General features: G+C 38.4%; 35 protein-coding genes and 6 pseudogenes. 13 read left to right on the top strand and 28 right to left on the bottom strand.

The window, feature by feature from the left end; all coding sequences use genetic code 11:
- Positions 1-128: 128 nt before the first annotated feature.
- Positions 129-3,128 (bottom strand): annotated as a pseudogene (locus JCM19043_RS18625) (DEAD/DEAH box helicase).
- Positions 3,129-3,595: 467 nt separating this feature from the next.
- On the opposite strand from JCM19043_RS18625, the gene JCM19043_RS04290 reads away from it, so the two are divergent.
- The 4 genes from JCM19043_RS04290 (at position 3,596) to JCM19043_RS04275 (ending at position 7,194) form a co-directional block, all read left to right on the top strand.
- Positions 3,596-4,594 (top strand): helix-turn-helix domain-containing protein, encoded by a 999-nt coding sequence (locus JCM19043_RS04290; RefSeq protein WP_197274734.1) that lies wholly within the window; start codon positions 3,596-3,598, stop codon positions 4,592-4,594.
- Positions 4,595-4,770: 176 nt separating this feature from the next.
- Positions 4,771-5,373 (top strand): NAD(P)H-dependent oxidoreductase, encoded by a 603-nt coding sequence (locus JCM19043_RS04285; RefSeq protein ID WP_062320284.1) that lies wholly within the window; start codon positions 4,771-4,773, stop codon positions 5,371-5,373.
- 24 nt (positions 5,374-5,397) lie between these two features.
- Positions 5,398-6,153 carry a polysaccharide deacetylase family protein gene (locus JCM19043_RS04280; protein ID WP_062320282.1) on the top strand — a complete coding sequence of 252 codons (756 nt, stop codon included), beginning with the start codon at positions 5,398-5,400 and terminating at the stop codon, positions 6,151-6,153.
- 60 nt (positions 6,154-6,213) lie between these two features.
- Positions 6,214-7,194, top strand: coding sequence for an ABC transporter substrate-binding protein (locus JCM19043_RS04275; protein WP_062320305.1), 981 nt, complete (start codon positions 6,214-6,216; stop codon positions 7,192-7,194).
- Positions 7,195-7,310: 116 nt separating this feature from the next.
- On the opposite strand, the gene JCM19043_RS04270 is transcribed toward JCM19043_RS04275, so the two are convergent.
- From JCM19043_RS04270 to JCM19043_RS04250, 5 genes and pseudogenes are all read right to left on the bottom strand, one after another.
- Entirely contained in the window at positions 7,311-8,054 is a 744-nt protein-coding gene (locus JCM19043_RS04270; RefSeq protein ID WP_062320280.1) for an ABC transporter permease, read from the bottom strand.
- Complete coding sequence (locus JCM19043_RS04265; RefSeq protein WP_062320278.1) at positions 8,051-8,800, bottom strand: ABC transporter ATP-binding protein; 750 nt, start codon at positions 8,798-8,800, stop codon at positions 8,051-8,053. Before JCM19043_RS04265 ends, JCM19043_RS04270 begins: the two co-directional genes overlap by 4 nt.
- A 15-nt stretch (positions 8,801-8,815) precedes the next feature.
- The gene (locus JCM19043_RS04260; RefSeq protein WP_062320277.1) at positions 8,816-9,163 is read right to left on the bottom strand and encodes a DUF2200 domain-containing protein; all 348 of its coding nucleotides are present in this window, start codon (positions 9,161-9,163) and stop codon (positions 8,816-8,818) included.
- 145 nt (positions 9,164-9,308) lie between these two features.
- Entirely contained in the window at positions 9,309-9,788 is a 480-nt protein-coding gene (gene nrdG / locus JCM19043_RS04255) for an anaerobic ribonucleoside-triphosphate reductase activating protein (protein ID WP_062320275.1), read from the bottom strand.
- 1 nt (position 9,789) lies between these two features.
- Positions 9,790-11,626: pseudogene (locus JCM19043_RS04250) on the bottom strand (anaerobic ribonucleoside triphosphate reductase).
- Positions 11,627-12,079: 453 nt separating this feature from the next.
- On the opposite strand from JCM19043_RS04250, the gene JCM19043_RS04245 reads away from it, so the two are divergent.
- Complete coding sequence (locus tag JCM19043_RS04245; protein WP_062320273.1) at positions 12,080-12,823, top strand: Ltp family lipoprotein; 744 nt, start codon at positions 12,080-12,082, stop codon at positions 12,821-12,823.
- A gap of 258 nt (positions 12,824-13,081) precedes the next feature.
- Here JCM19043_RS04245 and JCM19043_RS04240 read toward each other — a convergent pair whose 3' ends face one another.
- From JCM19043_RS04240 to fdrA, 8 genes and pseudogenes are all read right to left on the bottom strand, one after another.
- The gene (locus tag JCM19043_RS04240) at positions 13,082-14,305 is read right to left on the bottom strand and encodes a dicarboxylate/amino acid:cation symporter (RefSeq protein ID WP_062320271.1); all 1,224 of its coding nucleotides are present in this window, start codon (positions 14,303-14,305) and stop codon (positions 13,082-13,084) included.
- 84 nt (positions 14,306-14,389) lie between these two features.
- The gene (gene arcC, locus JCM19043_RS04235) at positions 14,390-15,397 is read right to left on the bottom strand and encodes a carbamate kinase (protein WP_082394406.1); all 1,008 of its coding nucleotides are present in this window, start codon (positions 15,395-15,397) and stop codon (positions 14,390-14,392) included.
- Between the two features lie 33 nt (positions 15,398-15,430).
- On the bottom strand, positions 15,431-15,721 hold the full coding sequence (locus JCM19043_RS17295; protein ID WP_231631392.1) for an MFS transporter: 291 nt from the start codon (positions 15,719-15,721) through the stop codon (positions 15,431-15,433).
- A 17-nt stretch (positions 15,722-15,738) separates the two neighbouring features.
- Positions 15,739-15,933: a hypothetical protein gene (locus JCM19043_RS17290; RefSeq protein WP_231631388.1), complete on the bottom strand. Its 195-nt coding sequence runs from the start codon at positions 15,931-15,933 to the stop codon at positions 15,739-15,741.
- Positions 15,912-16,718: an MFS transporter gene (locus JCM19043_RS17285; RefSeq protein WP_231631387.1), complete on the bottom strand. Its 807-nt coding sequence runs from the start codon at positions 16,716-16,718 to the stop codon at positions 15,912-15,914. Before JCM19043_RS17285 ends, JCM19043_RS17290 begins: the two co-directional genes overlap by 22 nt.
- Before the next feature lie 12 nt (positions 16,719-16,730).
- Complete coding sequence (locus JCM19043_RS04225; protein WP_082394405.1) at positions 16,731-17,570, bottom strand: DUF2877 domain-containing protein; 840 nt, start codon at positions 17,568-17,570, stop codon at positions 16,731-16,733.
- 2 nt (positions 17,571-17,572) lie between these two features.
- Positions 17,573-18,790: a DUF1116 domain-containing protein gene (locus JCM19043_RS17280; protein WP_231631391.1), complete on the bottom strand. Its 1,218-nt coding sequence runs from the start codon at positions 18,788-18,790 to the stop codon at positions 17,573-17,575.
- Positions 18,791-18,850: 60 nt separating this feature from the next.
- Positions 18,851-20,572, bottom strand: a pseudogene (gene fdrA, locus JCM19043_RS17275) (acyl-CoA synthetase FdrA); the annotation flags it as partial.
- Between the two features lie 119 nt (positions 20,573-20,691).
- Here fdrA and JCM19043_RS04210 point away from each other — a divergent pair.
- Both JCM19043_RS04210 and JCM19043_RS04205 read left to right on the top strand, forming a co-directional pair.
- Positions 20,692-22,293, top strand: a complete 1,602-nt coding sequence (locus JCM19043_RS04210) for a PucR family transcriptional regulator (RefSeq protein ID WP_062320267.1) — start codon at positions 20,692-20,694, stop codon at positions 22,291-22,293.
- A gap of 71 nt (positions 22,294-22,364) precedes the next feature.
- Positions 22,365-23,198, top strand: coding sequence for an alpha/beta hydrolase (locus JCM19043_RS04205; protein WP_231631386.1), 834 nt, complete (start codon positions 22,365-22,367; stop codon positions 23,196-23,198).
- A 132-nt stretch (positions 23,199-23,330) separates the two neighbouring features.
- Here JCM19043_RS04205 and JCM19043_RS04200 read toward each other — a convergent pair whose 3' ends face one another.
- Positions 23,331-24,320: a YhdH/YhfP family quinone oxidoreductase gene (locus JCM19043_RS04200; RefSeq protein WP_062320263.1), complete on the bottom strand. Its 990-nt coding sequence runs from the start codon at positions 24,318-24,320 to the stop codon at positions 23,331-23,333.
- A 108-nt stretch (positions 24,321-24,428) separates the two neighbouring features.
- On the opposite strand from JCM19043_RS04200, the gene JCM19043_RS04195 reads away from it, so the two are divergent.
- Complete coding sequence (locus JCM19043_RS04195; RefSeq protein ID WP_062320261.1) at positions 24,429-24,860, top strand: MarR family winged helix-turn-helix transcriptional regulator; 432 nt, start codon at positions 24,429-24,431, stop codon at positions 24,858-24,860.
- Positions 24,861-24,967: 107 nt separating this feature from the next.
- On the opposite strand, the gene JCM19043_RS04190 is transcribed toward JCM19043_RS04195, so the two are convergent.
- The 3 genes from JCM19043_RS04190 to JCM19043_RS04180 form a co-directional block, all read right to left on the bottom strand.
- Positions 24,968-25,882: a mechanosensitive ion channel family protein gene (locus JCM19043_RS04190; protein WP_369813752.1), complete on the bottom strand. Its 915-nt coding sequence runs from the start codon at positions 25,880-25,882 to the stop codon at positions 24,968-24,970.
- Between the two features lie 196 nt (positions 25,883-26,078).
- Positions 26,079-26,669 (bottom strand): NADPH-dependent FMN reductase, encoded by a 591-nt coding sequence (locus tag JCM19043_RS04185; protein WP_062320259.1) that lies wholly within the window; start codon positions 26,667-26,669, stop codon positions 26,079-26,081.
- Positions 26,670-26,696: 27 nt separating this feature from the next.
- Positions 26,697-27,548: a VOC family protein gene (locus JCM19043_RS04180; protein WP_062320257.1), complete on the bottom strand. Its 852-nt coding sequence runs from the start codon at positions 27,546-27,548 to the stop codon at positions 26,697-26,699.
- A gap of 168 nt (positions 27,549-27,716) precedes the next feature.
- Between JCM19043_RS04180 and JCM19043_RS04175 the strand changes: the two genes are divergently transcribed.
- Positions 27,717-28,034, top strand: a complete 318-nt coding sequence (locus JCM19043_RS04175; protein WP_062320255.1) for a helix-turn-helix domain-containing protein — start codon at positions 27,717-27,719, stop codon at positions 28,032-28,034.
- Positions 28,035-28,158: 124 nt separating this feature from the next.
- Here JCM19043_RS04175 and JCM19043_RS04170 read toward each other — a convergent pair whose 3' ends face one another.
- The 5 genes and pseudogenes from JCM19043_RS04170 to JCM19043_RS04150 form a co-directional block, all read right to left on the bottom strand.
- The gene (locus JCM19043_RS04170; RefSeq protein WP_062320253.1) at positions 28,159-29,631 is read right to left on the bottom strand and encodes a gluconokinase; all 1,473 of its coding nucleotides are present in this window, start codon (positions 29,629-29,631) and stop codon (positions 28,159-28,161) included.
- Positions 29,621-30,534, bottom strand: a pseudogene (gene gnd / locus JCM19043_RS04165) (phosphogluconate dehydrogenase (NAD(+)-dependent, decarboxylating)). Before gnd ends, JCM19043_RS04170 begins: the two are co-directional and overlap by 11 nt.
- A gap of 134 nt (positions 30,535-30,668) precedes the next feature.
- Entirely contained in the window at positions 30,669-31,994 is a 1,326-nt protein-coding gene (locus JCM19043_RS04160) for a 6-phospho-alpha-glucosidase (RefSeq protein WP_062320252.1), read from the bottom strand.
- A gap of 21 nt (positions 31,995-32,015) precedes the next feature.
- Positions 32,016-33,620 carry a PTS transporter subunit EIIC gene (locus JCM19043_RS04155; protein WP_062320250.1) on the bottom strand — a complete coding sequence of 535 codons (1,605 nt, stop codon included), beginning with the start codon at positions 33,618-33,620 and terminating at the stop codon, positions 32,016-32,018.
- Positions 33,621-33,751: 131 nt separating this feature from the next.
- Entirely contained in the window at positions 33,752-34,510 is a 759-nt protein-coding gene (locus JCM19043_RS04150) for a MurR/RpiR family transcriptional regulator (protein ID WP_062320248.1), read from the bottom strand.
- Between the two features lie 212 nt (positions 34,511-34,722).
- On the opposite strand from JCM19043_RS04150, the gene JCM19043_RS04145 reads away from it, so the two are divergent.
- From JCM19043_RS04145 to JCM19043_RS04135, 3 genes and pseudogenes are all read left to right on the top strand, one after another.
- Entirely contained in the window at positions 34,723-35,424 is a 702-nt protein-coding gene (locus JCM19043_RS04145) for an HAD family hydrolase (protein ID WP_062320246.1), read from the top strand.
- Positions 35,425-35,618: 194 nt separating this feature from the next.
- A complete protein-coding gene (locus JCM19043_RS04140) occupies positions 35,619-36,365 on the top strand; it encodes a hypothetical protein (RefSeq protein WP_062320244.1) in 747 nt (248 codons plus the stop codon).
- Between the two features lie 37 nt (positions 36,366-36,402).
- Positions 36,403-37,577, top strand: a pseudogene (locus JCM19043_RS04135) (helix-turn-helix domain-containing protein).
- Positions 37,578-37,651: 74 nt separating this feature from the next.
- Here JCM19043_RS04135 and JCM19043_RS04130 read toward each other — a convergent pair.
- The 4 genes and pseudogenes from JCM19043_RS04130 to JCM19043_RS04115 all read right to left on the bottom strand — a co-directional run bounded on the left by JCM19043_RS04130 (position 37,652) and on the right by JCM19043_RS04115 (position 42,077).
- Positions 37,652-39,541, bottom strand: coding sequence for an ABC transporter permease (locus tag JCM19043_RS04130; protein WP_062320242.1), 1,890 nt, complete (start codon positions 39,539-39,541; stop codon positions 37,652-37,654).
- Positions 39,513-40,280, bottom strand: a complete 768-nt coding sequence (locus JCM19043_RS04125) for an ABC transporter ATP-binding protein (protein ID WP_062320240.1) — start codon at positions 40,278-40,280, stop codon at positions 39,513-39,515. The genes JCM19043_RS04130 and JCM19043_RS04125 overlap by 29 nt, the downstream gene beginning before the upstream one ends.
- Before the next feature lie 95 nt (positions 40,281-40,375).
- Positions 40,376-40,734: pseudogene (locus JCM19043_RS18620) on the bottom strand (ATP-binding protein).
- Between the two features lie 641 nt (positions 40,735-41,375).
- A complete protein-coding gene (locus tag JCM19043_RS04115; protein ID WP_062320236.1) occupies positions 41,376-42,077 on the bottom strand; it encodes a response regulator transcription factor in 702 nt (233 codons plus the stop codon).
- A 212-nt stretch (positions 42,078-42,289) separates the two neighbouring features.
- Here JCM19043_RS04115 and JCM19043_RS04110 point away from each other — a divergent pair, with 212 nt between their 5' ends.
- A complete protein-coding gene (locus JCM19043_RS04110) occupies positions 42,290-42,505 on the top strand; it encodes a hypothetical protein (RefSeq protein WP_062320233.1) in 216 nt (71 codons plus the stop codon).
- Between the two features lie 710 nt (positions 42,506-43,215).
- Here the strand turns inward: JCM19043_RS04110 and JCM19043_RS04105 are convergent.
- On the bottom strand, positions 43,216-43,695 hold the full coding sequence (locus JCM19043_RS04105) for a DUF2798 domain-containing protein (RefSeq protein ID WP_062320231.1): 480 nt from the start codon (positions 43,693-43,695) through the stop codon (positions 43,216-43,218).
- Positions 43,696-43,747: the final 52 nt, after the last annotated feature.

Here is a 43,747-nt window from a genome sequence, read left to right as displayed (position 1 = left end):
GTGGCCTCCTAAATAGTTAGGCTCACCCTTTAAATAATTCAGTCTAATCAAATCATTGTATAAAACATAAAACAGCCCACGCATTTATACTCCGCGTGGGCTGTTCGTCATTTTCTCTCATTATTTCGTTATGTTAAGTTTAACAACAGTTTAATATCCTCTTCTGAAAGGGATTGACTCGTTGTTTCGCCTGGTTGAATCACTGTATCAATCAATTCGCGTTTCTTCTCTTGAAGCTGATAAATCTTCTCTTCAATGGTCCCTTCAGCGATTAAGCGATGGACATGGACAACCTCTTTTTGACCCATTCGGTGGGCACGACCGGCCGCTTGTTCTTCGACAGCCGGGTTCCACCATAAGTCATACAGAATTACTGTATCTGCCCCGGTTAAATTTAGTCCGGTTCCGCCAGCTTTTAGTGAAATAAGGAAAATCGGTTTTTCTCCTTCGTTAAAACGCTCAGCCATTTCAACGCGCGCCTGACTTTTCGTTTGGCCATCAAGATAAAAGAAATCATAGCCTGCCTCAGTTAACTTTTCTGCCATCACTTTCAACATACTTGAAAACTGTGAGAAAATCAGTAGACGGTGATTATTGGCGAGTCCTGTTTCAATTAAATCTAAGAGTTGAAGTAACTTACCTGATTCGCCTTCATAGTTATCTAAAAACAACCCCGGATGACAACAAATTTGTCTCAGTCTTGTGAGTCCCGCTAAGATTTTCATTCGACTTTGTTGGAAACCTTCGGTTTTTAACTGCGCCGCTGTTTCTTCTTGAATCTTACTTAAGTAAGCTAAGTAGACTTTCTTCTGATCATCAGTGAGTTCTGAATACTGTAAGGAATCAACCCGGTCTGGGAGTTCTGTTAACACGTCCTGTTTAACCCGGCGTAAAATAAACGGCCGGACAATACGGGCAATTTTTTCTGGTGCGAGCTTTTTAAAGTCTTTTTTCGCCGGAAAAAGGCCTGGCATTAACACATGAAACAGTGACCATAACTCATCCAGTGAGTTTTCAATCGGTGTCCCACTTAAGGCAAAGCGTTTGCCAGCTTTTAGCGAACGAATAGCTTTGGATATTTTCGTCGCATTATTCTTAATCGCTTGTGCTTCATCTAAAAACAGAATCGGATACGTCTCTTGTTTTAACACATCAATTTCTTGACGGACCATCGGATACGATGTGATCCAGACATCTGGTGATGTTGTTTGCCACATAGCTTCGCGTTCATCTTTTGTCCCGTAGAACACTTTGACATGTAAAGATGGGGCAAACTTTTTAAATTCGCGCTCCCAGTTAAAAATAAGTGAGGCCGGTGCAACAATAAGGCTGGTGATTGAAAAGTATGATCTTTTTCTTCCCATAACTTTAAGATGTAACTAATCGCTTGAACGGTTTTACCAAGACCCATATCATCTGCCAGTACCCCACCAAAACCGTAATGCGCGAGCGTATTAAACCACTGGAAACCATCAACTTGATAATCACGTAAAGTCGCTTCAATTCCTTCTGGTAACGATACTTCTCGCGTTTCTGGTTGTTTTAAGTCTCGTAAGAGACGCTTAAAGGCTTGTTTATAAGTGGCTTGATTGGATTCGCTCATCATGTCATCGATTTCCATACTGTGATAGAGCGGTAAATGGACATGTTCATTCGCAAGGTCATTCGCCTTGACATCAAAACGTTCAACGAACTGATTGATTGTTTGGAAAACGTCGGTATCAAGCGGCATAAATTGACCGTTTGCCAGGCGATGGAACTTTTTCTTCTCTCTCATTGACGTTAAGACACTACCAATCTCTTCAGATGGGATATGCGAAAAATCAAAGGCGATATCAAGTAATTGATTGTCATGGTCAACATCTGACGTCATCGTTGGGTAGTGACGTTCTTCAAGGAATAAGTTCTTTGCCTTCTCCCTCATAAAGATATCTAAGTACTCGCTTAAGATGGAGAGATGTTGATAAAAGAAGTTAAATTGATCGGCTTCTTCTAACAGGTAAAGGATGTCTTCATCTCGCACGAACTGCGCTTGGCCTAATAAATACATAATCTGTTGTTCTTTATTGGAATCTGTCACCAACAGTTTGTCTTCTACAGGACCTAAAAACGGGTTAAAGGTCGTTAAGCCATATTGGAACTCAAGCTTCGCCGTCAGTATGTGATTGTCATAATCGACATAAAGTTTTGCTTGTAATGGATGCTTTTCAATCTCATCTTTAATGCTGGGTCAATGATGACCTCGCCAATTTTATCAAGCTCAGGGGCAACGTCTGATAAGAAATCCAGCATTTGTTCATGGTTGAAATAGAGCCTGTCCCCGCCTGAATCATGCATCAAACTGAAACATGTCCACACAACCGTTTCTTGTTCTTCCGCTAAAGTGTAAAACTTGTTGTCTTTATTTAGATACAGATAATTTTCTAGGAATTGATACGTTTCTAAGTTCTTAAATAGCAACACATAACGATCCTCTTTTTTAGACAGTTCAAATTTCAGTGGTGGCTTTTTATCCATCACCTTTAATACTTTTGTCGGCTTATAGGTCGTATCGTTAACGATTGTTGTCCGTTCTGCCAGTAAGGGTAATAAATCTCTTGCTGCTTTAGACGTTAACATAATCGCGCGAGCTTCATAATCAAACCGTCCGTCACCGAAACGTTTTTGTTCATTGATATAGGTTCTTAAGTATGAAAGAATCGTCTCATCTTCCGGTGTAAACGTATGGTTATCCGGTTCATAGCTAAATTTAGACGTAAAATTTAATGATTGATGCCGATCGATATGTTTTAACAATTGATCGATTGACTTCACAACATAGGCCCGTTTTTCACCAATTTTTAAATCAAGCATCATATGAAGACCGTTATAATAACTATGTTGAATACTGATAAAATACTCGACCGTTAAAGGCACTCGATCCGTTGACGCTGTCTGTTGAAATATTTGTTTTTGTCGCATCGCTTTTAAGTGATTAACAAAAACTTGACTCCATTCGGCTTCTTGTGACATCATTTGTCCTGGTTGCTTCATACCGTTATCTTCAAATTTTTCAACTAACTCAAGCATCACTGCCGCCACATGCTTACATGTTCCGTAATCACTAAAAGCCGGACAATCACAGTCATAATCTTTAAAAGGATGTTCCGTGTAAATGATCACATCATAATCAAACTTTGACCCCTCAACCGTTGCTTCCCATTGGTGCAGTTTTCGGTTACGCACGACATTATGGACACGAAAGTTATTATAATAATCATACCCCCTCTTGAAAAAAGTCGGCTGAAATGCGCTTTTACCTCTTCATATGTGAATAATTGCATCGTTGTCACCTCTACCGTTATTTCCGTAAAAAATCTGTTTATAGTATAGCATAACTCCACTTTTTAAATAGAGACCAATTCAATAGTGGGGTGAAAAAGCATTTATATAATCTTACACTCTATCTATCATATTCATCAACCCTATACTATAATTATCAAGTACATAAACGTTGATATGACTGATATGCAACCGCTAGTTGACAAACTTCCAACTAGGTTGGTAGTGATTCAAACCGGGTATTGCTATACTGAAAGCATCAAAAGATGGAAGGATGATTCAAATGATCCTCGCGGATAAGCTCATCAAACTAAGAAAACAATTTGGGTGGTCTCAAGAAGATTTAGCTGAGAAAATGAACGTCTCGAGACAATCCGTCTCAAAGTGGGAAAGTGCTTCTAGTATTCCTGATCTTAATAAGATTATTAAATTGGCCGATATTTTTGGCGTGAGCACAGACTACCTATTAAGAGATGAGGTAGAAGAAGCAGAACAACTGACAGAAGATAATGACCCTCTCTTAAAACAAGTCTCACTAGAAGAAGCTAATGATTATGTTGAGAAAAAACAACAAACAATTAAAAACGTCGCTAAAGGTGTACTGTTGTGTATTTATGCGGTGATTCCACTCTTTTTCTTTCTTGCTTTAGCTGAAAGCGGAACTTTACCCGAGAACATAGCCGTTATATTTGGTCTTATGTCATTATTTGTGATGATCGCAATTGCTGTGGCGATTTTCATTCGCAGTAACCAATATGAAACATTGTTTAACACGTTTGAGAAAACGCCCTTTGAACTCACTTACGGTGTGGATAGTGTTTTCAAACAAAAGTTAGAAGATTTCCGTCCTACTTATCACAAACGCGTGTCTTTATCGGTTGCGATGTATGTTCTTTCGGCTACTCCACTGATTACAATGAGCCTGCTTGAAGCATCGGAAACAGTTATTTTGCTGATGCTTGTCACCTTAATGTTCATTGTCGGTTTAGCTACGTATCTACTCATACCGGTCGCAACAACTTTTAGTGCCTATCAATGTGTCCTAGGTGAAGGAGAGTATTCTAAAGAAAAGAAAGAAGGCGCTAGTCGAGACGAACAACTCGCAGCCTTTTACTGGCCACTCGTGACCGCCATTTATATCGGTTGGAGCTTGTGGACGATGGGCTGGGGCTATACCTGGATTGTGTGGCCCATCGCTGGTATTCTTTACGCTTCCTTACTTGGTCTCGTTAATTTATTATCAAAAGATAAGTCTCATAATCACTCGGCATAAATCATTTATTAAATCAATAGTGTCTCAACAACAGGCTCATAGAGCCTGTTTTCTTTTAGGTCATTCCTTTTATAAACTTTACAGTTTATTCTTTTTTGAAATTGTCATCCACAAAGTGACGTGCTATACTTTTACTATTGTTTGTGAATGACTTAACATGAAAGGAGAGAATGGATGTGAAAGCATTAGTTATATTTGCACACCCACGGAAAGAGAGCTTTTCTCACGCTTTATTAGATCGTGTGACATCAACACTCAAAGAAAAACAATATGATGTAACCGTAAGAGACTTATATGCGATGAATTTTAACCCGATCCTTGATTCAGAAGATATGATTCACATTGAAGAAGGCCAGTTTGTTAGGGGAAATACACACTACCCGCCAGATGTACAAACGGAAATGACACATCTGTTGGAGAATGACGTCTATATTTTTATCTTCCCAAGTTGGTGGAATGGTATGCCAGCAATCATGAAAGGGTATATCGATCGTGTATGTCAACACGGGTTCTTCTACAGCTTTAAAGATGAAACAGTCGCTCATCACTTTAAAGGGAAACGTGCTCTATTTTTCACCCCTACCGGTCAACCCCAAGTGATTGATGGTAAAGAGAATCCCCTTACAACCGCCATAAGAACGGTCACGTCAGGCTGGTTATTTAACGCCAATAAAGTAGACGTTATTGACCACGTCTTTTATGGTCGTGTCCCATATATGAGTAGAGATGAACTTGAACTGTATCTACAAGATGCACAAGAAAGAATCTGGGCTTTATAATACGTTTTAAGAAAGGAATGACCTATGACATTTCGAACACTGATGTACCATGAAGTAAGAAAAGAAAATGAATTTAATCCAGCACATAAGAGTCACATTGACGTCAAACAAAATTATGACGATATCTTACCGTCACCACTCTTTGTTACGTTAGAACAATTTAACCAACAGATGCAGTACCTTTATGAAGCAGGCTTTCACACCTTAACGATTGACGAGGTCAAAGCTTTTTATTTCGAAGGCAAACCGTTACCAGAAAAAAGTATCTTACTCACATTTGATGATTGTTTCCAATCACTCAAACACTACACGTATCCCGTGTTAAAAAAATACGGTTTTAAAGCACTGAGCTTTGTCGTCACGGGCTGGCTGCATAGTGAAACATTGCCTTTCAATCCCGACAAGTCTGTTTGCCTGGCTGAAAAAGACTTAAGCGAGATGAGCGATGTCTTCACCTTTTGTAACCATACGCATCACTTCCATCAGCGCAGCAGTGAAACGACGAGTATGCTGATGACAGAATCAGCTGATGCGTTTTTGTATGACTTGGCGACATGTAACAATTACGCTATTGTATCTGAAAAGGATGTCTTTGCTTTTCCGTTTGGTCTATTTAATGACGATAACGTTGAGACATTGAAAAAAGCCGACTTTAATCTTAGTTTTACGACAGAGCCTGGTGTGAACACGAAAGAAACAGAACCACTTAAGCTCCGCCGAGATGTTGTGCCTTATATGATGCCATTTGAAGGGTTTAAACAACTTGTATCAGAAGATTAATCTACATTAAAAAAGCATAAAAAAGAGAGACGATTTGTTATGAAGAAGGGATGAATGAAAATGAAAAAAACATTACACGTACTACTTATATTATTACTAGGCTTAAGTTTACTTGCAGCCTGCGGGTCAAATAACGACACATCAGAAGAGGAAAACAATACAGATGACGCTTCAGAAAACTTGTCACCAACTGGTGAAACGATCACGATTGGTACACTTCCAGCAGAAGGGAGCTTACCGATTATTCTTGCCTTAGAAAAAGGGTATTTTGAGGACTTAGGTGTTAATGTTGAGATTAAAACATTCACCTCACCAAATGATCGTAATGTCGCCTTACAAGCAGGTGAGTTAGATGGTACGATTGGTGATGTGATGACAACCGCTGCTTTTGTTGACAGAGGGATTGCACTAAAGATCACATCAGATATCAATGAAGATTTTAAAATTTTATCTTCGCCTGATTCAGGTATTACATCGATGAATGAGTTAGCTGGTCAAGATGTTTCCCTTGTGCCAAACTTTATTTTAGAGTACATTATGGATGAATTCGCAGCTGAAGGTGACTTCACTTACACTATTGTTGAAATCCCATCATTTGCTGGTCGTGCAGAAGCTTTACTTGAAAACCAAATTGACGGCGTGATTTTCACTGAACCACAAGCCGGTCTACTCGTTCAGCAAGGCGCTCATTTACTCGGAAGTTCAAAAGAAGCGGGCATCAAAGGTGGGACGCTTCTCTTTACAGAAGAAACCATCACCGACTATCCGGCCGACTTAACTGCCTTTTATCAAGCCTACAACCAGGCTGTTGACTACATGAATAAAACAGACGCCACGGAATATAGTGACATTCTAACAACCTATCAATTCCCTGAGGCGATGAGTACTTACCTTAATAATAAACCCGATCCATATGAACACGCGGGTGTGATTGATGAAGACCAATTTAACCGGATCATTGAATGGACCGAATCAAAAGGACAGATTACGAGTAGCTATACCTATGATCAGTTAACGGACTTTTCGTTTATCAATAAGTAATTAACTCAAGCATTAAAAATATTAAGATGAAATAAAACCGGATGTGATCTTCTCAAAAGATAATCACATCCGGTTTTCACTTCGTATTTTTCAAGCTTTATCTCCAGCGCTTTTCATTAAAGCCACGGTGTTAACTTCTTTTCTAACACATCGATAAACCCGAAAAAAACACTCCCTAAAAGACTCAGCGCCATAATCCCGCTAAACATTTCGACATAGTTCATTTTCATCCACGCACTTAAAATAAAATATCCGACCCCATACGTTGTCGCATAGTTCTCCGCAAAGAAAAGTGTCGCAAGTGATATCCCGATACTAATTCTTAAGCTCGAAAAAACCCGAGGTAAAATCGCCGGGAGAACGACGTAACGATATTGATGTTGTCGTTTAGCTGAAAAAGACTGCATCACCTTAAAATAGTGTGGGGGGATGTCTTTTACCCCGTCTCTGACTGACAACATTAACTGAAAGACAATGATAAACAACATTAACATCACCTTCGATACATTCCCTAAACCAAACAACAACATAAAAACAGGTAAAAAAGCGACTTTAGGAATGGGGTAGATCACATAGAGGAGTGGTGACAACAACTTATCTAACACCTTCCTTCGACCAATAGCGATACCGATCGGTAACCCAATCAGTAAGGCGAGGATAACGGCCACCAGGACCCTCAGTAGACTCGCACCCATATGGATGATTAATGGATTAAGATGACGAAAAAAGTAGTCGAACGTTTCTACGGGTGCAGGAATGGTTCGCGTCGCAATAACTAAATGAAGCACATACCAGATCACAATCATTAGCACGAAACCAATCAGCAGGGGTTGATGAAAACTTCTTTTTAACTTACTCATGCCTTACTCGCCCCTAACTTTAACTGTTCTCTCACGTAAAAACATTGATCATAAAAAGCTTTAGTCTCACGGCTCAAGCTTTCCTGTTTTTCTTTATTCATTAAAAATTGGCAGTGACCTTGTGGATGTAAAATAATAATGTCATCACCTAAAAACACCGCTTCTTCAATATCATGCGTCACAAAGATACTCGTCATAAGGCGTTCTGATTGTAAGTCTAAAAATAATTGTTGGATCGTTTCTTTTGTCATCGCGTCAAGAGCGGATGTTGGCTCATCCATTAATAATAAATCAGGTTGTGTAATCAGTGTTCTCGCAAGCGCCACCCGCTGTTTTTGACCCCCACTCAGTTGATGAGGATAGTAATTTTTACAGTTTAATATATTAAGTGACGATAGTAAATGATCGACTGTTTCGTCGGTATCTGTTTTACTTCTATCCTTTGACATCTTGAGCGGCATCGCCACCGCTTCAGCAGCTGTTTGCCACGGGAAAAGGCCTAAGTCTTGAAAGAGAAAACTCGTCTTCTCTCTGACATCACGGATCTCGTCTCCTGCGATAGTCATGTGTCCTTTGGCCGGCTTAATAAAGCCTGCTAGTAAGTGCAGGAGGGTCGTTTTTCCGACACCAGATGGGCCGATCACCGCATAGATTTTCCCTTCGTCCAATGTCATATTCAGCTGGTCGAAAATCACGTGTCCACCCACTTGATACGTGACGTTATCCAAAGTTATAAAAGGTTTCATTTTGTCACATCTTTCTTAATTATTGCGGAGGATTTTCTCCATTCTTTTTCCTTTTGCTAATTCATCAATTAATTTATCTAAGTAACGAATCTCGCGCATCACTTCTTCTTCAATGTTTTCAACCCGTACACCACAAATCACACCCGTAATTTGGTCACGATTGGGATTGAGCTTTTGTGCATCACGAAAGAAGTCTTTCATTGGTTTTTCTAGTGCTTGTATTAATGTTTCATCATGATAGCCGGTCAACCACTCAATGATGGTATCGACTTCCTCTTTCGTTCGGTCTTTTCGTTCAACTTTTTTAATGTATAACGGATAAATCTCTCCAAATGACATCTGATAAATCTTTGGTTCACCCATCATGAACACTCCTTCTGTTGATTCTCGTTATTTTAACTCTTTTACATAGCACGCATCAAAAAACCACCGTTAATCTGTAGTATATCACAGGCAACCGTGGTTTTTTGATGACTTGATTCTATTTTTCTTGATTGAGTCGTGTTGATTAACGTTGGAGTTCTGGGACATCTTTTAACGCGATGATCCGTTGATTATGACTGCCTCTAAAATCTAAACTTAAATCACGCTCGGCCAAAATAAACGGCCCATCGACTAAGACATCGCAGTAGCTTAACAACTCTGTATAGTCACCACCGAGTGTAAGTAGTTCTTCGAGTGTATATCCTGAATACGCCCAGATGTTTTTACCCGCTTCTTTCAGTCTTTTTGCGACATGTTTCACACCGCTCGCTTGAAAGAACGGATCGCCTCCTGATAAGGTGACATCTGTCAGCGGATTCGATAAAACTTCCTCAACAACCGCATCAATCGTCATCTCACTGCCGTTTCGAATATTCCAGCTTTCTGGATTATGGCATCCTTTACAGAAGTGCGGACAACCGCTAAAGAAGAGGACCGTTCGAAGTCCAGGTCCATCAACGACAGAATCATGAAGAATATTGAGTACACGTAATGACTCACTCATCTTATTTCCCCTGGTGCTTGACACGTTCAGATTCCTCGCGACGCTTCGCACTGTTCCATTTTTTCATATCGCCTACTAAATAGCCGGTGATACGTCTAATCCGCTCAATCTTTTCTTCATCATGATTGTCACATGTCGGACACGACGTATTAATAATACCGGTATAACCACAAGACGTACAACGGTCAACTGGGTGGTTAATAGAACCGTAACCGATATTAGCCTTTGCCATCGCTTTGACTAATGTATCGAGCGCTTGGGTGTTTTTCGTTACATCTCCATCAACTTCAATATAAGAAATATGCCCACCATTACAAAGGTTATGATATTTTCCTTCCACATTAATCTTGTCAATCGCTCGGGTATTGTAATAGACCGGTACATGGAAAGAGTTCGTATAATAATCACGTTCAGTGACACCTGGAATCATACCAAAAGTGGCGCGGTCTTTTTTCGTGAACCGACCAGATAAGCCTTCTGCCGGGGTCGCGATTAGGCTAAAGTTTAAATCGTACTGCTTAGATGCTTGTTCCACTTTTTCACGCATATAAGAGATCATTTGAAAACCTAATTCATCTGCCTTTGTACTTTGACCGTGATGTTCACCCGTTAACGCCACGAGTGCTTCGGCTAGACCGATAAAACCAACACTTAGCGTGCCTTGTTTTAACACCTCACGTACTTCATCTGTTGCTTGAAGTGTCTCACTGTGTTTCCACACACCTTGGCCATAAAGGAAAGAAAAATGTTGGGCTTGTTTTTTCGCTTGAAACTCGAAGCGTTCTAACAGCTGTTTAATGACAACATCCAGCACGCGATCTAATCGGTAATAGAAATCATCCAGTGAAGTAGCAACAAGACCTAGCTTCACTAAGTTAACCGACGTAAACGATAGATTTCCGCGTTCAATACTATTATTGTCCCCGTGGCGATTATCCATCACTCGTGTGCGGCACCCCATGTAAGACACTTCCGATTCTTTCGTGCCATTATAATGCACGATATTACATTCAGCATCAATAAAGCTAAAGTTAGGGAATAAGCGCTTCGCTGTTGTTTCAAGGGCTAACTGGTACACATCATAGTTTGGATCTGTTTCACTAAAGTTTACGCCTTGTTTCATTTTAAAGATTTGAATTGGAAAAATTGGTGTTTCTCCGTTACCAAGACCCGCTTTTGTCGCTTGTAGTAAGTTTTTCATCAACATCCGACCTGCTTTTGATGTATCGGTACCATAATTGATCGAGACAAACGGTACTTGGCCCCCGCCACGTGAATGCATCGAGTTACAGTTATGGATAAAAGCTTCGCACGCTTGATACGTTGAACGATCCGTTTCTTGCCAAGCGATATCATCTAGCTCTGTTTCAGTCCAGTTGGTCGGGTAAGATTGTAGGCGTTCTAAGTGTTTTTTATGTGTCTTTTCAACATATGGGGCTAAGTCGTAATCAAACATCGGATAACTCTGACCACCGTGCTGCATATTTTGATTAGATTGAAAGATAATCGATGAAAGTGCCATCGCACTCATAATATCATTTGGTTCACGCATAAATCCGTGACCCGTATTAAAACCGTCCTTTAATATTTTACCGAGCGGAATTTGGGCGCATGTTGTCGTACCCGTTGGATAAAAATCCAAATCGTGTGGATGGATGAAGTTCTCTTCCATCATTCTAACAACTTCTTCTGATAAGAGCTTTTCTTTTGCGAAAAAACTTTGCCGCTTCAGAACCAAACTTCGACATTTGCCCCATTGGTGAGGCACCATCTACATTCGCATTTTCTTGAATAAGATCTTGATTACTCACCTCTACCACTTCTGTTAAGGCGTCAATTAAGCTTGTTCCTTTATTTCTGTCATCACTACCATAAAATCCACTCCTTAAGCATGTATGTACAATATATAGAATAGTTAACTGATACGAACACTATATGTTGTATTATTCTATCATAAGCCTTTCTCATTTTATAGTGAATTTTGTCACATAAAAAGGTCTAAAAATGATGAAACAGACATGAAAACAACTCATGTCGGCTTTCATTTTAGTTATGACAATTTTGTGACAGGTGTTAACAGACTTCTACTTCAATAGACATTGTCCGACATTTTCTATACATATATTTCAAAATTAACTTCAAATAATTAGAAGTTAATGTTACAATTGAATAGAGACTATTTTACTATTTCGATGCTACATAAGTTAAAATTGGTAGATAGTCTTTCGCAAATGACCGTTATAGTTAAAGAAAATTGAGTAAAAAATACTATTAAAATTGGAGGCGTTATTATGTCAAACAAAAATGAACAGCGTAAGCCTTTTTACAAGAAATGGTGGTTTATTCTCATTGTGGCGGCAATCATTGTTTCTGCCCTGACAGGAGGAAACGACGAAACTGACTCAACAGGCGAAGAACCAGAGAAGGAGACGGACACCACAGAAAATAATATGAACGTGGAAATGTCCAATGATGAATCTGAATCTGAAGATGATTCAGATTTGAATAACGACGACACATCCCCATCAGATACAAATGAAACTGAAGATACTGAGGATACTGAAGCTCCCGTTGAAAACGCACCAAGTGAAACTGAATCTGATGTATCGCGAGAGTTTCGTAATGCTCTTCAATCTGCCAAGGATTACTTAAACTACAGTAGCTTTTCAAAACAAGGATTGTATGACCAACTCCTATTTGAAAGTTTTCCTGAAGATGCTGCACAATACGCCATTGATAACATAGAAACCAATTGGAATGAGCAAGCACTAAGTGCTGCTAATGACTATCTAGATTATTCTCATTTCTCTAAACAAGGTCTATACGATCAACTGATTTTTGAAGAATATACCGCTGAAGAATCACAATATGCGATTGATAATATTAACGTGGATTGGAACGAACAAGCGCTGGGGGCAGCGATTGATTACTTAGATTATTCATCCTTCTCGGATCAAGGATTATATGACCAACTGATTTTTGAAGACTTTACAGCCGAACAAGCTCAATATGCGATTGACAATTTACCAGATTAATCATCTTAAAAAATCAGCTATCAAAGCACTGGGCTTCTGAACGTGATCACGTTCAGAAGCCCAGTAACATTAGTAAGGAATACTTTATTCATTTATATGCTTAGCCGTTTAAATGGCTCTATTTGATAGATACCATTCAGTATTTCCCCCTCGATATAAGCGTGATACTCATTGTATTTCTTCCACTATACCATCAATATCCCGATTATCTTTATTCATCTATACTTTCATTACTAGTAAATAATCTATCTGACACAATTATTGATCATACACAGAGTAATCAATATCTCCTTCACTTTTGGCCACAAGTAAGGCGGCATAGACATCTGAGTCAACATTTAAAATCGTTCGAAGCATACCCACAAACCACTCTACCCCAGCAAAGATTGCGATCGATTCAAGTGGCAAGCCCATCTGCGGAATAATTATCGCCATAGATACAAGACCCGCACCTGGCACAACCGCATTCGAAAGTGAAACCAGTGTTGATAGAGCGGCAATGAAAATATATTGAGTGAGCGTATATTCCGCTCCGTATATTTGAGCAATAGTGATGACCGTAATTGCCATATGCATCGCTGCACCGTTACTATTTAAAGTCATGCCTAGTGGCAAGACAAACTTTGATACTCTTTCACTAATACCTAATTTTTCTTTAGCGTCTTTCATTGCCGTCGGCAATGTAATGGCTGACGATGTCGTTGCGAGCGCGATCACAGACATTTGAAACATCCCTCGAACAAGCTTAGGTAATTTTATACGACACGTAACGGAAATAAATACAGTAAAAAGTAATAAATAGATAGCTGTAGCTAAACCGTAGACACCTAAATATTTTAATAGCGGCATCATAACACCTAATCCAAGCTTGCCGATGGTACTTGCAATCAATGCAAAGATACCAATCGGCGCTAAATTCATTATCATTAAGACAAGTTTTAAGATAATATGATTAAATTCTTTAATAAATCCAAGTACTTTTTCTGCGCCAGACTCCACTCTAACTAGACTCATCGCAATACCAAATAGGACAGAAAAGATAATAATCTGTGCGATATTCCCCTCTGCCATCGATTGAATGACGTTTGGTGAGAAGAAATTCAGTATCACATCAGAGGATGTTCCAATACTGTTTGGGTCAATGTCAACACCGTTTGTCAATGTATCTAACTGATTGCCGACACCTGGCTTTAACCAATAACCAATTATAATACCAAATAATGCGGCTAAAAAGGATGTTCCAAGAAAAATCCCAATGGTTTTTAAGCCTCTCCTACCTAATTCCTTTGAATTTAAACTACCTACCGCTTCAATAATCTGCCCCATAACGAGAAGGATAATGGACATTTGAATCAAGCGAAGAAAAATATCGCCGATAAGCTTTAAACTTGTTAAATCCCCATCAGAGAGTACCCCGAATAAGACACCTAGTATTACCGCCAACATGATTTTTGTTGTCATACTTAACTTTAGCTTTTTCATAACGGCCTCCCGACTAACAACATGTAAGCAGGTGCTAATAGCTAGCACCCGCTTCTTGTTTATAGATTGATTACAAACGGGCTTTCACTCGCTAGTTATTAGAGATTCATGCATTTCAACATTGAGCGATTCGACTTTCTCATTGTTATTTTTATGTTTTACGACAACAGTACCAGCTCCTTGATGAATATTATCTAAGTTGCTAAGTGATGTGATAATCGCTTTACCATGATCAGATGTTTCAACAAACTTCACTGCCGCCTCAATTTTTGGTAACATGCTTCCCGGTTCAAATTGCCCTTCACCGATATACTGCTTTAACTCCTCAACAGACACTTCTTCAAGCTTTTTCTGATTTGGCTTATTAAAGTTAATATACACATTATCGACACCGGTAAGAATGATAAATAAGTCAGCATTGACCTGTTCAGCTAATTTCTCTGAGGCAAAATCTTTATCAATAACCGCTTCAACACCTGTATAACCGTCCTCCGTCTTAAGGACTGGAATACCGCCACCTCCACAAGAAATGGTGATGACATCATTTTCTACGAGTTGTTTGACCGTATCAAACTCAACAATCCCGACGGGTTTTGGTGAAGGCACTACCTTACGATAACCCCTTCCTGAATCCTCAATATATTTAGCCCCATCTTCTTTTGCTTCAGCCACTTCCACTTCTGTTAAGAAAGGACCAATCGGTTTCGTTGGATGGGTAAAAGCAGGATCATCTTTATCGACTTCTACACGTGTCACAAGAGAAACGACAGATTTATCAATATTTCGCTTCTTTAATATACTACTCATTTCGTTCTGCATCCAGTACCCAATGCTTCCCTCTGTCATCGCGACACATGTATCAAGTGGCAAGGCTGGATTTTTCTCACTATCTGCTAATTGTTGCTGTAATAATAAGTTCCCTACTTGAGGCCCATTTCCATGCGAAATAATCAATTGATTATGATGTTCAACTAAATCCGCTAAACGATCACATGTCTGTCGAATGGCTTCGATTTGAGCACCTGCTGTTGGGTCATCTGAAAGAATCGCATTCCCACCAAGAGCCACAATTATTTTTTTATTTTCAATCATACTTTCTCCCTCTTTCCCTCTATCGTTTGAGCATTATTTTGCTTCTTCTATCTGATCATTATCTTTAGCCACGAGGACAAATATAATCATCCCGATCGTCAGTAAGACGGATGCCAGGTAAAAACCAACTTTCATAGAACCTGTTGTATCCGCAATCCATCCAGTGATATACGGTGCTAAAATCGCCCCTGACATCCCAATGAAGTTATAGGCACTTAATGTGGTAGATAAAGAACTTTTCGGTGCATTTTTTGTTACAAACGCCACTAAAATAGGATCAAGTGCTAACTTGCCTGTTAAACCATAAACAATTAAAGCGACAATCAGTAACGTACGATCCGTTACAAAGGCAATCCCGAATGATGTAATAATCGATAGTGGACAAGGAAATAAATAAATTTCTTCGTTGTTTTATACTTATCAGATAATCGCGCTAAGATAAGTGCACCTGGAATGGATGCCCATGGTACAAGCGATGAAATAAACCCAACACTTGTGCCCGCAAAACCACGTTCTACTTGTAAGAATCTTGGCAACCACGTAATGATAACGAAGTAGCATAGATAGAACAGAAAACTAAAATAAATGTTACCACTAAGTTTTTATTCGTAATAATTGATTTAAAACTAACTTTTTCACTAGCAACAGCTTGTGTTGCATCACTATTATTTACTTCTTCTTTGCCTTGATCTTCTGGTCGCACAATCTTTTCTTTTAATAACGTATAATAAAGAATACCCAAGATCACTGTTGGAACGGCCATAATATAGAATGGCTGACTCCAGTGCGCACCATTTTCAAGCACTAATTTACTTGATAATAAGTAACCAAGAGATGTACCAAACGCCATCCCACTATTAATAATGGCTGTACCTAAGGTTAATTTCTTCGTTGGAATCGCTTCAGTAGACAAGGCATAACCCGGGCCATAATAAGCTCCCTCACCGATACCAGTTAACACACGGAAAAGCATAAATACACCAAAAGCTGATGCCACACCGCTTAAATAGGTGGTAACCCCAAAGAGAATAAAACCAAGGGAAATGACGAGCTTTCGTCCAACTTTATCTGCTAATACACCAAATGGAATTTGAGTTACCGCATACGCTAAGAAGAACACACTATTGACTAAGCCGAGCTGCGCGTTACTTAAACCAAACTCTGCTCCAATATTACCCATAACCGGATTAAGAATCGTCCGGTCAGCATACATCAAAATCCATCCGAAGAAGCCTAACGCGACTACTTTCCACCAATAACGTTCCGATACCGGCATAGCTTTATACTTATCAACCATATTCATTTGTTTTGCTTGTTCCATTTAAAACCCTCCTCAACTTTTAGACACCATTGTTAGTCCTAACCAAAAACCATATAACGTATCATAGCCTGACGTATGGCCATACTGCTGAATTTCTTTTATGACTGTTTCAATCACTTCTCGATTATTTGTATCTAATAATTTTACTAAGGCAACAAAATTCTCACTTAAATGGTCATGTAATAAAGCGTGAAAATAAGCGATACTAATGTAAGTTGTTTTATTTTCTGATACTTTATAAGCTAAACAGTCTAACCAATCTTGACTCACTTGAAAAGCCATCACAGCCATCGTATAACCCATAAGCAAATCATCACCACTCGGTGTTAACCCTAAACCTCGACCTAAAAAATAATCTATAAGAGCAAGCTGTGTTTGTTTATTTTGTTTAGGTAGATTGATGAGCTGTTCAATGTGTTCAACTGCTGTATCATTCAGCTCTAACCCGATTTGTTCTGTTAGCTTGCTTTGCTCTAGCATTTGGTACAACACCGTCTCTTGTATAGCTTTTTTTTGACAAATAACAGTAGGAAAAGATAGATCCATCACTGACAGATCATTGTAATGAATCGCGATGATAGCTGCTTCGCCGTAAATAACAAGTGCATGTTGTTTTTTAACAACTAAGTCACCTACTCGTACAACCGCTTTAACATCAGCTAATTTGTCTGGCGCTATGTTAATGCCAAAAGCAGACAGCGGCTCACTCGCTGCACTTAAAAAGAGATGCGTATCATCAAATTCGATATTAATGCCCCGTTTAAACAGGCTATGTACACGGCCTGTTTCAATTTTGTGTATCAGGGGGAGCAACAAACTACTAATTGCTCCACCCTTAATGTTGTTAACCATGATTAGTCAACAGTAATGCCAAGTTTGTCTGCATAGGCAAGTAAAGCTTTTTCAAAGCACGCAAGCGGTGCACGCACCGTCCCTGCGCCTACTTGACCAATGCCAGGTTCTTTATGGGCAATACCGGTATTGATGATTGGTGTAATCCCAGAATGAACGACTTTTTGTGCATCAATGCCTAAGCATGCACCTTTAAAGTCCCATGTTGGAATACTCCAATTCGCATTGTTCGCTAAGCAAATCTCATTCATTTCCTCCGAAACATCAAGAGCATCATTGAAACCACCAGCACCTACAAAACGAGTCACACCTGGGGCAGCGATCATCGCCATACCACCGACACCGACAGTTTCTGTAATGGCACTGTCACCAATATCAGGGTTCGCGTCACTCTCTGAATAGCCAGTGAAGTACAAACCGTTTGGTGTGTTGACTGGCGCTGTAAACCATTCATCACCCATACCACTGATGCGAACACCAAAGTCGCGACCATTTCTTGCCATGGTTGTCACAACGGTTCCTCGTTGGATTTTACGCGCGGTATCAACCGTTGCTTTTCCTGCCGCCATCATGATATTTAAGAAGAATTGGTCTGTATCAGCAAGGAAACTAATGACATCATATTTATCTTTTTCATTGATTTTTAATTTTACAATGAGCGGTGTCACTTCTTTTAAGAAATTAAGCGAGGCCGCGATATTACGTTGATGGAACTCATCACCCATCGTGATGGCTTTTGCTATCATAACACTTAAGTTAAGGCCACCCTCTTTATGTCTGAGCGCTTGTGAAAGCACTGGTCCTAATACATCTTTCATCCAGTGAAGACGATCGACAACCTCTTGTGAATAAGCCCCAAACCGAAGAACCTTCCCGATACCTTCGTTTAATGTACAGTAAGCAGGTGAGCCATCGAGTTTATTTTCAACCACGAGTACAGGCATATTACTAGACGTAATTCCCCCCATTGGTCCGACCGCATGATGATGGTGACAAGGTGAGAAGGTCACGCCACCCGTTTCAAGTAACTTCCGTGCACTTTCTTCGTCATCCGCCCAACCTTCAAATAACACCGCACCAATACATGACCCTTGCATAGGTCCTGTCATATCTTTAAAGTCAATCGGTGGTCCAGCATGAAGGATGACACGATCATTTAACACATCCATCACTTCTTTAGCTGGACGCACATCGACTAAGAACGGCTGAGTATTTTTCATCTGTTCAACAACCGCTGCATTACCTTCTTCTACTTCATCTAGTTTTGCTAAAGCATGTAAAATTTTTATCAGCTTTTTATTTCCACCAGCAGCTGGTTTCCAGTTGTACTGTACCGTTTTACCACCATGTTCAATAATGGATTCAGTAAAGCTCTTCAAACCAATGTTAATGACACGTGGTTTTGTATTGAGTAAATCACGAATCGCTTCACTTAGTTTTGGTAAAGTATTTTTAGCCGCGTTAACCTCTTGTTGGTCTTTATTATTTGTTTCATAATCAATCCCTTTTAGTTTAAGCGCAAGACGCACAGCTTTCGCATTACTTTCTTCCACAAACACACCAGACCGCTTTAATGTACGAATGGCTTTGTCATAACCTTGAGGATCTTGGTCTGTTCCACAGACTGTTGCGACAAAGTATAAGGTTCTTCCGTCTTTTTCAGCTGTTGCTTTCGCTTCTAAAATCGCTGGTGATAAGGCTTCTGCCATGTCTGGATGTGAACCATAACCTAAGACACAATCAAATAAAATAACTCCTGTATCTGCATCGTTGGCGTATGTTCTCATTTTATTGATACGTACTTCTGGGTCAATCATTGGGTGTGGTTTTCCTTGCGTATAAATGTCATCACCCAAATCCATGACTTCATAGCCATTGGCTTTTAAGATATACCCTTCCTCTTTAATTAACCCGCCCAAGTCAAGAGCATCTGAGATAAGCATACCCGCTTCAGCCGCTAACGTTCCGCCAGAATAAAGCCCTTTGACTGTTTTATCTTCAGATAAAACAACGTCAACGCTATTTGCTAGCGGCTGACTGTAATTTACCTGCACGGCTTTTCCTTCTGCTAAATCAACGGCGATGCGTGCTGTTTCTTCAAGTGTATGTGCTAAGTAAACATCACCTTCATGATGATCTGGTTTTTCACCTAAGAAAATCGCCACAGCTGGTTTAGATAAGCTATGCAATAATTCTACAATCTCATCACGCACTTTTTTTGCAGGTGGCTTGGAAATAAAGACAATCACGTCTGTGGGATCATGTGCCTCTAATCCAAGTAACGCATCTTTTGCCGTAATCGCTCCAACTTCTTCGCTTAAATCACGTCCACCTGTGCCAATCGCATGAACAACCCCTCCTCCGAGACGGTCAATAATGGTGGTCACTTCTTGAATCCCCGTGCCAGAAGCACCAACAATACCGATGTTACCTGGTTTGACAACGTTAGTGAAAGCAAGCGGTGTACTAGAGATAATACCCGTACCACAATCTGCCCCCATTAACATAACGCCCTTTTCGTGGGCTTTTCGTTTTAATCTGGCTTCTTCCTCAAGTGGAATATTATCTGTAAATGAGAAAACATGTAGACCTTGATCTAGAGCATTTTCAATTTCATCCACACCGTACTCGCCTGGAATAGATAATAAAGCGAGGTTTGCCTCTGGCAACTTATCTTGAGCAGCTTTAAAGCTATTGACTGTTTCAAATCCACTTGTTTCACCTTTCACGGCTAAATCATCTAAAAACTTATCCGACTCTGATAAAGCGTTTTCAAAAATCTCCTCATTCTCAGCGTCGATCACGATGACCATATCACTCGGTGAGGCTGTTTTTGCTTCGTCTGTTAACAAGCCACTGTTTTTAAAAATGTCTTTGTTAGCATCCGTCCCCATCATAATGGAGCATTTTTTCACTCCTTCCAAACCATTGATAGCGTTGGTTAGTAGCATCAAGTTAATTGAATCTTGATAACTATTTTTTCTAATCACTGTTTTTAACATTTTCAAACCTCCTTGTTTGCTGTAAGATAAATATAGCACGAGAGTTTTTAGAATACATTGGCTAAGAAATCTAGAATTTTATTGTTTTTTTAGACGAAAAGGATAAAGGGGGTGGCAAAATGAAGGCGCTTAACTTGATGCGACTGGAACCATTAAAAAAAGCAAGAATCATCGCAGGCGAGGCTGGTTGTGATAAAAAGATTACCGGTGTTAATGTATTAGAAGCCCTAGATATCGAAAATTGGGGCAAAAAAGGGCAAGTCATTCTCACGAGTTTTTTCGCATTTAAAGATTTATCCGAAAAGACCTTAACCGATTTTTTTAAGAAGATGGCGATCATCGGGATTGCAGCGATTATTGTTAAAGTCGATCGTTTCGTACATCATGTGCCTGAATTGATGATTGAACTTTGCCATCAGCACGGCATCTTATTAATCCAAATTGATAAAGAAGTTAAGTATGAAGCCATTGTTTTAGCTATTTTAGAACCAATCATTAATAAAAATGTTGCTTTACTCAATCGTTATTATGAGATTCATAGTGAGATTACGCAGATTGCTTTAAAGATGCCGTCAATCCAAGCTATTTTGGAAGAGTTTAAACAGATGATTCATTTTGATTTCACCTTATTGAATATGTTAAAAAAGACTCAAATCACTACTAACGCCGATTTATCAAATTACCACATTCTTAGTAAACAAGCCATTAAACAGGAAAAATATATGTTTTATAGTTATAAACGACGTGAGGTGATCTACACCATTGGGAGCGAAGAAAGTAAGGGGTCTCAAATCAGTGTACAAATCCCTTGTCTTGAGCATGATGAATATGAGCTGATTATTCACGAAGGGACTCATCACATTAGCGAAGAAGACTTTATGGTGTTAGAGAATGCGGTCAAATTTCTTCAAATGGAATTGTTGAAGAAATATGCGCTGTCACAAAATATTTATCAACAAAAAAATAACATCTTAAACGATGTATTAAATAACCGCATTCAAGAAGAGAAAGATGTCGATGACATTTTAGATTACTTAAATATTGATAAATATGACTATTATCAAGTCGCCATCGTAAAACTCTATCAAAAAGAGCAAGTCGACACACTTCAAAAGGATTACACCAAGCTGTTAAAAAAGATGCGTTATCTATTAAAGGTTCCAACCAACCGTTTTGCCTATATGGAAAATACGAACCGAATTGTTTTATTAGCTAACCTTAGAGAAGTTGATCAGTCACTCAATGAGAAGAAAATCAAAGAAACGGTTGAACAAGTCATGAAGGGATATAAAAAAGATTATTACCATATCAGTATGAGCTCAGTTGTACACAAGGAAGCTATTCACAGAGCAAATACTGAAGCGTTGAAAACTCAAAAAATTCTTGATTTATTTTATCCAGAAAACTCCGTTTTAAACTACCAACAATTAGGTATCTATAAGCTATTACTCGACCTAGATAAGTTAGATCAAGCTAAGAGTTTTATCTCGCCGCATATTGTTGACTTTAAGGAACAGCATCCGGAATTATTTGAAACACTGTCTGTTTTTATTGATACGCAACAGAGCTACACTAAAACAGCTGAACGACTATTTTTACATCATAAAACGATTCGATACCGGATAGACAAGGTGAAAGAGTTACTCACTATTAATTTTGATCAACCTGAGGATATTTTACAAATTCAAATCGCCACGCGATTATTTAAACTGTTACATTAGTTTTAAGGGAGGACATACTGTTGCACACACCTGAGATTTACCACTATACATCCACTCACAATATAAATATGATGATGACATTATATCGTGCCAGTGAGAATAGACAGAAGGCTACGATTGTCTATTTTCATGGCGGGGGACTATTATATGGTCATCGCGATGACTTGCCAAACATTTACGTCGATCAGCTAGTGACGGCTGGTTATGATGTATTAACGTGTGACTATCCACTGGCGCCAGAGGTCTCACTAGATATAATCTTGCAGTCTACCTATGAACTTTGTGTGCATTACGCGACGCATAGAAAAGACATTTTTCAACTAGAGCATAATCGTTTGATTTTATTTGGACGCTCAGCAGGAGCCTATTTAGCTCTTAAACTAGCTGAGACTTTGTTAGAAAAAACAGATATGACACCTGCTGCTATCATAAGTTTATATGGCTATCCAGGCTTTGACGTAGATGAATTCAAAAAACCAAGTAAGCATTACTTACAGTTTCCAGCCGTAGAGGACAGCGTCGTTAATGGCATTATCTCAGACCATTATGTGACAGAGGGTTCACTTGAAAAGCGCTTCGCCCTCTATTTAAAAGCAAGACAAGAAGGCAACTGGTTACGTTACTTACAACCTCACTCACCACTTGAGACTTATCACGTCTCAGATGAAACATTTAAACAGTTTCCACCGACCATACTAGCTGCCGCTACACATGACCCTGACGTGCCTTACCGACTATCGAAACAGATGAGCCGGAAAATACCGTCAGCTAAATGTCTCACCATCTATAATGACACACATGATTTTGACCGAGATACGACCGATACGACCGGCATAAAAATCTATGCACAAATCATTGCTTGGTTAGAGGAAACGTTAACAACGACAGCAGTAAAAGAATGCTAGACATAAAAATAACGGTAACCAATGTTCATCACGTCGGTTACCGTTATTTTGAATGTATATTTGATTTAAGGTTTCATACTAATAAACTAGCTGATGAATTGACCCCTAAACTATCTCATAAAAAGAAGTCATTCAATCAAACTTTACGATCGTTCTTCCAAGATGTTCACCCTTTTTAATTGCGGTGATTTTCTCTTTTAAACCTGTTAACGACACTTCGTTTACTAATGCCGTTTGCGACACATTCCAGTCACCTGCAAGCTTATCCCATAATTCAAACCGTTCTGTGATAGGTACGTTGACAGAGTCAATACCTAAGATGTTCACCCCTCTTAAAATCAGTGGTAAGACCGTTGACGTTAACTGGATGCCTGCGGCATTCCCACACATGCTTATGCTTCCTCTATAGGATAGTTGAGGGATAATGGTTGAGGCAACGTCCCCGCCAACCGTATCTAACACATAGTCATATTTAGATTTATTTAGCGGTCTTTTTAGTTCACCCAAGTCCTCTGGAAAAATAATTGCTGTTGCTCCTAATTTTTTAGCGATCTCCACTTGATAACTTTTACGGACTAAGGCCGTAATGTTAGGATAGCCACTTTTAGCTAACATCTGCAGCGCGAGACTACCGACGCCACCTGTTGCACCTGTCACTAAAATCTCAGGATGATTATCAGGTCTTAGGCCGTTTTTTTCTAAAGCTGCAATCGAAAGGGCCGCTGTTACACCGGCTGTACCAAAAACCATGGCATCTTTTAACGTCAAGCCTTTAGGTAAAGGCACAAGCCAATCAGCTGGCACTTTTGCATATTCAGCGAATCCACCTGTATGAGTCATACCAAGTTCAAAGCCTGTCACAATGACTTCTTGTCCTTCTTCATACGCTTCGTGTTGTGAACGAACAACCGTCCCACTTAAGTCGATCCCTGGAATCATTGGGTAATTTCTAATGACACCTCCGTTTTTTTGTACCGCCAGCATATCTTTATAGTTGAGCGAAGAATAAGCCACTTTAATAAGTACGTCTCCTTCAGATAATGCCTCCACCGCTACATCTTCTAAGTCATAATTCACTTCGTCATTTTCTTCTCTAACAACAAGCGCCTTAAATAAATTCATCTCATATTCTCCTTTGTTTTTTATAAAAACAGTTCGCAAACAAAAATGTTTGCTATAAAAGATTAACATGCTATGATGGATACGTCAACATAGGAAAGGGGGCTGTCTATGGAATTACATGATTGTATGAATTTTTTACTTAGTGTCAGTCAAAACAAGGTATTCAAACATTTCAGCAAACTACTTCAAGAATATAAATTAACACCCGCTCAGTATGGGGTATTAAATTGTTTGTGGCAAGATGGGGCTCTGTCTCCAAAACAAATTGGGGCTCTTTTACACTTAGAAGCGCCAACGGTGTCTGGCATTCTTGATCGTATGCAAAAGGCTGATTTAATCGAGCGATCGATTGATGAAAATAGTCGAAGAAACGTCTGGGTCATCCCAACGGAAAAAGCAAATGCCATGAAAGACCCTATCGAAAAGGTCACTCAGCAGTTAAATACCGTCGTTCTAAAAGACTTAGCTGATGATGAAACGCTTGTATTAAAAAAGGCATTAACAACGATTATCACGTCTGATTTTCATGAAGATGTTTAATTAACCTACTGTTTGAATAGACAAAAACACCGCTAAATAAAGGCTTACCCCTTTATTTAGCGGTGTTTCTTATTTAGTATAGTCGTTTAAGGAAGAAAAGTGATTATCTACGCTTCGTCATTTTTTCTGTCTGATTTTATATTTACTGTTGGTGTATTTACCAGCTCAAAGGTTGCAGAAGCAAGAGCGACTTTTCCGTCACTGCTTTCAACTTTTTGTAAAATATGCGAGAATAACTCATCTTTAATACCGAGCCGTTTCTTGTAATCAACAACGTACCTCACCGTAAACTCAACCCAATTGTCATTCGCCACCATTAAGACAAGCGGTTCTGTTTGCGCATCTTCAATTAAGTATTTCTTAACCATCTGATCCCACTGTTCTTCTGCTTCTTTCGTGTAATCACCCACAACATTGTTCGCTACTTCAGTAAACATCTGTCTAGCCATGTTATAGTTACTGCCAAACCTTACCGGGATTTTAATCTCATCCCACAAAAATGGAAAGTCAGCTGAGTAATTGTAAACCGGTTCTTTAAAAACAAAGCTATTGGCAATCCGGACAATCCGGCCGTTATATAAATCACCATCAACCCAACCACCGATCTCCATAATGGTTGTTCGAAGGATGCCAACATCAATAACGTCCCCTTTTATTCCACCGACTTGTACACGATCCCCTGACTTATAAATATCACTAAACAAGATCGCCAGCCAGCCGGCAAAACTAACAATCACTTCCTGTAAGGCAAAGGTGATTCCAGCACCCGCTATACCAAAGAAGACCGTTAACGATCCTAACCGGTCACGATAGACGACCGAGATGAGTAAGACAATTAAGAAATACCCCACAATCCCGACCGCTTTTTTCGTGCGATAAGAACTATCGGAGTCCTTAATATAATGATTCAAACGCTTTTCAATGAAGCTTCTAATAATGAGAATTACGATAATCCCGACAATAGCTGCGAGAAGCTGCATCGCATACGGTTGGCTAAAAAAACGTATGAGTGGATTCAACACGCGTCCCCCTTTCTGATAGGTACCTTTATCAATATCTACCCGCTCACCTATCTTTTAACCTTTATATTTTTTGCGGTATAAGCACTTAACCTAAGCTATACACGTTGATACAAGTTTCAATCCACGTAAAAAGCTAGCATCCCTCTCTAAGAGCGACACTAGCTTTAAATGATAGTTAGTAAAAATCAGTTGTTAATTATTTTCTTAACGGCTTAAGTGCTCCGCTCCAGTCATTGACTTGGTCTAACATTAAGTTGATGGTTTCTAAGTGCAAGTCTTGTGGCGCAAACTCTTGACCTTTGAAGTCATAGAATAATGAGAGCGTTGGGTGTGTACGGACATCGGCAATCATTAATTCACCCATAATTCCGCGTAAATGTTCAGCGGCACGTGCACCACCAGTTGAACCGTAGCTTACCATACCGGCTGCTTTATTATGCCAAGCGTCACGCGCTAAATCAAGCGCATTTTTAAGTGAGGCTGATAAACTATGATTATATTCTTGTACAATAAAGACAAAACCATCAAGTTCCGCTAATTTTTCATTCCATTTTGCAATACCCGGCGCATCTCCTTCACCTAATAACGGTAATTGGTAATCTTTAATATCAACGATCTCATAGTTTGCATCTTCGCGCTTATCAGCAATTGATTTTACCCATTCTCCTACGGCTGGACTAACGCGGCCTTCTCTCGTACTTCCTAAAATAATCCCAATGTTCATTTTTTCACTCATGTTTTTTTCCTCCTTAGATTGTGTTCCTAATAGTTTATTTAACCATTTCATTTAGCTAACCTACTTTCTCTCTTCCCATTAAACCGTCAATTCAATCCGATTTCCCGATGGGTCTTTAGTAAAGATATGATGATTGATCTCCTCAACGGTCGCTCCCTGTTCCCTTAAGCGCTGCACGATGTTATGAAGTGCTGCGGTGTCTTGATACACCATCTTAAATGACTGCATACCGACACTTGTTTCTTCTTCAGGTGGTAACCCTTCCCCTTTCCACGTATTTACACCGACATGGTGGTGATAGTGACCGGAAGATAGAAAGAGCGCTTTACTGCCAAACACACTCGCGACATCAAGACCTAATCCATCGACATAAAAGGCTTTTGTTTTATTTAAATCTGCCACATATAAGTGGATATGCCCCATAATGGTTTCTTCTGGTAACCCTTGCCACTCGCTCCCCTCAATCCGATGAGACATTAAGGCTTCTGCATTTAATGGATCAGTTGCCATCTTGACTTGACCACTGTGCCATGTCCATTCATCAGGATCACGGTCGATATAAATCTCAATCTCATTACCATCGGGATCACTTAAATAAATCGCTTCACTGACTAAGTGATCCGCTGCCCCTAAGTCAATGTTGTGACGCGTTAGGTGAACAATTACATCCGCTAAATCTTTCTTCTTAGGTAAGAGTAAAGCAAAGTGATACATACCCGTTGTTTGTTGGATTTTCGGTGTCACACCGTCTGGTTGAGTCAAGGTAAGAAGCGTTGTCTTCCCATCAGCTGTTAATTCAGCCGTCATATTTGTTTGAGATAAGACTTTAAACCCAATAACCGTCTGATAAAAGTTGAGTGACCGTTGTAAATCACTTACCTTTAATGTGACATGGCTGACAAATGTTGTTGGTTTTTCATGAAAGCCCATTGTATTTCCTCCTCTCCATCTTTCAGTGATGGATTCATTTCTTTTTGTTTTTAACTTACTTTATGTAACCTACTATATATTATTGATTAATATTCGTCAAGTAATTAATTTAATATTTGTTATTAAGTTTTAACATATGCTATAATACCATTAGAAGAGGTGAAGATTATGGCACAACCAACCATTTGTCCAAAATTCGAAAAAGCGATTTCTATCTTAAGCCAGCGCTGGACAGGACTTGTCATCTACCAACTATTAAATGGCACGCAACGTTTTAATGAGATTCAGTCTGCGATTGGCATTAGCGGTAAAGTCTTATCCGATCGATTAAAAGACCTAGAACAAAAAGGATTAGTCAAGCGCGACGTCATTCCAGATACGCCCGTTGTCATAGAATACTCCTTAACGGATAAAGGTCGTTCAATGGAGCCAATATTAAAATCTATTGAACATTGGTCACAGGAATGGATGTTTCTAAACGACTAATCCTTATCAATCATTTAATAAAGCGCGAGCTATTTGAGTTATCCTCATTAGCTCACGCTTTATTTGTACTTAGATATATGTGTTATTACTCACATAATTATAGTATAGACTTTATTTATGATGTCTATCCTACCAGCTCAGATTTTATAGCATGAAGCTCAAGAACAGGCTTAGACAACAATTGATACACTGATAAAGTTCGCCTATATATTTCTACTTCTTTTTGGTCTAGTTTAATACTTTGTTCCATAGATGTAATGTCACTTTGATTATCCTTCATGCTTAGTATGACTGCTCCTAAACATGAACTTTCAATGCGGTTACTTTCAATAAGCTCATGATTAAAAATATTTGCCGCAATCCGCTTCCACAAGTTGGATTTTAAAAACCCACCCGTCACTTTAATTGTTGAAATATCTCCTACTAAATTAGTGAGTATTTGATAAACATCGTAAATATTGTACATGACCCCTTCCATAACAGCTCTTGCAAAATGACCTTTGTTATGAATGGGCTTGATACCAATAAAATGACCTGTTGCTGTTGCATCCCAAAGAGGCGCACGTTCACCATTTATATAAGGATAAAATAATAACCCCTCAGCACCTGCGGATATTTCTTCAGCACGTGCATTTATCTCATCTAAACTGGTTTCTTCTAATAACGTTGAAAGCCATGCTAGTGTATTACCTCCATTATTAACAGCTCCTCCAATGACCCATGTATCTTTCTTTAGGTAATAACAAAATGTACGACCTTGATAATCTAGTTTGATCTCATCACTAATAACTCGAATGGCACCACTCGTTCCAATAGTAAGAGCCGCTTCACCTTTGTTTATCGCTCCAAGACCAACGTTTGATAAAACTCCATCACTTGCCCCAATATGAATATCCAATTGATGGTTTAACCCTAATTCTTCAAGTTCTTTTAGATTTTTTTGATGAAATAAATAATCTGTATCGACTAGTTCAGATAACGATTCACGGTTAATGCCAATAATTTCCAGTACGTCATCATCCCAATCTAATTGTTCTAAATTTAATAATCCCGTCGCAGAAGCAATCGAATAGTCAACTTTCCACTCACCTGTTAATTTATACGTGATATATTCTTTTATCCCTACAATTTTCTTGGCTTCTCCTAGAATGTTAGACTGTGTACTTTTCAGCCAGACTAACTTACTAAATGGCGACATAGAATGAATGGGGGTCCCGGTACGACGGTAAATCCAGTCTAGATCTCCTTGGCTCCTCACTTCTTTAAGAGTATCGTTAGCTCGGTTATCTGCCCACGTATATACTGGTGACAACGGCGTGTAATTATCAGAAATAAGTAGGACACTGTGCATGGCACTAGATAAAGACAGCGATTGAATCCAATCTTTTATCTCAACATGTCGATGGATTATTTCTTTAATTATTTTTTTTACCCCAAGATAGATTTCATCTGCTTGCTGTTCTGCCATCCCTAAGTAATCACGATACGTTCTATTTACCGTATACGCACTATCAATAACTTCTAATCGTTCATTATATAACACAATTTTACTATTTGTTGTTCCAATGTCTAAGCCTAATGTATACCTAGCTCTCAATGGGCTGCCTCTTCTCAATTACCGTATGCCCACCAAAGCCTTGACGTAAAGCAGAAACTAATTTTTCTCCATATTTTTCTTGATCGAGTGACATAAATCTTACCATTAGCGCTTGAGAAATGACTGGCGTAGGAACTTGTAACCTGAGTGCTTCTTCTACCGTCCATTTACCTTCACCTGAGGACTGAATAATACCTTCAATCTCATCGATATTCCCTTTTTCAAATGCTTCTCCCATTAACTCCATTAACCAACTTCGAATCACAGAGCCATGATTCCAAACAGTAGCGACTTTCTCCAGATCATATGAATATTCTGAGTGATGTAGTAAATTAAATCCTTCACCAATCGCTTGCATCATACCATACTCAACACCGTTATGAATCATTTTCAAATAGTGGCCACTCCCAGTTGGTCCCGTATATAAGTATCCCTTATCCACATTTATTTTTCGAAAGATATATTCTATTTCTTTAAATGCTTCCTTATTACCACCAACCATCATACAAGCACCATTTCTAGCACCAGCAATGCCACCTGAGGTTCCTACATCAAAAAAGTGAATACCTTGTTTTCCACATAATTCTCCTCGACGCTTGGAGTCCTCAAAATGGGCATTCCCCCCGTCAATAATTCGGTCACCTTTATTTAATTTGCTTAATAACCTAGTAAAAGTTGTCTCGGTAATCTCACCAGCAGGAAGCATCATCATACTGTTTTCGTCTCGCCCTCTAATTGATGCAATAACTCATCAACTGATGAAATAAATTGAATGCCTGATTCTTCTACTTTACCTTTGATCGTCTGATCAATATCATACCCATACACTTCTATCTCATGATCATTCAAATTTTTTGCCAAGTTTAATCCCATTTTCCCTAAACCTATCATACCTATTTTCATTTTGATACTCCTCGTGTTCTTTATAGTTAAGTCTTTGCCATGCCAGATACCAAATGCCCTCTTCCTTTATTGACAAGTTTAAAGAAAGAGACCGCTTCACAACGGCCTCTTTCTTCATAATCAACCATCTAGCTTTAGCTTAATTCTGGCCAATATTCTTTATTTGCTTCGATTAGATCATCCAACACATCTTTTGCAACTTTTGCACTTGGAATCGTTTTAGAAAGTGTCAACGCTTGCCATAATTTTTGGTAGCTACCCTCTATATAAGCTTCTACTACTAATTTCTCTACCGTTACTTGTTGGTACATTAAAGCCTGTTCAAAGTTGGGGATTTTCCCTTGAGCTAACGGCTCGACACCATCACTGCCAACGATACAAGGTACCTCAACCATGGCATCATCAGGGAAGTTTGCGATTGCTCCATTATTCTCAACAATCATCAACATTCGTTCATGCGTATTAAACGCAATAGCACGAGCAAGGTCGACGATAAATGAAGCATGGCTATCGATATGGAAATTACTATTTTTAGCTGTTCCTTTTTCAATAATTTCTCTTGCAGCTGTGAAGACTTGTTTCTCTCGCCCTTCCATTACTTCATTTGCTCTCGTGAAGTCAGGATTTGAATGAGCCACTTCATAATCCGGATAGAGATAATATTTTAAATATGTGTTAGGCAAATATCTTGGATTAACCGCCAATAAATCTTTAGCTTTTTTGTGTGTCTCTTGCCAACTAGGGTCCATATGTTGTGTGTCCACTTCTACTTGCGTTAAATAGCCATTTTCAGCAACATAATCTTTAATTTCATCAAGATATTCATGACCTTCTTTATCTTTAACACTTGTCCACCAACCGAAGTGATTCAAACCAAAGTAACGCACTTCTAAATCCTGTGGCTGTTTATTGATAATTTGTGACATCCGTCTTAACGTTCCAACTGGCATATCACAGATATTTAACACTTTTGCATTTGGACGTAAAACACGACAGGCTTCAGCTACAATAGCAGCTGGATTTGAATAGTTTAACATCCAGCAATCTGGCGAGTACTTCTCCATATAATCAATAATTTCTAGCATACCTGTGATGCTTCTCATCCCGTAAGCAATACCACCAGGACCGCATGTTTCTTGTCCAATAACACCATGTCTTAGTGGAATCTTTTCATCTTTTTCACGCATGTCATATTGCCCTGCCCGAATATGCGCCATACAGAAGTCACGATCGGTAAAGGCAACTTCTGGATCGGTTGTATAAGAAAATTTCAACTCTGGAGCTTGCTCTTTAATAAGAATATCGAGTGCTTCACCTAGCACCGCTTGTCTTTTTTCATCATTATCGTAAAGTACTAATTCACGCATAGGGAAACGATCACGGTTATCTAACATCATCATAACAATCCCCGGTGTAAATGTACTTCCTCCTCCGGCAATTACAACTGAAAATTTTTTCATATTAAATCATCCCTTCCTGTTTTATTCTTCTGCTGTTTCTCTATTTAAAACATGATCAACGGATTTACGTATTTTTGTGACTTGCAACCCATAGACGACTTGGACATTCTCACCTTTTTTAATAACCCCACTCGCGCCTGTTTCATTTTTTAACACTTGTTCATCGACAATCTCGGGATTATCTACTGTTAAGCGTAATCGCGAATAACAGTTTGTGACCGTTTTAATGTTATTCTCGCCGCCAAGTGCTTCCACAATAAGATGCGCAAGACCAAGATCGGCTCCTACATTATCCTTTTGTTTGTTTTCATTTTTCTCCTTTTTATCTTTATATTCCTTTTTAGAATATAATTTAGTTTCTTGATTACCCACTTCTCTACCAATCGTTTTAAAATTAAATTTCGTAATCAAGAATCTAAATAGGAAATAATAAACAACAAAGAAAATCAACCCAACAACAATGTACATCGGCCATACCGTTCTTTCTGTTCCTAATGGGACATTGTAAAGGAGAAAATCAATAAACCCATTTGGTCCAATGGCTCTAACATTAAAGATATTTAGTACAACCATACTTAACCCACTTAACACACCGTGTACAACAAACAATATCGGAGCAACAAACATGAAAGAAAATTCAATAGGTTCAGTGACACCAGCAATAAATGACGTTACAGCTGCTGGAATTAAAATTGCTTTAGCTTTTGCCTTGTTTTCAGGTTTGGCTGTGTGATACATCGCTAAACATGCACCAATTAAACCGAACATTTTTGATATACCACGAGCATCCCAAATGACACTTGGTGCAAGTAACCCTCCATTAGGATTAGCGATCTCTGCAAAATAAATATTACGAGCGCCTTCAAACACTTCCCCAGCAACTTCGGCAACGCCTCCTAACTCTGTATATAAGAATGGTGTATATACTAAATGGTGTAATCCCGTAGGGATCAATAGTCGTTCTAGTAATCCATATAAGAATATCCCGAAGTTACCACTTTGATTAATAAGTTCACCTAAATTACTGATTCCCATTTGGAAAAATGGCCAGATGTAAGTAAATAAAATAGCTAAGATAACAACGACTGGAATAAGAACGATGAAGACAAAACGTGTACCTCCATAAATTTGAAAGGCATTATCAAATTCTTTCTCAGCATAGCGGTTATGGACAAAGGCTGTGATAATACCAAGGAAAATACCTAAGAACACACCCATATCTAGCACTTGCACCCCTAAAACAAGTGTTTGTCCGGTCCCTTGTAAATCCCCATCAATTAATATTCCTTGTAAGTCCATAAAGCGGTTCATCGCATTAATAAATACTAAATAACCAAGTACTGCAATAAAACCTGCTTCTGACTTTTTCTTTTTAGCAAGTCCTACGGCTAAACCAACCGCAAAGACAAGTCCTAAATTTACTAAGATGGATACGAGTGATCCCGAAAGAATCGTACCAAATCCTGTAGTGATAGGATTGTCTAAAAACGGAACAACTTCGAGTAACCTTGCATTAGTAAATAGGTTCCCAATCGCGATTAAAATACCAGCAATAGGTAGTATTAATACTGGAATAAACATAGCTTTTGAAAAACGTTGCATAATTCCCATGACTTTTTCTTTCATTTCAGTACCTCCAATGTTTAATAAGTTAACCATAGTCTAGCGGGTTTTTCATATTTAGAAAAGGCTTTCAGCCAATTGAAAAACGTGTTTCGTTAAGACGAAACACGTTTCAGGAATTCTAAATTATTATATTATTCTACTTCATGTATTTCAGTTAAATATCGGCTTAGTAAATACTCTATTAACAGTAAGACAAAAGGGAAAAAGGTATTGGGTAACAGATTACGGTCATCTAGTTTATTTTGATCAGTAATCTTAAAATTTAAATCACTACACTCTCCGATTCTATTAGGAATTTCTCTAGTAAAAGAGACGGAAAATATACCTTCTTTCTTTACAGCCTCCAGTTTTTCTAATACACTCTTTGTTTCTCCAGATTTCGAAAAACATACAAAGGCACCAATGTTTTTTATGTTATTTTCTAATACACCTACAGAGTCTAATGTTGTAGCAATAATGACTTTCTTCCCAAGTAAAAGCAGTTTTTTGTACATGTATTCGGCCGCGATTGATGAGAAACCTGCCGCATAAATGAAAATAAAGTCTTGATCTAGACACAAAACCTTCTTTATGAATATATCCATATCTTCTACTGTATTGTATTGAAGCAACAACCCATGATCTAATTTAAAAAAGTCTAAATCGTCTTCAATACAGTCTGTTTTCGCATTAACCATCGGCAATAACTGATAGTATAAATCTATAAAGCCGTTGTAACCTAATTTCTTTGACAATCTTATTACTGTCGCTGGAGAGGTGTAGTTTTCCTTTGCGATTTGTCTAACCCCCTTTTGTAAGACAGTATCCATGTTACTTAAAATATACGTTAATAACTGTTCATCCAAATCGGTTAAATCTTTCCCATGCGTTATCTTGTTTATATCTATCACATTTAGTCTCCTTCATGTAAATTTTCATTATCCGCTCTAACCTTACCATCATAGATCCTCACCCATAATACAAGCGCTTTCATAAAACCACTTTAAACAACTCATACGTTCTGATACTTACATACTAGCGCTATTATTTTATATTTGTCAATTTTATAATGACAAATCTTCTGATATGATGGTTTATATACATAAATAACAGGAGGCGCACAATGACAACCATTATTTTTGATGTTGATGATACTTTATACGACCAAGCCTTATCTTTTCACGAGACATTTAAACATTTAATTAATGACACATACAACTACGATCAAATAGATCGTATTTATCACGCAAGTAGAAAACATAGTGAAACACTGTTTGACCAAAGTGAACGCGGGGAGATTACTGTCCTTGATTGGCAAGTAGGACGGTATAAGTTAGCACTTCAAGACTTTGGGATTGATATTAATGACGATTTAGCTTTAGAATTTCATAAGCAATATAAACGGGCGCAAGGAAAAATCACCCTTTTTCCTGAAGTCGAAACCTTACTTGATTATTTAAAAACAAAAGACGTGACGTTAGCTATCCTCACAAACGGAGAAGTCGCGCATCAGTCAATGAAGATTGATCAGCTACAGTTAGAAAAGTGGATACCAAAAGAAAACACCTTTATCTCAGGTGCTTACGGGATTGCGAAACCAAATCCAGAAATTTTTCATATCATTGAAGACAAATTACCAACAACACCCGAATCGACAATTTATGTGGGCGACTCCTTCGAGAAAGATATTGTCGGCGCTAAACAAGTCGGCTGGCAAGCAGTCTGGATGAATCATCGCCAGCGACAAGCTGATCAAGCGTGCTCTTACACGGCGGATCAAGAAGTGACAAGTGCCAAAGAAATGTTAGATTACTTTAAAAAATAAGTAATTGAAAAACAACATGGATTTTTTATCACGAATAATCTATGTTGTTTTTGTTACGCATAATCTTAACCATTAGTAGGTGATATAGCTATAACTTTAAAAATAACAGAAAAAATCATATATATTTTAATTATTTTGTTGTAAAATAATATTATTCATTCAGAATTACAAATAATATTATTAGGAGTGTGCAAATGAATAGATTTCGTTTTGATTCAAAAGACAGTGTTAAAATTGTCACGGCTATAATTGAAGGGTATCGTGAATACATTGAACACAGACTAGATAGAAAAGCCAAGATGCATATAAGTAGTGCGTTCGCTTGGACAAAAGGAAATTTTATCGAAAGCAAAATTGCTGAACACAGTTCAGATTTAAAATTATCTTATAAAACAGCAAAGGCCGGACTTTCTTGGGATTACTTGCAATTCTCTCATAAAGATTCAAATATTTTATTTTTGATAAAAAATGCTCATTATTTCAATCCTGATAATTTTTCTTACGCTACTTTACCAACTAGTACTAATAGAACGGGCACTAAAAGAACATACTTACATGAACTTTCCCAAATAAATAACAGCGTAGACTTCCCTGACATCGCAAAGATAAACAGAGTTGAAAATACACAACAACTTTCATTTTTTGTAAGTGAACAACATGCTAATGAGGATCTTCAAAACCTAAAAAAGGAGTATGATGAGTTCCACATTCTAACATATGAAATTGATAAAGCCCTGCAAATTTCAAAGATAATTCATTACCTTCCAAATCCGCAAAATAACATCGCATACGAAATTGAAGACTTATCTAGATATATAGCAGGTGCTGAACTAACAGATGAAGAGCGTAGCATTATAGCACCTGAACAAGAACATGATATTATTGACCCAGCCGCTTTTGATATAGGAATCTTAGATAAAGAAAACAAGGCAAGTAATTAAGACTCAAAAGGCAATTTTTAAAGAGGAGGAGAGCTTAATGTTTATAGGTGAGAACTTATCAAACTTAAGAATACTATATGGCTATTCTCGCAAACAGCTCTCTGAGCAACTAGAGATCACAGAACAAGCTATATGGCAATATGAAAACAACTACACAACCCCAAAGTTACAAACAATCAATCAATTAAAGCAGTTATTTAAAGTAAAAAGCACATATTTTTATCAACCAGATATATTATCTAAATACATCGAAAAAGACACGATACCACTGATGCACATTGCTTATCGATCTAAAGTTATTAACTTAATGGCTAAAACTCAGACCGAAGCTAAGCACGTTGAATTTCTTGACAGCCTAATTAATTATTTAGCTTATCAGTTGGTTCTTCCTTCAAAAAAAATTATTCAATTAAGAAATAGTGTCATTAATTATCTACAGCAAACAGATGAAAAGAAAGACACACAGATTGCTCATGTAGCAAAACTCGCTCGAGACTTTTTAGGGTTAAGACCAGACACAAATGACGACCTATTATTTCTTGTCGAAAAAAGCGGTGTATTCGTTTTTGAAAAGGCCATTGGAGATGACATTGACGCTTATAGCTTATGGACAAAGACTGAACGCCCATATATTATTTTAGGGAACTTAAAACGATCCAGTGTCCGTAGGAACTTTGACATTGCCCATGAACTTGGTCATTTATTGCTACATTATAAAGTGGCCTTCACTCACCTAGATCGTAAGGAACATAAAGCACTTGAAAAAGAAGCAGATTTATTCGCCGGTGCCTTTCTTTTACCTGAAGCAGCATTCTTAGTTGATATAAAAACTGTTATTAATCCTAAAAACCTGATGCCTATCTTGATTTAAAAAAGAAATGGAAAACATCTTTACAAGTACTAGGATATCGCGCGGCCCATTTAGGTATACTAGATGCCAAGGAGCATCGTAACTTTTATGCCGCCATGCATCGTAAAGGTTATTTAAAACAAGAACCTTTAGATGATATCATCTTGATTCAAAAACCCCAAAAAACAAGATCTATTTTTGATCTCGTTTTTAAAAAAGATTTGATTGATCTGAGAACCATGTTGGATAAAGATTGGCTGATAGATGTTGGTTTCTTAAGTAACCTGACCGGTATAACTCAAGAATTCTTCACATCATACATTACCTCGAATCAAGACTTTGAACTCAAATACCTTAAGTAACAGATTTAAAAAAGTCGAAAGAACATCAGCTGTTCTTTCGACTTTTTTATGTTCATTCGGTGAGGACACTGTACTTATAAAATTCGTTTCACCTGTTTAATATAGAAATGTCTTGCGAGGACAAAGTAGAGTAACTGTATAACAGTAAAACCACCTAACACAAGCGCAGATTCGTTGATTAAATTATAATCAAAGAAATGTGATAACGCCGTTAGTGCGACGCCCCCATGGATAAGCGCAACGATAATCGGTGAGAAGAATAATATCGCCAGTTGTTGGGTAATGATTTTTTTTAGTTCTGTTTCTTTAAGTCCTAGCTTTGTTACCATGGTGAATTTTTCTTTTTCTTTATCCACATCCGTAAACACACGGAAATATAGAAAACTACCGGCTGAGACAAAGAAAATCAACCCGATAAATAAGCCGACAAATAAGGCCGGTCCATACCCACGTTCTATTTGGAAGACGGTATAATCAATCATCGAGACCCGATAAGGTGGTATTTCTTCGAGAGCTTCACCTAGCTCAACAATCTCATCTCTTGAGAGCTCTTCAGTCATCCAGTACACCTGTTTAGATGTCCGGTTCATCGATGTCTTTGGTAACTTAACATAGTCTGCATCATTGATGACATAAGAGCCGTTCATCGAACTAAAAACATTTGTTTGAATTACCTTGGCTGGGGTCAGTGTATGGTCACCTTCGAGATCAATTAAAAAAGTCATTAATGTTTCACTCGCTTTAGGTCCGTCACTGATCATCGCGACAGTTTGGTCATTAATTATTGTTTCACCTTCACCCACGTCAATGATCGGCTCACCAATTAGTTTGGCTGCTTTGTTGTAGTCACTTTCTTTTAAAACAGGCACAATATACCCTTCATTCATATCAACAAAGGCCACATCAATCGTTTCAGAAGTAGCTTCTACCCCCATACTCTTAAGCTGTGAATGAATATAGTTAACTTCTTCTGCCATTATTTCTGGTTGGTCATCTGAATCCATTTTGTATGAGATACTATAGGGGTTTATCTCAATAACACCATCGGTCAAATAAGAATGGAGACCAAATAAGGTCCCAATCGCACTAAAGGCAACGGTTGAAATCATAGCAACCATAAAGAACGTACGGGCATTATCTTTTAACCTGAATGATAAATCCGAAAATAATATAATATTCGTCCGTTTATAAAAAATATAGTCACGCCGCTTTAAAAATCGAACGATAAAAACACTTAATTGAGTGAAGAAGAAATACGTCCCAATCATGACAATAACCACAACCGGAATAAGTGCCATTACGACAGCGACACCTTTAACAGTTAAAGCAATCCCATAGCCAATCGCTAAAAGAAGACCTGCTAGTACCGATAGAAAAATCGATGCTTTCGGTTCTTTCTTCGGGGTTTGGTCGCTTTTAATAAGTGCTACTAATCTACTCGTCCGGAGGACGAAGGCAACGAATAATGAGATTATGACAAACAGCGCTAAAAAGCTAATGAGCGTAATAATGATCGCTTCAAACGGGACATAAAAGTGAAGACGCTCATCAATGATTAACACATTCTCGGCAACTAGAAGAATGGTTTTGGCAAACAATAAGCCCAAACTAATTCCAAACATCGTTGAAAATGTTCCAATCAGTAAATTCTCAATAAAGACCATCGCTTTGATTTGCGTATTAGATGCCCCAAGCATCATCAACAAGCCAAATTCACGCTTACGTGATTGTAAGAAGGTGCTCATAGAATAGAGAATATAAAAGAAAGAAAAGACATAAATAATGCCACCAGACGTTAACAGCCCTGTTCGTACGCTCGAGTTAATGGTTTCAAATGTTGGGTGAAAGGCAAACAGTAAAAATGAGAAAAACACCATCACCGTAAACATACTACTTAGAAAATAAGCCACATAGGTCCGCTTATTCCGCGTCACATTACGATAGGCGAATTGACGAAAGTTCACTTGTTTCTCCTCCCATCAATGACAACATATCAATAATCTTTTGGAAGAACGTCTGCCGGTTATCCCCGCGATGAATCTCTGACTCTAATTGACCATCACGGATAAAGATGACCCGGTCAGAATAACTCGCTGCTTGCGCATCATGGGTGACCATTAAGAGACTCGTCTTTTCTTCTTTATTTAATTTAGTCAGTAAATGCATCACATCTTTCGATGCTTTTGAGTCAAGGTTACCTGTTGGCTCATCCGCCAGTAGCAAAGACGGCTGATGGATCATTGCTCTGGCAATAGCCACACGCTGTGCTTGTCCACCGGAGATTTCATACACCCGTTTAGACATGATGCTATCAATGCCTAATTTTTCCGCAATTTGTCTTGCCTTTTCTTTCATTACTTTGACTTTTATTCCTTCAAGCGTTAGTGGTAAGACCATATTTTCTTCAACAGTTAAGGTGTGTAGGAGATTAAAATCTTGAAATACAAACCCTAACTCTGTCCGCCGAAACGTCGCCAATTGATTTTTGGACAGTGTGTGCGGTTGTTGGTCATTTAACATGATTTTCCCTGTTGTTGGTGTGTCATTTGTTGAAATTAAGTTAAGTAAGGTTGTTTTTCCACTGCCACTCGGCCCCATAATGGCGACAAACTCACCTTTTTCTACAGTTAAATCAATATCTGATAAAGCGCGATAGCTCACTTTCCCCTCGTATACTTTACTAACTTTGTTTACTTTTAGCATCCTTAAAAACTCCTTCGATTTTTCGTTTAATCCGTTGATACCTTGACTATACGTGAAAGCTATAAACGAAACGATCGATTTTACTTTCAGTTTCCTTACATCGGTGTAAGGTTTTGAGTTGTTGTGAAATGAAGTGTTATCTTTGTCCCTTCACCAAGAACAGAACTTACCTCGATTTGGTGATGAAGTTTCTCGCTCATTTCTTTCGTTAGGTAAAGCCCCATACCTGTTGATTCTCTAAAACGTCGTCCGTTTTCACCGGTAAAGAATTTATCAAAAATCCGTTTTTGGTCGCGATAGGAATGCCTACGCCAAAGTCTTTTATTGTTAATGTGACGCCGTTTATTGTTGAGGTAACTTGAATATGAATCACATCACTCTTACCTGATGAGTACTTCACCGCGTTCAGTAAGAGTTGGGTTAAGATAAACACTAACCACTTCTCATCGGTCATCACAACGACTTTCTCATCATCTGTGATGACTTTTGGATAGACGTGATGACGAATGTAGTAGCGACGGTGTTCTTTATTTACCGCATGGATCAGCGGTAGTAATTCCGTTGCACTTACGTGAATATCCTCTGCCATACTACGTAGTCTAGCCGTGTAAAGAACCATCGACAAGCCATGTCTGAGTCGTTCTAGCTCTTCTTTCATACTCGCCGCTTCTGGTTCATCAACATCCTCCGTCATCAGCTCTAGTACCGAGAGCGGTGTTTTCATTTGATGGACCCAGCGGTCCATAAATAGAACATGTTCTGCTTGTTGATGTTCTAAATGGCTTAGCTCTTCTTGGTAGAGACGATATTGCTTTTTTAACGTCTCACTTACCGCCGTTGCTAAAGGTGTGTATCCGGTTGGTTCTAAGGCATCATCCAGTGATGTAATGTCACGGGTTAATTGGTGATACATTGCTTTTCTTGTCACGTATTGATACACCAGATAACCAGCGAAAAATACGACCAATAATAGATTCAGATACAACAAGACCCCGATATCTCTAAAACCTGCAAGTAGAAGTAGACTATTAACAATGAAGTGGTACAAACATTGAAGCAAGACAAGTGGTCGATGTTCTCTAAAAAATAAACGCATCACTTATCCTCACGCCAAGAGACATTAAAGCGATACCCGCTCCCACGAACGGTTTCAATCGTATTGTTTAACCCAAGCTCATGGAGCTTCTTTCGCGCTCGGGTAATGTTCACATTTAAAGTATTTTCATCGACATATGTTTCATCATCCCACAATAACTCAAGTAAATCTCCCCGGCTTTTCACCCGTGGATAACGCTCCATCAGCGCTTCTAGAATAGCGGCCTCTTTTTGTGTTAATGTTACCGTTTGTTGGTTAAAGAGTAATTCCAGTCGTTCCGGCCTTAATATTAAACCCGTCAACTCAAGCGTTCTTTCTTGATTATTTTGTGCATACTCACCATAGGCACGCCTTAAATGACTTCTAATTTTGGCCATGACAATATCCGGATGAAACGGTTTGGTGATGTAATCATCTCCCCCATTTTCAAGTGCCATCACTTGATCCATGTCACCTGTGCGCGCCGAAATGAAGATCACCGGACAGACGGATGTTTTTCTAATCTGACGACACCAATAGAAACCATCAAAAGCTGGTAAGTTAATATCTAACAAGACCAGTTGTGGGTCTACTGTTTGAAAAGTTTCTAAAACCTGTTCAAAATCGGTTACTTTGACTACTTGATAGTTATATTTCTGTAACATTTGCGCTAAATATTCAGCAATTTTCGGATCATCTTCGACAATCATAATTTTTTCCATCGTCATTTACCATCCTTTATTCTGGTTTTATGTCTATATTCTAATAAGTCATTGATTTCACTTCTCTTAGGACGATGCGGGCGTATTTATCGTGACATCTTGCGTTATAACTATTATAACCTTTCTAACTTTTAATGTGAAAATAGTCATTTAGGATTTGTCAATATTGTCACTGTACTGCATTTATATTGATTATATTAAGGAGGGCGACGATGCAAGAACACAAATTAATGTTAGGTTTATCTTATATCACCCTCATGAAAATGGGAGCAGTACATATGCTTCACGCATACGAGTTAATTGAGATAATGAATATGCATGGAGAAATGATGACAAAACTCGACTATTTTACGCTTGTTTCAATGATTTTCCTCGGTGTTCCGATTGCCCTATTTCGCATTTTATATAACACTTATGTTAACATTTGAGGGTGTTTTAACCATTATCGGCAGGGAAGATAAGGTTGAGTAACACTTCTAAGTTTTTTCGTACCTGTCGTAACCATCTTCGTCTACAGGGTGTGATCATACACGTTGATGATGGTCATGATTCGCGTCATCTTTTTACTCGTGACAGCTGACGAAGATTGCCTCAGAGATAGCTGATTATGCAGAAGATGTTGAAACAAAAGTGATCCATCAAAATGATTTAATCAGTGAAATAAATAAGTTAGCTGATTTCTTAAATCAACAAGTAGATTAGTTAAACAACTTAATTGTGGATTTAAAAACGTCTTAAAAAGAGACTGAATCTTATTCTTAACATAAAACAAGAGCCCATCATTATGACAGGCTCTTATTTATATTTTATACGTATAATTAACTAAGGTTAAACAGACACATATACGTGATCTTTTCCTTTCGTTTTGATTCATACAAAATTTCTTTGATACATCAAAAGTAGTAATAAGATGCGACATTAATCGTATAATCTATCGGCATAGCCTTGTACTCATGTAGCTGTTTAGCTATTACTAATAACTTATTATTTTTTTTGATCGCTTCGATCTCTATTTTTCAAATGTTACACCTATGCAAGAAACAAAAATCCCCCTTCTCTTTCCTGACTTTCGTATAGGATGAGAAGAGATGCGATGATTGATAAAGAATATATCTTTTTTGAAAAAACGCTAGTCTTCTTAACTATATACCACTTGATTTTTAATAAGCTTCGTGAATAGATAGCGTACTAACGGACCCATGATGAGAAATTGGAGTGGGAAAGCGACAATGAAATTACTTAAATAAATCGATCCATATAATTTAAAAATATTTCCTCCATTCACACCTTGTGCAAGAACCATCATCGTTAGACCAAATATAGACATGAAAAACACCATGCCTAAAACCATCATACTAGACATGCAAAGGATCTTTGCTAACTTATTTGATTGATTAAATGGTAGTGTGGTGGTTAGTTTCCTCGCTAATGGTCCCACTACTAACAAGTCTAAAATTAACGCAACACAAAATCCCATAACCATTTCTACCATGACATGCTTAATAGGTAAGTGACTAAACCCTCCATTTAACATGACGTTATAAGTAGACATAACGATCACCATTCCAAAACACATCATGACGCCAAAGATTAATCCTTCTTTTTTTGTTGTTGGCATATTTATCTCTCCCTTCTGAGTAGAGCTCAGTATAACAGAAGTGAAAATTTGA

Source organism: Halolactibacillus sp. JCM 19043 (assembly GCF_001310395.1).
Lineage (GTDB): Bacteria > Bacillota > Bacilli > Bacillales > Amphibacillaceae > Halolactibacillus > Halolactibacillus miurensis.
This window is presented reverse-complemented; position numbering and strand designations above follow the sequence as displayed.

What these genes read in the sequence shown, in the direction of transcription:
- JCM19043_RS04185 (WP_062320259.1), bottom strand. Translation starts at nt 26,669, where the DNA reads ATGAAATGGTTAAATAAACTATTAGGAACACAATCTAAGGAGGAAAAA.
- nrdG (WP_062320275.1), bottom strand. Translation starts at nt 9,788, where the DNA reads ATGAGTGAGTCATTACGTGTACTCAATATTCTTCATGATTCTGTCGTT.
- JCM19043_RS04240 (WP_062320271.1), bottom strand. Translation starts at nt 14,305, where the DNA reads ATGAAAAAGCTAAAGTTAAGTATGACAACAAAAATCATGTTGGCGGTA.
- JCM19043_RS04260 (WP_062320277.1), bottom strand. Translation starts at nt 9,163, where the DNA reads ATGGGTGAACCAAAGATTTATCAGATGTCATTTGGAGAGATTTATCCG.
- JCM19043_RS04275 (WP_062320305.1), top strand. Translation starts at nt 6,214, where the DNA reads ATGAAAAAAACATTACACGTACTACTTATATTATTACTAGGCTTAAGT.
- JCM19043_RS04270 (WP_062320280.1), bottom strand. Translation starts at nt 8,054, where the DNA reads ATGAGTAAGTTAAAAAGAAGTTTTCATCAACCCCTGCTGATTGGTTTC.
- JCM19043_RS04115 (WP_062320236.1), bottom strand. Translation starts at nt 42,077, where the DNA reads ATGGAAAAAATTATGATTGTCGAAGATGATCCGAAAATTGCTGAATAT.
- JCM19043_RS04245 (WP_062320273.1), top strand. Translation starts at nt 12,080, where the DNA reads ATGTCAAACAAAAATGAACAGCGTAAGCCTTTTTACAAGAAATGGTGG.
- JCM19043_RS04290 (WP_197274734.1), top strand. Translation starts at nt 3,596, where the DNA reads ATGATTCAAATGATCCTCGCGGATAAGCTCATCAAACTAAGAAAACAA.
- JCM19043_RS04155 (WP_062320250.1), bottom strand. Translation starts at nt 33,620, where the DNA reads ATGAAAGAAAAAGTCATGGGAATTATGCAACGTTTTTCAAAAGCTATG.
- JCM19043_RS04225 (WP_082394405.1), bottom strand. Translation starts at nt 17,570, where the DNA reads ATGGTTAACAACATTAAGGGTGGAGCAATTAGTAGTTTGTTGCTCCCC.
- JCM19043_RS04200 (WP_062320263.1), bottom strand. Translation starts at nt 24,320, where the DNA reads ATGAATTTATTTAAGGCGCTTGTTGTTAGAGAAGAAAATGACGAAGTG.
- JCM19043_RS17280 (WP_231631391.1), bottom strand. Translation starts at nt 18,790, where the DNA reads ATGAAAAATACTCAGCCGTTCTTAGTCGATGTGCGTCCAGCTAAAGAA.
- JCM19043_RS17285 (WP_231631387.1), bottom strand. Translation starts at nt 16,718, where the DNA reads ATGGAACAAGCAAAACAAATGAATATGGTTGATAAGTATAAAGCTATG.
- JCM19043_RS04125 (WP_062320240.1), bottom strand. Translation starts at nt 40,280, where the DNA reads ATGCTAAAAGTAAACAAAGTTAGTAAAGTATACGAGGGGAAAGTGAGC.
- JCM19043_RS04195 (WP_062320261.1), top strand. Translation starts at nt 24,429, where the DNA reads ATGGAATTACATGATTGTATGAATTTTTTACTTAGTGTCAGTCAAAAC.
- JCM19043_RS04110 (WP_062320233.1), top strand. Translation starts at nt 42,290, where the DNA reads ATGCAAGAACACAAATTAATGTTAGGTTTATCTTATATCACCCTCATG.
- JCM19043_RS04140 (WP_062320244.1), top strand. Translation starts at nt 35,619, where the DNA reads ATGAATAGATTTCGTTTTGATTCAAAAGACAGTGTTAAAATTGTCACG.
- JCM19043_RS04280 (WP_062320282.1), top strand. Translation starts at nt 5,398, where the DNA reads ATGACATTTCGAACACTGATGTACCATGAAGTAAGAAAAGAAAATGAA.
- JCM19043_RS04205 (WP_231631386.1), top strand. Translation starts at nt 22,365, where the DNA reads ATGATGACATTATATCGTGCCAGTGAGAATAGACAGAAGGCTACGATT.
- JCM19043_RS04160 (WP_062320252.1), bottom strand. Translation starts at nt 31,994, where the DNA reads ATGAAAAAATTTTCAGTTGTAATTGCCGGAGGAGGAAGTACATTTACA.
- JCM19043_RS04175 (WP_062320255.1), top strand. Translation starts at nt 27,717, where the DNA reads ATGGCACAACCAACCATTTGTCCAAAATTCGAAAAAGCGATTTCTATC.
- JCM19043_RS04145 (WP_062320246.1), top strand. Translation starts at nt 34,723, where the DNA reads ATGACAACCATTATTTTTGATGTTGATGATACTTTATACGACCAAGCC.
- JCM19043_RS04265 (WP_062320278.1), bottom strand. Translation starts at nt 8,800, where the DNA reads ATGAAACCTTTTATAACTTTGGATAACGTCACGTATCAAGTGGGTGGA.
- arcC (WP_082394406.1), bottom strand. Translation starts at nt 15,397, where the DNA reads ATGATTGAAAATAAAAAAATAATTGTGGCTCTTGGTGGGAATGCGATT.
- JCM19043_RS04105 (WP_062320231.1), bottom strand. Translation starts at nt 43,695, where the DNA reads ATGCCAACAACAAAAAAAGAAGGATTAATCTTTGGCGTCATGATGTGT.
- JCM19043_RS04210 (WP_062320267.1), top strand. Translation starts at nt 20,692, where the DNA reads ATGAAGGCGCTTAACTTGATGCGACTGGAACCATTAAAAAAAGCAAGA.
- JCM19043_RS04180 (WP_062320257.1), bottom strand. Translation starts at nt 27,548, where the DNA reads ATGGGCTTTCATGAAAAACCAACAACATTTGTCAGCCATGTCACATTA.